The following is a 57,671-nucleotide window of genomic DNA, read 5'->3' as shown; positions in this document are numbered from 1 at the left end:
GAGACGGGCAACGTTGGAGCCGTCATGGACGGGGATCTCGATACCTTCATTGACGCGTATCTGCGTCATCAAATACGGAAGCCAGAGTAATTCCTTCCACAAACAAGCCATGCGAAAGCAAGCTGATTTGCCGGGCTGTGCATGGTTCACGTCATAAACGTTGATCCTACACCTAATAGGTGTAGGATTTTTCATGTAAACGAACAAAGGAGGGCCACGCGTGTCCAGAAGAGAACCACGAATCACAATAGGAAGTCCCACGCATACCCTTTTCGAATATATATTACTAGTCGTCGGTTCGTTAATTATGGCAGCGAGCTTTAACAGCTTTCTGAACCCGAACCAAATCGCGACAGGCGGGGTCTCGGGGATTTCGACCATTTTGCAGAAAGTCACCCAAATAAACCCGGCGTACACACAGTGGGCGCTCAATATTCCGATTTTACTGTTAGCCCTCTGGCTGCTCGGGAAGAAATTCGGCATTAAAGCCATCGTAGGATCGGTTATTTTCCCATTCTGCGTACTCATCACCAGTCACTTAGGCGTACCTACACATAATCCATTGCTAGCTGCTGTATATGGAGGCATCGGCGTGGGGTTGGGTCTGGGCATCGTATTTAAAGGGCGTGGCTCCACAGGTGGACTGGGGTTGGCAGCCCAATTATTACATAAGTACTCCGGCTTAAGCCTCGGCTTTTCGGTTGCGATATTCGATGGACTCGTTATTATCAGCTCTGCCTTGGTGTTCACCCCAGAGAATGCGCTGTATGGGATGATCGGATTATTCGTTACGACCAAAACGATTGATATCGTGCAGCTCGGCTTTAACTATGCCAAAGTGGCCTTTATAATCTCGGATCATACGGATGCCATAAGGAAGGCGATTTTGTACGATCTGGATCGCGGGTTAACCGAACTCAGCGGATCGGGTGGATTTACGGGTGAATCGCGGACGGTCATGATGGTGGTCGTGAAACAGAATGAAGTCAGTCGGTTAAAAACACTGGTGCAATCCGTGGATCCACAGGCTTTTGTGATTTTGAGTGAAACGAATGAAGTGTTGGGAGAAGGGTTTAAGCGCCACGCATAGTGGAGGGCCGTCAGGAGAAATATGCCTGATGGTCTTTTTTTGTGGATAACTTGTTGGCAAATTGTGCGTAATTACCTAACTTATACACAATGCCTGTGTATAAATGTGCATAACTCTAGGGTAACTAACATAATTTGCCTTCTGACTATAGACTTTGTGATAATGAATAGGGCTGAATGAATTAGCAAGCACTAAGACGATGTCGGTATTTGTGATATTTTTATGCACGACTTGCGAAAATTGATGCATAATGTGCATATGACTCGATATAGTCAGACTATTCAGTTAACTAAAATCAATTCGATTTTACAGGATAAAAGCCTTGAAATACCTTGCTGAACAGCGTTTTTGGCCAAAGCCAGAGCGCAAAAATATTCATTGAATTATTATGTATACGAATGTATAATAATACATATATTTTCGGAACATCGGGAGGTCATGGGAATGAGTCAGAGCATTAGAGCGGCTATTATTGGAGCAACAGGATATGGTGGTGCGGAATTGATTCGTCTTTTGCAGGCGCATCCACTTGTGCATATTACATCCGTGATTTCAACTTCGAATGCAGGAGCGCCTTTGGCGGAGCATTTTCCACATTTGCAGGAAGTGGTCGTGGATATCCTCGATGTCCTTGATGTTGAGTTGATCGCTGGCAAAGCAGACGTTGTGTTTCTAGCTACTCCGGCAGGTGTGAGCGCGGGGCTTTCGCCTAAACTGGTCGAAGCGGGCCTGAAGGTGATTGACATTTCGGGGGATTTGAGACTGAAGTCCGCTAGCGATTATGAAAAATGGTACAAAAAGCCGGCGGCTTCTGAAGAAGCGTTGGCACGTTCGATCTACGGTCTATCCGAAGTGTTCGGGGACGAAGTGAAGGGCAGCGATCTGATCGCTAACCCTGGGTGTTACCCAACAGCGACGCTGCTAGGACTTATTCCTGCGGTTGAAGCAGGATGGATTGATCCGTCCACGATTATTATTGATGCGAAATCCGGTGTATCCGGTGCGGGTCGCGGTTTGAGCCTGGGCGCACACTATTCCGAAGTAAATGAGAACTTATCGGCTTACAAAATAAATAAGCACCAACACATCCCGGAAATTGAGCAAGCGCTGAGCCGCATTGCAGGGAAACCGGTTGTGACGACGTTCACGACGCACCTTGTGCCAATGACACGGGGGATTATGGCGACGATGTATGCCACACTGACAGGTGAACATACAGCTGAAGAGTTCATCGAAAAGTACCGTCAGTACTATGAAGGCCGCAAATTCGTAAGGATTCGCCCGCTTGGGAAGTATCCTTCAACGAAGGAAGTTATGGGCTCCAATTACTGCGATATCGGCTTCGCTGTGGATGAGCGTACAGGGCGTGTAACGATCGTGTCGGTTATCGACAATGTGGTTAAGGGCGCCGCAGGTCAAGCGATTCAGAATTTAAATATTATGCAAGGCTGGGACGAAACGACAGGGTTGTTGTTCGCACCGGTATATCCATAACTAGAAGATGAGGATAGGTGAGTAGACGACCATGTCGGACCAAGTTAGCTTCACTGTCGTGCCAGAGGGCACTGTAACAACACCGAAGGGCTTTCGTGCAGGCGGCCTGCACTGCGGATTGAAGAAGACGGAGCGCTATGATCTTGGCGCGATCCTCTGTGATGTACCAGCTTCAGCGGCAGGCGTTTATACGCTGAACGCGTTCCAAGCGGCACCGCTGCGCGTGACGCAAGAAAGCATCGCCCACAGCGGCAAGCTGCAGGCGATGATCGTGAACAGCGGCAACGCCAACGCGTGCACTGGCCAGCAAGGCGAAGACGACGCTCGCGCGATGCGCGCGGCAAGTGCGAAGGCACTTGGCGTGGCGGAGCACCACGTCGGCGTGACGAGCACGGGCGTTATCGGCGAGCTTCTGCCGATGGGCAAAGTGCTGAGCGGCATCGAGCAGCTGCCAGCGAAGCTGAAGTTAGACGGCGGCGAAGACTTCTGCCAGTCGATCCTAACGACGGATCTCGTGCAGAAGATGACGTGCGTCCGTGTTGTGGTTGGCGGCAAAGAGGTTCACATTGCCGGCGCAGCTAAGGGTTCGGGGATGATTCACCCGAACATGGCGACGATGCTCGGTTTCATGACAACCGACGTCGCGATTGAGAGCGAATACCTGCAGCTGTTGCTAAGCAGGATTACAGATAACACGTTCAACATGATCACTGTTGACGGAGATACAAGCACCAACGACATGGTCGTGGTGATGGCAAGCGGGCTTGCCGGCGGCGACTCCCTGCATCCGGGGCACCCGGATTGGGAAGCTTTCGCGGCAGGGTTCCAATACGTTGGCGAATACCTCGCCAAAGCGATTGCACGTGATGGCGAGGGCGCGACGAAGCTGATCGAAACGACAGTGATCGGCGCTGAGAGTGACGATGCGGCTCGTAAGATCGTGAAGTCGATCATCGGATCGAGCCTCGTGAAATCCGCCGTATATGGCGCTGATGCGAACTGGGGCCGGATCATTGCGGCTGTAGGTTACTCGGGTCAGCCGGTGAACGTGAACACGGTCGATATTCGCTTAGGCGATATCGCAGTGTTGGAACAGTCGCGTCCCGTGAAGTTCGACGAGGAAGCGGCGCTGGTTTATTTGAAAACAGATACGATTCAAATTCATGTGAATTTACATATGGGCGAAGGCAAAGCAACGGGCTGGGGCTGCGACTTGACCTATGATTATGTCCGCATTAATGCGGCTTATCGGACGTAAGCAAATGCTTACGAAGCTAGTTTTGCTACGCAAAACTTTTAGGGGGAAGAGCAGTGAAGAACAATTGCTTTGTGATGAAATGCGGAGGCAGCACGCTTGCGGCGTTGCCTAGTAGTTTTTTTGAAGACATGCGTCAGCTTCAGGAAGAAGGAATCGTTACAGTCATCGTGCATGGCGGCGGTCCTGCGATTTCGGATACGTTAGGCAAGTTGGGCATCGAGTCAGGTTTCGTGAACGGTCTGCGGGTAACTTCTGAAGCCGTGCTGGACGTAGTGGAAATGGTGCTTTCAGGCCAGATTAACAAAGAAATCGTACGCCGTATTCAGTTAACGGGCGCGAAGGCGCTTGGGTTGTCCGGTGTGGATGGACATTTGATCGAAGCAAAGCCCGTTGCTAACAGCCATGAAGTTGGTCTTGTAGGCGATGTAACTAGGGTGAATGCTGAGCTGATTCAAGGCATCGTCGGCATGGGCTACATTCCGGTTATTGCACCGGTAGGGCTGGGCGCAGATGGCGGACAGCGGTATAACATCAACGCCGATACGGCGGCTGGTGCTGTCGCTTCTCACCTTGGCGTGGAGCAGATGGTTGTTGTGACCGATGTTCCCGGCATTATGAAAGTCGTGGATGGCGAGAAGCAAGTGCTTCCTGTTGTCAGCGTAGCGCAGATTGAAGAGATGATCACAAGTGGCGACATCTATGGCGGCATGATCCCGAAGGTTCGTGCAGCAATTGCTTGTATACAAGGGCAAGTGCAAGAAGTGGTTATCGTGAACGGTTCGGAACCGAACGTACTTAGCAAAGTTTTGAAGGGCGAAGGCATCGGCACGCGCATTGTACGGTAATTTGAAAAGCTTACGAAGCTAGTTTTCTAACGAAAACTTTTAGGAGGGAATGTACATGACAGAACAAGGGAAAAGCTCGTTATTTCCAACCTACGCCAGATATCCGATTACGCTAGTGAAAGGTGAAGGCAGCCGACTGTGGGATGACACAGGGAAGGAATACATCGACATGATGAGCGGGATTGCCGTTGCCGCTCTTGGGCATGCACCGCAGGGCGTGAAGGAGAAATTGATCGAGCAGCTGGATCAGCTTTGGCATGTGGGTAATTTATTTCATATTCCGAATCAGGAAAAATTGGCTGGTTTATTGACGGACAACAGTTGTGCGGATGCTGTGTTTTTCTGTTCCACAGGAGCGGAAGCGAACGAGGCAGCGATCAAAATCGCGCGTCGCTACTCCCAAAAAGTGCTGAACAACGGTAAGTACGAGATCATCACGTTCAACATGTCCTTCCATGGGCGTACGATAGCTACATTAACAGCGACAGGTCAGGACAAAGTAAAGGAAGGCTTCCTTCCGCTTCCAGAAGGCTTTGTGTATGCCGATTATAACGATATCGAGTCTGTTCGCAACCTTGTGAACGACCGTACGTGTGCGGTTATGCTTGAGTTCGTACAAGGTGAAGGCGGCGTGTTGCCGGCGGATCCGACATTTGTGAAGCAGCTTGCTGAGCTTTGTAAGGAACATAATCTACTTCTGATCGCGGATGAAATTCAGACAGGTGTAGGTCGTACGGGTAAGCTTTTTGCCTATGAACATTATGGTGTAGAGCCGGATATTTTCACATTGGCCAAAGGTCTTGGCGGTGGATTCCCGATTGGTGCGATGCTAGCTAAAGGGCACTTGGCAGAAGCGTTTAGCGCAGGCAGTCACGGTTCCACGTTCGGTGGGACTCCGATTGCAACAGCAGCGGCTCATGCAACATTAAGTACGATTATCGACAATCAGTTGCCGGAGCGTGCAGCAGAGTTAGGCGCGTATACGGTGAAGACGTTAGAGAGCAAGCTGGCGGGTAATCCGTTGGTCAAAAGCATCCGTGGCATTGGCCTTCTCATTGGTATTGAATGTGCACAGCCAAGTGCCGAAATCATCAGCGAAATCCACAAACAAGGCGTGTTGGTCATTCCAGCAGGACCTAACGTGATTCGTTTGGTGCCGGCGTTAACGATACCGCAAGAAGATTTGGATCAAGCGTTAGAAGTCGTGTGCGGTGTCCTCTCCCAGAAGGCATCGACCATTAGCGGCGTCTAACCGAAGTTTACAGTAGAGAGGTTGGATCACATGAATAGCATGGTCAAGGAAGAAATGGCTGCCCAGTTGAAGGGCAAGGATTTTCTTGCATTGGTTGATTATACAGCGGAAGAAATCGAATATTTGATTCACTATGCCATTGAGCTGAAGCGCAAGCAGAAGGCAAGAGAGCCTCATGCGGTACTAGCGGGTAAAACGCTGGGCATGATTTTTGAGAAATCCTCCACGCGTACGCGTGTTTCCTTTGAAGTGGGGATGTACCAATTGGGAGGCCAAGCGCTTTTCCTGAGCAAAAATGATTTGCAGCTAGGCCGCGGAGAGACGGTATGGGATACCGCTCAAACCCTGTCCCGTTACTTAGACGGAATTATGATTCGTACTTACGAGCACCGCAAGGTGATCGATTTGGCACGCGGCGCGACAGTGCCTGTCATTAACGGCTTAACGGATCATGCACACCCTTGCCAAGTTATGGCCGATTATCAGACCGTTTTGGAGAAAAAAGGCCGCTTGAAAGGCATTAAAGTCGCCTATATCGGCGATGGCAACAACATGGTCCACTCCTTGATGATGGGAGCTAGTAAGCTTGGGATGGATTTCGCGATTGCTTCGCCAGAGGGCTATGAGGCTGGGAAAGAAGTGATTCGTCAATCCAAGGAAAATGCCGCTGAAACAGGTGGAAGTCTGCTTGTTACGCGCGATCCGCGTGAAGCGATTGAAAATGCCGACATCATCTATACGGATGTATGGGCGAGCATGGGCCAAGAAGATGAGCAAAAAGAGCGCGAAATCGCGTTCAAAAACTATCAAGTCAATGAAGCTTTGGTGAAATATGCGAAGCAGGATTACCTGTTCATGCACTGCTTGCCTGCACACCGCGGGGAAGAAGTGAGCGAAGGCGTCATCGACGGCGCGCATTCCATTATTTTCGACCAAGCAGAGAATCGTCTTCATGCGCAAAAGGCCATCATGGCCGCGACAATGATATAAATTTCAAATGAGAGTGTAGAAACGGAGCGAAGAGTAGACATGGCTAAGGAAAAAATCGTACTCGCTTATTCAGGCGGGTTGGATACATCAGTTATCCTCAAATGGTTAAAAGAAACTTACGACGCAGAAATCATTGCTTTCACAGCGGATATTGGGCAAAAAGATGAGCTTGACGGTTTGGAAGAAAAAGCACTTGCAACCGGCGCATCCAAAATCTACATCGACGACCTTCGCGCTGAGTTCGCGAAAGATTTCATCAACCCGATGTTCCAGGCGGCTGCTCTTTACGAGGGGCAATACCTGCTTGGCACGAGCATTGCGCGTCCTTTGATCGCGAAGCGTATGGTTGAGATCGCTCGCGCTGAAGGCGCAACAGCGATTGCTCACGGAGCAACCGGTAAAGGGAACGACCAAGTACGTTTCGAGCTTACAGCAGCAGCGCTAGCGCCTGAGCTGTCCGTGATCGCGCCTTGGCGTTTGGAAGAATTCCGCGAGCAGTTCCCAGGTCGCGCAGAGATGATCGCTTACGCGGAGAAGCACAACATTCCGGTAACAGCATCCGCAGCGAAACCGTACTCAACAGATCGTAACTTGCTGCACATCTCCTTCGAGAGCGGCATGTTGGAAGATCCTTGGTTCGATGCAGCAGCTGACGACAACAAAGGCATGTACGTGCTCAGCGTTGCACCAGAAGATGCACCAGATCAAGCGGAGTACATCGAGCTTGAGTTTGCTGCTGGTGATTGCGTAGCGATCAACGGAGCGAAGCTTACGCCACTTCAAGTGATGGAAACGTTGAACGGAATCGGCGGCAAACACGGGATTGGCCGTGTGGACATGGTTGAGAACCGTTTCGTCGGCATGAAGAGCCGTGGCGTATATGAGACGCCGGGCGGTACCATTCTTTTCACCGCTCACCGTAAAATGGAATCTCTCACGATGGATCGCGATGTTATGCACCTTCGTGATTCCTTAATCTCGAAATATGCATCCCTTGTCTACAATGGCTTCTGGTTCGCTCCTGAGCGTTTGGCGATTCAAGCGCTTGTGTCCGAGAGCCAAAAGAACGTATCTGGTACGGTTCGTTTGAAACTGTACAAAGGCAACGTGATAGGCGCTGGCGTGAAAAGTCCAGTATCCCTATACAATCCGGATATCGCGACAATGGAAGCTGATCCAACGAAGGCTTACGATCAAGGCGATGCAACAGGATTTATCCGCTTGAATGCACTGCGCTTGAAAGTAGGTTCCGGCGTGGAACAAAACGCGAAGAAGTAAAATTTCAATAGCCTCAGCCGTGGGCTTTCCCTTCGTGGAAAGCCTTTGGGCTGTCCATAAACTTGTCTCATAGGGACAAGTTTCATACGAGAGGGGTCATGCAAGGTGTCTAAGCTTTGGGGTGGACGTTTCACGAAACAAACCGACCAATTGGTCGAAGAATATACAGCATCCATTACTTTCGACAAAGAACTTGCCGAGGAAGATATTGAAGGCAGCTTGGCGCACGTGACGATGCTTGGCAAATGCGGGATTCTTCCTGCTGACGATGTGGAGAAAATCAAAGACGGCTTACTGCAAGTGCAGGGCATGATTCGCCGCGGCGAGCTGGAATACACGATTCAGAACGAAGATATTCATATGAATATCGAGAAAACCTTGATTGACCTGATCGGTCCTGTCGGCGGCAAGCTGCACACGGGTCGCAGCCGTAACGATCAAGTGGCGACGGACATGCATCTCTACCTGCGCAAGCGCGTGGTTGAGTTCGTTGGCTTGCTGATCAAGCTGCAGGAGGCTTTGCTTGAGAAAGCGAAGGCTAATCTCGATACGATTATCCCGGGTTACACGCATCTGCAGCGTGCGCAGCCGATCTTGTTCGCGCACCATCTGATGGCCTACGTCAGCATGTTCCAGCGTGACCTCGAGCGCTTGCAGGACAGCTACAAGCGCGTAGACATGCTGCCGCTCGGCGCTGGCGCGCTCGCGGGCACGACCTTCCCGATCGACCGCCATTTCGTGGCGGAGCAGCTCGGGTTCGGACGCGTGTACGAGAACTCCCTGGACGCGGTCAGCGACCGCGATTTCATCCTGGAGTTCCTCTCTAACGCGTCCATGATCATGATGCACCTTTCTCGCTTCAGCGAGGAAATGGTGCTCTGGTCTTCGACCGAGTTCGCATTCATCGAACTCGACGATGCATTCTGCACCGGCAGCTCGATCATGCCGCAGAAGAAGAACCCGGACGTTGCGGAGCTTGTCCGTGGCAAAACAGGCCGCGTCTATGGCAACTTGTTCGGTCTGATGACCGTACTCAAGTCGCTGCCGCTGGCGTACAACAAGGACATGCAGGAAGACAAAGAAGGCATGTTTGATACGGTTCGTACCTTGCAAGGCGCGCTGCAATTGTTTGCACCGATGGTGTCGACGATGAAGGTGAACACGGAGCGCATGCGCCAAGCCGTGAACCAAGACTTCTCGAATGCAACGGATATCGCAGATTACCTAGTGAACAAGGGTCTTCCTTTCCGTCAAGCGCACGAAGTGATCGGCAAAACGGTGCTCTACTGCATCCAAAACAAAAAATATTTGCTAGATATGAGCATCGAGGAGTTCAAAACCTTCTCCGAGCTATTCGAGTCCGATATTTATGCGGTTCTTCAACCGGAGCAAGTTGTGAACGCGCGCAACGTGTACGGCGGAACGGCAAGCAATCAAGTGAGCGAGGCGATTGGTCGCGCAGAGCAAGTGCTGGCGGAATCGCAGGCATGGTTGCACGACTTTTTAGAGAAAAGCAAATAAGGTTATTTTCACATAGGCACGTCAAATAGCTCTTTCCGTCATCCATGATGGGAAGAGCTTTTTACTTTCTATTTTTCACATTACCGCCCTATACCTTAAATTGTTGAATAACATCCTGCAGCTGGGCTGACATGTCATTTAAGTTTTTAACGGAGGCTGAGATGCGTTCAACTCGAACGAGAGGTTTAGCGATATGTCTAGCAAAGAGGATGAGGACGATCAGACTGGTTAATTTACCTACTTTCTGTATTATTTTGTATATATTCTTTACAATTATTGTATTYCCTCTATTTCGACAAATTTTTACAATTCGTGTAAATGGAAACCATGTTAAATTTTATTCTAAATTTCGACATTACAAAGTCACATAGCATGATATATATGGTAAAATATGCATGAGAATTAGATCAGCAAGCAAGGATGGAATGAGGTGCATAGATGGATAAAATTTGGATGCAAGGCGCTCGTTTTCTGATTATCGATGATCAGGCCTACAATATCAGCCTGTTAGAGCGCATACTAAGCCGTGCAGGTTTTTCCAATTTACACTGTACAACGGATCCCAGACAGCTAGAAGTCCTATATGAAGAGATTAAACCTGATATTATATTATTGGATTTACATATGCCTGATGTGGATGGATTCGCAGCTTTGAAGCTGCTACGGGAACGGGTGGAGGAAGGTCATTTTCTGCCGATCTTAGTGCTGACTGCAGATGTGACGCAGGAGGCCAAGAAGGAAGCGCTGCACCTGGGCGCTCATGATTTCCTTACGAAGCCTTTAGATAAAACAGAAGTTGTCTTACGGATCAATAACTTGTTGAAAACACGATTTTATCATTTGCAGTTGCAAGACCAGAATCAGTTATTAGAGCTGCGCGTACAAGAACGGACCGTTAAACTAGAGCAAGCGAAGCTGGAAATCCTGCAATTACTAGGAAGAACTTCGGAATTCCGTGATGATCAGACGGGGCAGCATACGCAGCGTGTGGGTCAAATGGCGAAGGAGATTGCTTCCTCGCTAGGTTTATCGGATCACGAAGCATCGCTGATTGAACGGGCTACACCTTTGCATGATCTCGGGAAGTTAGGCATACCGGATGATATTTTATTGAAACCAGGAAGATTCAGTCCAGAAGAATTCGAGCAGATGAAGACGCATACGACGATTGGTGCCAGTATTCTCGAGKGGAGTCAATTCCCGGATTTGCAATTAGCCCATACGATTGCCTTAACGCATCATGAGAAATGGGACGGTACCGGGTATCCGAACGGATTAAGGGGAGAAGAGATTCCACTTGCAGGGCGCATTGTGGCACTTGCCGACTTTTATGATGCCTTGACGCACGAACGCCCCTATAAACGGGCTTGGTCCACCGAGGAAGCTTTGACGGAAATTCAGAAGCAGCGTGGCTATCATTTTGATCCCCAAGTGGTGGATGCCTTCATGCACATCGTACGTAAAGAGAGTTATTCTATATAGAAAATGGGAGCGTGTTACGATGAAAGGTATGGTTTTTACTTCTTTTCTGGAAATGGTTGAAAATAAATTCTCTTTAAGCATCGTCGATCAAATTATTGAAGGCTCGGATTTACCTTCGGGCGGCAGCTATACCTCTGTGGGCACTTATCATCATAATGAAATGATTCAACTTATCGTGCAGTTAAGCCAGCGGACAAGCATCCCCGTTACCGATTTGATTATCACCTTCGGCGAATATTTGTTTACCCAGCTTACTGAGCTGCACCCGCAATTTCTTGAAGAAAACAGTACGGTATTTAGTTTTTTGCAAAAGGTGGACAGCTATATTCACGTTGAAGTTCGTAAGCTCTATCCAGGCGCCGAGCTGCCTGCGTTTGAATATGACACGTCCGTAGAAGGGACTCTGATTATGATTTATCGCTCCTCGCGACCGTTTGCAGATTTGGCTGAAGGGCTAATTAACGGATGCATTCAGCATTATGGTGAGGCGATTAACGTGGTTCGCGAGAACTTGGAGGAAGGGACCGCGGCACGGTTTATTTTGTCGAAAGCGGAAGTGAACTAAATGCAGGACATATCCGAAATTGATGTTCTTCGAAGGCAGCTTGAACGGGAGAAGAAAGCGCGGAAGGCAGCCGAACAGATCGCCGAGGAGAAGACTCGCGAAATTTATTATGTGAATCAAGAGCTGATGCAGTTAAACGATCAACTGGAGGTACTGGTGAAGGAGCGTACGGCGGAACTTTCCAAAGCACGTGACGAGGCGATCGAAGCCAATCAGATCAAAAGTCAGTTCCTTGCCAATATGAGCCATGAGCTGCGTACACCGCTGAATGCGATCATTGGCTATAGTGAGATGCTCAAAGAAGATGCCGAAGATATGAATGAACCCGCATTTGCAGATGACTTGGGCAAAATTCATAACGCCGGCAAGCATCTGCTGACACTCATTAATGATATTCTAGATCTCTCCAAGATCGAATCAGGTAAGATGGATATGTATCTAGAAGTCTGTGATATCCCGACTTTGATTCGCAATGTGCTGACGACAGTCAATCCGCTTATAGAGGCTGGCGGAAACCGTTTGGAGGTTGTTTTCCCTGAAGGAGAAATACGAACGGATGTCACGAAGCTGATGCAGGTTCTCTTCAATTTGTTGAGCAATGCAGGCAAGTTTACGAAGGATGGCACCATCTGGCTGACGGCTGGTTACGAGATGGTCAATCGGCAAACGGGCATTAGCTTCAGTATTCAGGATACCGGGATCGGGATGACTGCGGAGCAGATGACGCATCTATTCCAAGCGTTTAAACAGGCTGATTCCTCGACAACCAGGAAATATGGAGGTACGGGGCTTGGACTTGCTATCTCTCAGAAGCTGTGCCAAATGATGGGCGGCCATATCACCGTTGATAGTGTGCACGGTCAAGGTACAACGTTTACCGCTTGGTTGCCTTTGCAGGAAAGTCAGGTGGGTGGAAGCCCTGATGAATTGATGGAGAGCAGTCCGCTCGACGTTCAAAACAATCGCACGGTGTTAGTCATTGACGATGATCCAGCTGTGCTGCAACAGATGCAGAGGTTTCTCGGTAAAGAAGGCTGTACGGTTGCTTTGGCCCAAAATGGTGAAGAAGGCATTCGACTCGCTAGAGAGCTGCGTCCTACCTTGATATCCCTAGACGTACTTATGCCGGGAATGGATGGTTGGGCCGTGCTGACGACGCTTAAGAACGACCCGGAATTATCCGGTATCCCCGTTATCATGATGTCGATGACCGATGACAAGAATACGGGCTATGCGCTTGGCGCGGCAGAGTTTCTGACCAAGCCGGTGTATATCGATAAATTAATCGCTGTGTTGGATAAGCATATCCCTGAGCGTCAAACCAACGCGGTACTTGTCATCGAGGATGACGTGACAACAAGCCACATGATGACGCAAATGCTGGAAAGGGAGGGCTTCAAAGTCTCGAAGGCGAAGGATGGTCGCGCGGCTTTGAACGTGATGTCTCAAGCGCTTCCGCAATTAATTTTGCTCGATTTAATGATGCCGGGCATGGATGGTTTCGAGTTTGTTACGGAGCTGCGCAAACGTGAGGGTTGGCAATGGATTCCAATTGTCGTTGTTACGGCGAAGGATATTAATTCCGAAGACCGGATGCGGCTGAACGGGTATGTGAAAAACATTGTCCAAAAAGGAAGTTTTAAGCGCGAAACGCTACTGCAGGAAATCCGCAGCCTTATGGCAAGTGCAATGAATGAGCATAGCAACGGGGATCAGGCCTGTATTCGACGTAAAGAGGAAGCGGACGACCATGTTTAAAATTTTATTGGTGGAAGATAACGAAATGAATCGTGACATGCTGTCCCGCCGTTTAATCCGCAAAGGCTTTGAAGTCATTATGGCGACAGACGGACAGCAAGGCGTCGATGCAGCACGGGCCGAAGCGCCAGCTCTTATTCTTATGGATATGAGTCTTCCTGTCATGGATGGCTGGCAAGCGACACGACTGCTCAAAGCATCGCCGGAGACGCAGGGAATTCCCATTATCGCGCTGACCGCCCATGCCATGGCATCGGATCGGGAGATGGCTTTCGAGGCTGGCTGCGATGACTTCGATACGAAGCCGGTTGATTGGAATCGGCTATTGGAGAAGATTCAGACCTTTTTGAAATAGGTCACAGCTTGAGAAGTCCATTTATCATAAAAAAGCTCTTCCCATCATCCATCGGATGCTTGAGAGGAGCTTTATTGCTTAGGTTTATTGTATGACTTATTAGGTTAGTTTCACTAATCTGTCCGCGTTCAGGATATCGTAGAATACGGATCTTGCGGTATTATAGTAAACGCCAACCCATAATCCTCCAATAAATAATGTGAATGGAACTAATAATACCCATCCTATAAAACTAAGTGCTAAACAAAAGTATTTCCACTTGCACCCTTTCATCATCTCCGAACTAACTCGAATGGCTTTCGACGAAGATATTTCTGGATCGTCTAACTTAATGTATATCGCTTGTGAATATCGCAAGGAAGCAATGATGCCTGGAATGATAAACAGCAGTGTCCAAGCCAATATTTTGAGTCCCATTAAAAAAGTTAATTTGAAAAATGGCCAGAATTTTTTAATTGCATATGCAAATGAGTCAGAGTACCCAATCTTCTGTTGTCTAGCTATGTGAAGGAAGTAAGTTGATACGGTTGTAGAAATGATAACGGAAAGAAGGATGGAAGCCAACGTGATTACAATAGATAATACATAATGCTCGTTCGTTTCAACTAGATTGCTAGCAATTGATAAGGGGATCGTGATCAGGATTGTAATCAGATATAACCCAACTGCTGCAAGCCAATTCCCTTTTAATGCTTTTCTTGCTTCTTCTCGAATTTCTCTACTATTTTTCATGTTGACCCTCTTCTCTCTTTGTATATACAGTTTTATTAACATTTGGATAAATATAGAGGAAAACTGTATATTTTTGTATATTCGTGGGCGTGTGACGTAATTCCTTCTTCTTCGACAAAATAATATAAATGTAAGCAATTTCCTTTGTTAACGAAAAGAGGCTGTCTCAAAAGGTCGAATGGACCTAAGAGAAGCCTCTGGAAACACGATGTGTATCTGAAACAGTTATCTACCCTTAACCTCTACATAACCTGTATCTGTCCGTACCGTAACTTTTTTACTGCCATTGCCGATAGAGCCTTTGGCTTCATTGCGGCTGGTTCGCTGTTGAACGCTCACACCTGGTACATCCAGCGTAGCGCTGCCTGTATCTGTGCGTAGATCAAAGCTCGCATCTGTAGGTGTGGAATCTAGCTGTATGCGTACTGAGCCTGTGTCTGATTCAGCGGTAACTGCATCACCAAGCTCACGAAGCTTCGCAGTAATGGAACCGGTATCGGTTTTGAGTTTCACATTGCCCTGCCCATCATTGAGATGAATACTGCCTGTGTCTGTTTGCAGATTCAATGTTTTTCCTTCATAACGGTCAACCGTAATAGTTCCCGTATCTGCACTAGCGGTTAGCTTCTCAGCTTTCACTTCCTTGAAGTTGATGCTGCCTGTATCTGTCCTGACAGTGATGGCTTTGTAAAGTTTGTCGGGCAAACTGACTTCTGTTCGCAAGCGAAGGCTTTGACCGCTAAATAAGCTTTTGAATTCGGTGATATCAAAGCCGAAATCAATGTGTTGCTTTCTATTCGTACAGACGTCGACTCGCCACGTATTTGAACCCTCTGTCACGGCTTCGATTGTGCAGTTCTGATCATTCTCGGATCGAGCAGCGCCGACTAAACGAACACTGATTTCATCTGAATTGCTAGGAACGAAAGTAATGCCTGAGATATCATTTTCAATAATTAATGTATCGATATTGGCTGCGGCTATTTTCTTCTCGACATCTATGTTTGAGACACCTGCATCGAAATCCAAGGATTGGAAAGATACGGCTGCTCCAATCAAGCCTATTGCCAAGCAGATAAAGCCGGTCACTAAGAAAAATTTCACTTTACGTTGCATGGCTTAAACCCCCTTAATCAATTTGGCGTTGAATTGGATGTACTTCCAGCTAAGCTTGAAAAACTGCTTAAGCAGCCAAGTGCTAAGCGTCGTGATGATGATGCCTAGGCCAAAGCAGGCAAGTAGTGAAAAGGAAATGAACTGGAAGTCACTCCCCGATGTTCCCGCTAAGCTGGTAAGCACGCCAATAACAGGGGCGATCAGAAGAGCGAATCCGGCAGCGAAAAACCCAATCAAAGCTGAACAAATCCCGACCCACGGACCTACAACGAATACGAGATTAAAGAAACCAAGCATAATCGAAATAATGATCGCCTTAATCCCACTTTCAGGCTTTGCTGTCGGATAGGGAGGTGGGTAAGGTGTATTATAAACAGGTGGGTAATTCAGCTGAGGCGGCTGTGTGTAGGCAGGCGGCACCCAAGCATCAGGGGCTTGTACGGGAATTTTCGGTCCGACAGCTGGATCGGACTGCTTTACATACGGGATAGCGGTCTCTCCAAGCTCCTCATTCGAATAAGGAAGTTCCTCAGCTTGTATCGCTTCAACATCAAACTCATCTATGGGACGTTTGGTAACTTCCTCTTTAACGGGTGGTGTCTCCTTCTGCGCATCCCAGTTCGGTACCCGCGGATAACCGAGAGACTGTGACACCTCATCTTCATGCTTGCCGTTTTCAACGGCTTTTTGAAATAATTCTTCATATACTTTCAATATATTTTGGCGCTCCTTCTCAGGAAGTCCGCGCAGGCGATAGTTTAATTCTTTGAAATAATCCACTTTGCTCATCGTTATGCCTCCTTCAATACTTTTTCCATAGTCTTATCATAAAAGAAAAAAGTCATAATGACGTAGTAACTACAGTCACATGACCTTCATGATTTCATCACATTTATTGGTTATCATTGTACAGCGAGCGTACTTACGCCATCTTCCACCATAGGTTGCTTTGGAGCCGGGTCCTCCGTTTGGAGACCTTTACGGTTGGCCGCGATGACGGTAGGCACAGGTGAATACTGATCCTTCGAGATTAATTCTTTGCTCACGATTGTGCCGTTTTCTCGTTTGGTTCGATAGGTCTCAACCTTGTAACCGACCTTTCCCGCGCTGATGGGGCGTTCTAACCCTGGACTCAAGCTTGGGTTGTTCACATATTTGACTGGAGGCGGAATCGTTTCTACGATCTTGGATGCAATATCATAGGTGATCGTTGGTGTTTGATGCCCGAAAAGTTTCACGGTCACCGCTGAATCCGTCGTTATGGTACGAATCCAGATATAGCTATTGGTATTGTTACGAAATTTGAAATTAATATAGCCGTTTGCGAATGTGGCATCTTGTCCGAGAGGGACGTAACTGACCGGGAGAGAGTGATTACGTCGTTCTACGATTTCAAGACCGCTGCGTAAAACGGCATTATAGAGCGTTGTGGATACTTGGCATATGCCTCCGCCGATTCCTGGGACGAGACTCCCATTGAGAATAACAGGGGCTTCTTTGTAACCGAATTTGGCTTCCGTCTGTGCAATAATTTTACTGTAATCAAAGGTGTCGCCCGGTGCCATCAAGTAATCCTGAATGGATGTAGCGGTTGCTCGTATATTGTGAACCCGCCCTTCGCCTGATTGGGGGAACGAGGTCGTGAATTCGGAAATTTTGCCATCGATACCTTGCTGCTTCAAGGATGCCATTGTGATAGCGGGGCTCAGCTCATAAATGGGTAACGAGAGCCCGAGTGGTGCGGTGTGCGTTAGTGTACCCAAGCTAGGGGCGATATTTTGTAGCTGCTCCTGTAAGTGCGCAGTATCGATGCGCAGCACATTTCGCTCCGGTTCGTAATCAACCTGATCTTGCGATTTGAGGATGCGTTTGGCAGCAATAGGCTGTTTCGTGTATAGCTCTTTCCAATTGTCCTTTACAGTGGCCGTAAGTTGAGTGGGATCCAGCGAGACATTCAAAGGGATATTCGCATTTCGCAAGGTCCAGCGGGCTTTCGCACGTTCGAAGGGAGATCCGCTAGTTAATTGTTGGAAGGATTGTGTGAGGAGGCTCTTGTCATAACGAATGCCTAGTTGTCCAAGTGACAATTCTTTGGCAGGAACTTCTGGATTGGATGTATGCAAAAGGACCGGGAATGCGGCTAGTCGCTTCAAGCGCTGCTCGGATTCAGACTGAAATGTCGCATAGGACATTCCGCCCACACGCCAGCCAGCAATCGTGACATTCTTAGGGAACGTAGATTGAGATCCATATATGTAGAGTGCGGTGCCGCACGTGACGAATAAACCAAGAGCGACCGAGAAATAGAGGATGGGGTTTCTGAATGAGCGTGTCATGAAGAGCCACTCCTTTACATACGAATGTGTTACGGCCTGTCTCTATATATGTATCAATCTCGATGCCAATTTAGTACATAATCCTGATTCGGCTAAAAAATGTACAATGCATGGTATAATGACGGTATTCCCCATGAATTTCAAAGAGGTTTTAGAAGGATTTTCACCTTTTGTGTCGAATGGATATAGGCTATCTATATAATTAGGATGTGATATTGTGATCGAAATGCAGGACGTATGGAAAACATACGCCAACGGGACTCATGCATTAAGAGGTATTAATGTAAAAGTGGACCGCAATGAGTTTGTCTATGTGGTTGGACCTTCAGGCGCAGGTAAATCTACTTTCATGAAGTTGATGTATAGAGAAGAAAGACCAACGAAAGGTCAAATTTTCGTAAATGGTTTTAATTTAGAAAAACTAAAACAACGTAAAATTCCTTATGTACGTCGAAATATCGGCGTGATTTTCCAAGATTATCGCTTACTTCCGAAATTATCGATTTTTGAAAATATAGCTTTCGCCATGGAAGTTATTGAGGCTCCTAAGAAGCAAATCAAGAAACGCACCATGGAAGTTCTTGAGCTCGTTAAGCTAAAGGACAAAGCAAACTCCCTCCCATCGCAGTTATCTGGGGGCGAACAGCAGCGTGTTGCTATTGCCCGGGCAATAATAAACAGCCCTTCCGTCATTATCGCCGATGAACCGACAGGAAATTTGGACCCCGAAACGTCATGGGGCATTATGAAGTTGATGGAGGAAATTAATTTCCGCGGTACCACCATTGTCATGGCTACGCATAACAAAGAAATCGTGAATACGATGCGTAAGCGCGTGATTGCAATCGAGAATGGCCTTATTGCTCGCGATCAAATCCGGGGGGAATATGGCTATGAAGATTAGTACAGCTTCTCGACACCTGCGAGAAGGTACGAAAAATGTCGTGCGAAATGGTTGGATGACGTTCGCGTCGATTAGCTCCATCGCAATTTCCCTATTTATTCTTGGTATTTTCGTACTTATCACCTTAAATGTGAACGATGTAGCTACGCAAATTGAGCAACAGGTCGAGATCAACGTGTACCTGGAGGTAAACACCGCTCAGGATCAAATCACAGCGCTCGAAACGCAAATCAAGGCGATCCCTGAAGTGAAAACGATTAAATTCGTTTCGAAGGAAGAGGGACTTGTCTACTTACGCGAAAAGCTTGGCGATAGCGGGAAGGCACTCTTAGATGGCTTCGAGGGGGACAACAATCCGCTGAACGACGCGTTTACGATCGAAGTGGATGATCCTCGGAATGTCGCGGTTGTAGCTGACCAGATCTCAGCGCTTAACGTTGGCAAAGATCCTAAGCCTATTTACAAGGTGAACTACGGTAAAGGAACCGTGGAAGCTTTGTTTAAAGTGACAAAGATTGCACGTTGGATTGGTATTGGTATCGTTGTTTTGCTTTCCTTTACAGCGGTATTCCTGATTGCAAATACGATCAAAGTTACGATTTTGGCAAGAAAACGAGAGATTTCGATTATGAAGCTCGTGGGTGCGACGAATTCTTTTATTCGTTGGCCGTTTTTCATTGAAGGTGCGTTACTCGGACTTATTGGTTCGGCTGTCCCCACTGCCATTATTCTTGCTGGTTACTGGAAATTGCTGAATTTGAGCTCCTTGAATTTGAATTTATTGATGATTAAATTAACACCATTTGAAGATATTGCACCAACGCTGACTGTTTTGTTGATCGGCTTAGGAATCGTAATTGGGGTATGGGGTTCCCTCATTTCCGTTCGCAAGTTCCTACGCGTTTAAGGAAACTTTAAATGAAAACTGGGGCAGAGTGTTCCTCTTGTCTCCTTTTTCATCTATTCCTCGTTTTTTCATTTTCAAAGTTTCATAGATTTCTAGAAGTATAGATTCCTAGACTCAGAACGTAAGAGATTCAAACCATACATGGGGCATTAATCGCTTGAAAATGGGGAGGCTACGTGCTTGAAGAAGAAGATTCTACCTGTCGTATTAACATTAGGTATGGCGATATCGCTGACTATACCTCATGCAGCTAGCTATGCCGCTTCGGCAACGGACAAGATCGACCAGCAGTTGACGCAGCTAAAAAAGCAGAAGGCGGAAGCGCAGCAGAAGGCCAATAGCGCCCAAAGTCAAATTACGAAAGTTCAATCCGAGAAGGATCAGACAACGAAGGATATGAATGCCCTTGTCAGCCAGGTGAATGAGGCAAGCAAAAAGCTGACGCAGCTCAATGAACAAATTGATCAAGTGTCGAACGCCCTGGAAGCGAGCGCTAAGCAATTGGACGAAGCTGAGGCTCGTGTAGAGAGCCGTGATAATATGTTGAAATCCCGCGTTCGCCTGATGTATATGAACGGTTTCGTTTCCTATATGGATGTAGTGTTGAGCGCAACGAGCTTCTCTGATTTTCTGAATCGGGTCGAAGCCTTGAAATCTATCGTTAATCAAGATAAAGAAATACTAGAGTCGAATATGAAAGACAAAGAAACGGTTATGCTGAAGAAGGCAGATACCGAGAAGCAGCTTGAGAACGTGAAGGGGCTTTATGCGGAAGCAGATGCCTTGCGTGACGATCTGCAAGCGAAGGAAAAAGCGAAAGAAGTGAAGATCGCTTCCCTTTCCAAGCAGGAGAGAGAGCTCGAGGATATTTCGGAAGAAAGCGACCGAATGATCACGCAGCTGGCGAAGCAAGAAGCGGATTTGCAAGCGAAGAAGCGGGCAGCAGAGAATGCGAAATCACCGTTTACTTATTCGGGCGGTAAGCTTGGATATCCTTTGGCTGTACAAGCGCCAATGACCTCTGATTTCATAGCGCGTATTAATCCCGTTACAGGGCGAGCAGAGAATCATAAAGGGATTGACTTGGGTACAGCAAAAGGCACACCAATTCTTGCTGCGGAGAATGGCTCTGTTATTTATGCTTCGTGGATGAACGGTTACGGAAATTGTGTCATCGTGGATCACGGGAATGGTCTGTGGACGTTATATGGCCATATTATGAACGATGGGATTTATGTGAAAGTAGGCGATGTCGTGAAGCGCGGCCAGAAAATTGCTGGCGTGGGCTCCACAGGACAGTCGACGGGTAATCACTTGCATTTTGAAGTTAGGAAAAATGAAGTGCCTACCGATCCTAAACCGTACCTTCGATAGGACAAACTGGTAACCACATAAGAAAGCATAAGTTTTCGGTTCCCGAAAACAGGCATTCTTATTGGCGATAAAACCTTCCGCTTAACGCGGTCGCTCATCCTTGAATGACTTCGATGGAGGTTTTTTCATAAATATGGAGGGGCTTGTCATATACTATAACAGGCCAACTCAAATTCGGTTTTAGGAAAAAGGCGGTGAATCGGTTTTGCAATTCAAAGGTCGCACGGTCATTGTATTTGTTCTATTAGCTATGTTTGCAAGCAGTATTGTCACATTAACGATTGTAGATCCCTCCTTTACTTGGGGACAGAAGGAGCAATCAACAGGAGGTTCAGCTACCTCTGTATCTGCTTCGTCTGGTCTTTCGAATAAGGATTTAAGCAAGATCGCAACAACGTTTCAGCTAATTGAAAGCAAATATTTGAAACAGCCTGATCATGATCAATTAGTTAACGGAGCTATTAATGGGATGTTGGAATCATTAGAGGATCCTTTTTCCGTTTATATGGATCAGAAGGAAGCCAAACAATTTGATGAGAGCATTACGTCCTCTTTCCAAGGCATCGGGGCTGAGGTATCGCTAGAGGATGGTAAATTCGTCATTGTTTCACCGATTAAAGGTTCACCTGCCGAGAAAGCGGGCATTCAATCCAAAGATGTTGTCCTTTCTGTGAATGGCGACAAATTGGACGGGCTTACCTTGAATCAAGCCGTCATGAAAATCCGCGGACCGAAGGGCACGCAAGCTAAGCTGGATTTACTCCGTCAAGGAACAGGAGATCCGGTTCAAGTCATCGTGGTTCGAGACAATATTGACGTTGAAACGGTCTACGGTGAAATGATGCAGGATCAGATTGGCAAGATTGAGATTCGTCAGTTCTCCTCGAACACAGCCGTTCGTTTTGCTGAAGAGTTGAAAAACTTAGAGGCTAAAGGGATGAAGGGACTTGTCATCGATGTTCGTAATGATCCAGGCGGCCTACTGAATGTCGTTGTCGATATCGTGAATCCATTCGTGAAGAGTGGGGCTTCCATTCTCCAAGTGGAGAATCGGGACGGCAAACGTGAGCCAACACCTTCTACAGGTAAAGGTAAGAATTATCCAGTTACCGTGTTGATTAATAAAGGAAGCGCCAGCGCATCGGAGATCCTTGCAGGCGCATTCCAAGAAGCAGTAGGCAGTAAGATTGTTGGTGAAACGTCCTACGGTAAAGGAACGGTTCAAGTGACGTTCGAGAAGGAAATGGGCGATGGCAGCAACATTAAGATGACAGTCTACAAATGGCTAACACCAAATGGCAACTGGATTCACAAAAAAGGCATTACGCCGGATATCCCGATCGAGCAACCAGCTTATTTCAAAGCAGCACCGCTTTCGAAGAAAGAGGTGTTGAAACTAGACAACAACAGCGATGATGTGAAGAATTTGCAGTTGATGCTTGCTGGTATTGGTTTCAATCCTGAGCGAACAGATGGCTATTTCAACGACAAAACGGCTCTCGCGGTTAAAGCGTTCCAACGGACCAATGATTTGCCGGTGACCGGCGAAGTTGATACGGATACAGCGGCCAAAATCGAAAAAGCGATTTTAGCGCAAATTCGTGATCCGAAGAATGACTCGCAATTGAAAGCAGCTGTCTTTCAAATTCAGAAGCAGCTTGGGAAATAATAACCGTTAGTTAATGGAAATTGTGCGGGGCGGGCAGGAAATAAGCTTTCACAGTCGAAATAGAGTAGGAAGGTTGCTTAGGCAGCCTTCCTATTTCTTTTTCAAGGAGCCTAGATTCGTATGGATGTGTGGTTTCAACTATTGGACAGAATGCTGCTGGCTGTGGGGCAGTTGTTTACGAATCCTTTCTACTATATAGGTATTGTTTTTATCGTGTTACATTACAGGAAGCAAATCCAATTAGAACGCAAGCTGTTTCACACGCGGCTTCATTCCTTGTTGAATGAAACGTGGCGCGTGGTGCTATGGGGCTGGTTAGGCGGGCTAGGAGCCTCCGTTCTGCTCCTTTTCGTCGGAGTAAACATCCAACTGAATGTGGTGATCGTGCTCTGGATCATCACCGTCGTACTGATGATATTCCGCATTCGATTCCTATGCTTAGCTTATGCAGTAGGGGTTCTAGGAATTGCCCAAGTGTTCTTCTCTTGGTTTCCTAATGCAGAGAGTGTACGTGAGTCTTACACGTTTCTCGAGACCATTGCAAGCGCAGATATCCCATCGCTGCTGGTCATAGTAGGCGTACTTCATCTCTTGGAGGGAGTGCTCGTTGGTTTCCAAGGTGCACGAATGGCGACTCCTTTGTTCCTGGAAGGGAAGCGCGGGCAAATGATTGGCGCACAGCAGCTGCAGGGCTTTTGGCCAGTCCCGCTGTTTCTCCTAGTGCCGATGGCTGGAGGTAGTGAACTGGGCTTGCCGTGGCCAACGTTGTTCGGCCCTAACATAGGCGCAGGCTGGACGATGCTCGCATTCCCGGCCATGATTGGCTTCACGGAGTTGACGATTTCGAAGCTGCCGAAGAGACAGGCACGCTTCAGCGCTAAGCTGCTCTATGTGTACGGGCTCGTTCTGCTAGGCACAGCCATTGCTGCCCACTACTGGACGCCATTGGTGCTGCTTGTCGCGATCCTTAGCATAGCCCTGCATGAAGGGCTGCTTCTCTACAACCAGTGGGTAGAAGCGAAGCAGACGCCCTTCTACATCCACTCAGAGCGCGGGCTTATGGTGCTATCCGTTGTTCCGAACAGTCCGGCTCAGGACTTAGGAATTRGCGTCGGGGAGATCATCCACAAAGTCAATGGATACAAAATTAAGACAAAGACGGATCTGCATGCGGCCATGAGCCTCAACTCCGCTTTCTGCCGACTGGAAGTCCTGAATGACCAAGGGGAGGTTCGCTTCCTGAAGCGGGGGATTTTTGCCGGTGATCATCATCAACTGGGCATACTACTGGCACCGGATCAAGATGTGCTGTACTTCTTGGAGCAGCGTCCGATGCACTTGTTTAGTTATCTGCGAAGCAAATTAACGGGTTTATTGCCGAATGACACGACGAAGTCATTGTAGAAGAGTTGTCCTCCGCGTAGTGAAATCTACGGGTGAGGATGGCTCTTTTTTGTATTCATATTCGTCCTACTACGCTTACGCATCAGCGGTTGTTAGGTGAATAGCTGGATTTTATCCAGTTAAATCGGCTTGTTTTGGCGCAGTTCGGACTATAGATGGATTTACTACAGTTAAATTTCCCCTTTTAGCTCAGATGGAGCGGATTGGGGAGAATTAACTACGTGTTTTCCAGTTATTTTGAATTTGGAGGGACAAATGGCCGAAATAACTGGAGTTTTTACAGTTACTATCAGCGGCACAGCTACAGTGACGTGAACATGCCAATGCGGGAAACAAAGCACGAACAAAACAATGCATGAAAAACAAACAACCCCAACCCACCACAACAACAAAGCCCTACCTCCACAAACGTGGAAATAGGGCTTCTATGCGTCCGGACGAATTATTTAACTGGTGTCGTTGGTGCAATATCGTTTCGCAAGACAATGATCTCCACGCGGCGATTTTTGCTGCGATTTGCATCGCTGGAATTGGCCACCTGGGGCATCGTATCCGCATAGGCGGTGGCGATGAATTTGTGATCATCCAAATTAGCCGTATCGCTGAAATAGCGCAGAACAGAAAGGGAACGGGCAAACGATAGTCCCCAGTTATCCTTATAGGGAGAGCCTGGTGCAAGGGGCAAATCGTCCGTATGTCCTTCGATGCTAACTTTACTCTTCAAAGTTGGAAAGAGCGAAGCCAGTTTTTGCAGAATCGGGAAGGATGGCGCCTTCAGATCAGCTTTTCCCAAATCGAATAAGAATAAGTCATTGAGCGTGATCGCCACACCGCGTTCCGTATCACTTGCGGACACTTGCGCCTCTAAATTTTGATCCTTAATATAGGCTTGTACTTGTTTCAGAAGATCTTGAAGCTCTTTCTCGCGCTTTTCTTTCTCGCTGTCTTCCGTCTTTGTCTTGTCATGCTCTTCTTTCTGATCATCCTGATTCTGATGTGTTAAATCCTTATCTTTGCTGTCTGCGTCCCCTTGCTTAGGGGTCATCGAGCCGCTGATACCATGGTTTTTATCTAAGATAGAGTCAGCTTTTTGGAATTGTAGGTTTAAGGCTTGCGCCAAAACGGCATACTTTTGAACATCCACTTTACTCATCGCATACATAATAATGAAAAATACGAGCAACAGCGTAATTAAGTCGGCGTAAGTAATGAGCCATCTTTCATGATTAACATGCTCTTCTTGCTTCTTACTGCGCCTCGCCATTAACGTCATCCTCCTCTACGGCTTTTTTCGATTTATCATGGAGGAAGGAGTTCAGTTTTTTCTTAATCAATTGCGGGTTTTCCCCAGCTTGCAGGGCAAGGATGCCTTCTAACATGAGTTCCATTTCATTAACCATTTCTTTACCGCGGACTTTGATTTTGTTAGCGATGGGCAAATAAACTAAGTTGGCGCTCATAACACCATAGAGAGTAGCTGTGAATGCGACGGCAATCGCTGGGCCAAGGGAAGAGGGATCTTCTAGATTACCGAGAACGTGGATAAGTCCCATAACCGTACCGATAATCCCCATCGTTGGTGCATATCCGCCTCCAGCTTCGAATACCTTCGACATATTATTAACCTGATGTTCGATGGCGTCCATTTCCAGCTCAAGAATTTGTCTGGTAAGTTCGGGATCGGTTCCGTCTACGACCATGAGCAATCCGTCCTTCAGGAACGGGTTTTCGTGCTCCTGGGCGCGCTGTTCTAAGGCAAGTACGCCTTCGCGACGAGCGACAGAGGCCATATCGACAATTTCGTTAATGGTTGCTGCAGGATCTCGTTTGACTTGCATAAAGGCAATGCCGAGTGCTTTAGGAATTTTGGCTAAAATAGAGCCAGGGAAACTAACGGCGACAGCACCGAAGGTTCCGCCGAAAACGATGAGCATCGCACTTGGGATGATCAATGAATTGATATGACCGCCATCCCACATGTACCCGCCGATTAAACCTGCAAGTCCTAATAGTAATCCTAATACTGTTGTCAAATCCATGACTGTACCACTCCTAATTATCATAAAAAGAATAGGGTCCAAAACTCAGGAAAACCGCCTTACATAAGGCTAAAATAGATAAAGCTGTTTGCATCCATGATTCAAAAATAGTATAATGAAAAAACGAGAACAAACATTCTTATGTTGGATAGATATAGCAATCCTTCATATATGTACGAAAAAGTTCCATAGACTTCTATATCGGAATGTCGAATGGGAAAGTTTATAGGATAAAAGTTCGATTTATTTCGACAATGAGGGTGATAATGGATGAGTGAACTTGTCATGAGCTCTAAGAAATTTGAGCTTGTATCCGATTTTCTGCCGCAAGGGGACCAGCCTCAAGCGATTGAGGAGATCGTCCAGAGCATACAAGCCGGCAACAAGCATCAGACGCTGCTCGGTGCAACGGGAACAGGTAAAACGTTCACAGCTGCACAAGTAATAGCGAAACTAAACCGACCAACCTTGATTATTGCCCACAATAAAACCTTAGCCGCACAACTGTGCAGTGAATTCAAAGAGTTTTTTCCTCATAATGCTGTTTCCTACTTCGTTAGTTACTATGACTACTACCAGCCCGAAGCCTACATTGCCTCCTCCGACACTTACATCGAGAAAGATTCCAGCATCAATGAAGAAATCGATAAACTTCGTCACTCGGCGACAAGTTCCTTGTTCGAACGCCGTGACGTCATTGTTGTTGCCAGCGTGTCGTGTATTTACGGCTTGGGGTCACCAATAGAGTACGGTAATTTACTGTTATCGTTACGAGTAGGGATGGAGAAATCGCGGACTGAAATCCTGCATCGTCTAGTGGATATCCAGTATCAACGTAATGATATGAACTTTGTTCGCGGCACGTTCCGTGTGCGTGGAGATGTTGTGGAGATTTTCCCAGCTTCGCACAGTGAGCATGCAGTTCGTGTTGAGCTGTTTGGCGATGAGATTGAGCGGATTACGGAGATCAATGTTCTTACTGGTGAAATCATTGGTCAACGCGATCATATCGCGATTTTCCCGGCATCTCACTTTGTGACAGGCGAGGATACGATGAAGCGCGCGCTCGTGAACATTGGTCAAGAGCTCGAGGATCGTTTAGCTGAGTTGAGGGAGCAAGGCAAGCTGCTGGAAGCACAGCGATTGGAGCAGCGTACGCGCTATGACATGGAAATGATGGAAGAGATGGGCTTCTGCTCAGGCATCGAGAATTACTCGGGGCCACTAACATTCCGTGAGCGAGGGGCAACCCCGTATACGTTAATGGATTATTTCCCAGACGACATGCTATTCATGGTAGATGAATCCCACGTAACGTTGCCGCAAATTCGCGCGATGTTTAATGGGGATAAAGCACGGAAAGATGTATTAGTTGATCACGGCTTCAGGCTGCCTTCCGCATTGGATAACCGTCCGCTGCGTTTCGAGGAATTCGAAGAGAAAGTCAGTCAGATTTTATATATATCAGCAACGCCAGGCCCTTATGAGCTAGAACATTGCCCTACGATGATTCAACAAATTATTCGTCCAACAGGATTGTTGGATCCGATTATTGAGGTTCGACCAACCAAAGGTCAAATTGATGATCTGATCGCCGAGATCCAAGACCGAGTTCGTAAAGACGAGCGCGTACTTGTGACCACCTTAACGAAGAAGATGTCGGAGGATTTAACGGATTATTTTAAAGAAATTGGTATTAAAGTGCGTTATTTGCACTCGGATATTAAGACGTTTGAACGTATGCAGATTTTGCGGGACTTGCGCTTGGGGACTTTCCATGTGCTAATCGGGATCAACCTCCTCAGAGAGGGTCTCGATTTGCCAGAGGTTTCACTGGTCGCTATTCTAGATGCAGATAAGGAAGGTTTCCTGCGTTCGGAGCGTTCGTTGATTCAAACGATCGGTCGTGCAGCTCGGAACTCAGATGGTCGAGTCATCATGTACGGGGATAAGATCACCGATTCCATGGAGAAAGCGATCTCGGAGACGAATCGACGCCGCGCCCTACAGGAAGCAAACAATGAGCGATTGGGCATCACACCACAGACGATTGCCAAGAAAATCCGCGATGTGATCGAAGCAACCAAGGTTGCCGAACAGAAATCCGACTATCTGGCTGATGTGAAGGGTGCTAAGATGTCGAAGAAAGATCGAGCATCCCTCATTGAGCGCCTAGAAGTGGAAATGAAAGAGGCGGCGAAGAACCTACAGTTCGAACGTGCAGCACAGCTGCGTGACGCGATTATGGAAATGAAAGCTGACGCCTAAGTAGGGTTTCAGTTTCACATAGGAGAGGAAGGGTATCTGTGTCTAGAGATCAGATCGTTATTAAAGGAGCTAGAGCTCACAATCTTAAAAATATTGATGTCACCATTCCACGTGACAAGTTCGTCGTACTCACGGGCTTAAGTGGATCGGGGAAATCATCGCTGGCCTTTGATACGATTTATGCAGAAGGGCAGCGGCGTTATGTAGAGTCATTGTCTGCCTATGCGCGTCAATTTCTTGGGAATATGGATAAACCAGATGTCGATTCAATTGAAGGGTTGTCACCAGCTATATCCATTGACCAAAAGACGACAAGCCGTAATCCACGTTCCACGGTTGGAACCGTAACGGAGATTTACGACTATTTAAGGCTGTTGTTTGCTCGTATTGGGCGGCCGCACTGTCCTACCCATGGTATCGAGATTACTTCGCAAACCGTGGAACAAATGGTTGACCGGATTATGGAGTACCCAGAGCGCACGAAGATTCAAATTCTAGCACCCCTTATTTCTGGACGTAAAGGCGAGCATACGAAGCTATTCGTGGATGTTCAGAAGCAAGGATTTGTACGGGTTCGCGTAAACGGGGAAACGGTAGACCTTTCTGAGAAAATTGAGCTCGACAAAAATAAAAAACACACCATTGATGTGGTCGTTGACCGTATCGTGGTCAAAGATGATGTACAGACACGTCTAGCAGATTCCTTGGAAACTGCGCTTAAGTTGGCGAATGGTCGTGTCATTGTCGATGTTATGGAGAAAGAAGAGCTGTTATTCAGCCAGAACTTGGCCTGTCCAGAGTGTGGATTCAGTGTCGAGGAGCTTGCGCCGAGAATGTTTTCTTTTAATAGTCCTTTCGGTGCTTGTCCAGATTGTGATGGCTTAGGCAGTCAGATGATCGTCGATCCGGATCTGCTTGTTCCTGATATGAAGTTGACGATTGAAGAGGGGGCATTTGAAGCTTGGGCGGGCAGTACCTCTAACTACTATCCGCAGTTTCTTGCCGCTGTGTGTGAGCATTACAAGATCCCACGCAATGTTCCTGTTTCTGAGATAAGCAGCGATCAAATGAAAGTGATCTTGTATGGGACGGGTGGCGAGAAAATCCGTTTCCGATATGAGAATGATATGGGTGCATCCAAAGAAGCGCTGGTTCCATTCGAAGGCATCATTCGCAACTTGGAACGCAGGTTCAAAGATACCTTCTCTGAAGGCATCCGCGAGCATATTCAGACCTACATGAGTACGAAGCCTTGTCCGAAATGTAAAGGGCACCGTTTGAAGCCTGAAACACTTGCCGTAACGATTAACGGTAAGAATATCTCGCACGCAACTTCCCTTTCTATTGGAGAAGCGGAAGAATGGTTTAAGGGTCTGCAACTGAATGAGCGCGAGCTGACGATTTCGAATTTGATCTTGAAAGAAATTAGAGCTCGTCTAGGCTTCCTGGTGAACGTGGGTCTTGATTATTTGACGATGCATCGCGCCGCAGGCACATTATCAGGTGGAGAGGCGCAACGGATTCGCTTGGCTACGCAAATCGGTTCGAGCCTCATGGGCGTCTTGTACATCCTGGATGAGCCTAGTATCGGTTTGCATCAACGGGATAACACGCGATTGATTCAAACGCTTGAGCATATGCGCGATCTGGGCAACACATTGATCGTTGTCGAGCATGATGAAGACACGATGATGGCGGCCGATTATATCATTGATATTGGTCCAGGGGCTGGTATTCATGGTGGACAGGTTATTGCCCAAGGTACACCAACCGAGCTGATGCAGGATGAGAACTCCTTAACAGGTCAGTATTTGAGCGGCAAGCGGTTCATTCCGATTCCTGCGGTTCGACGTAAGCCGAATGGCAAATGGATCGAAGTGAAAGGCGCCAAAGAAAATAACTTGCGAAACGTGTCGGCTAAGGTTCCTTTAGGGGTATTTACTTGCGTGACTGGTGTATCCGGGTCAGGCAAGAGTACGTTAATCAACGAAATTTTGTTTAAGACATTATCCCGTGATTTGAATGGGGCGAAAGTCCGACCTGGTGAACATAAAGAAATTGTCGGATTAGAGCATATTGATAAAGTTATCGATATTGATCAGTCGCCAATTGGGCGCACACCGCGCTCCAACCCTGCAACGTACACAGGTGTATTCGATGATATCCGTGATGTTTATGCGAATACGAGCGAAGCGAAGGTGCGTGGATATAAGAAGGGACGCTTTAGCTTTAACGTGAAGGGCGGCCGTTGTGAAGCTTGTCGTGGGGATGGCATCATCAAGATCGAGATGCATTTCTTGCCGGACGTTTACGTGCCTTGCGAAATTTGTAAAGGCAAACGCTACAATCGCGAGACGATGGAAGTGAAGTACAAAGGCAAGAGCATTTCTGAAGTGTTAGAGATGACGATTGAGGACGGTTGCGAGTTCTTTAAGAACTTGCCGCGTATTCATCGTAAGCTGAATACCCTTCTTGATGTCGGCCTGGGCTATATGACCMTCGGCCAGCCAGCAACCACGCTGTCAGGCGGCGAAGCCCAGCGTGTGAAGCTCGCGGCGGAGCTGTATCGCCGCAGCACTGGCAAGACGATCTATATTCTGGATGAGCCCACGACGGGGCTTCACATCCATGATATCGATCGTCTCCTGAAGGTCCTTCACCGCCTCGTGGAGAGCGGTGAAACGGTACTGGTCATCGAGCATAACCTCGATGTCATCAAGACGGCGGACCACCTCATCGATCTAGGACCCGAAGGTGGTAACCGCGGGGGCTTGATCGTGGCGGCGGGTACGCCAGAGGATGTCGTGAAGGTGGCCGGGTCGTATACCGGCCAATATTTGAAGCCGATCCTTGAACGGGATCGCGTGCGTTCAGAAGACTATGCGAAGCGGATGGAGGTCCTAGAAGGATCCGTTAGCTAGAAGGCGAACATTTAAGCTTGGAATTGGGTGTTTCATTTGCCAATTCCGAGCTTTTTATTTGCGCAAGTGACGAAAATACCTAAAAGTTTGCGAAGACTTAATTGAATGATACAGGCTTCGACAATTTAACCCTCTATCAATAGTCATAGAAGTAGGCCTATAATAATAGTAAGTAACAGTGAACATCTCCCTCTCCCTTAACCATTGACTTGATGATTGAGAGATATAGCAGTTCTAATCTATTCCATGTAATGGAGGCAAATGATGAAACCGACGTTAGAGCTACAGGAAATTGTATCTGCATTAGGGATTGATCCATTCCGATTTCTAGCATGGCAAGAGAAAGAGCTATCTTACGCCGAATTGACCGAAATTCCGGAAGATGAAGATCACCGAGATGCGCTAGCCGTGTAAGCATAGTCTAAAGTTCCAATGAACAAGACCCGTACGGTTTCTACGTATGGGCTTTTGTTGTTCTTACGGAGAGTAATAAATAGTTGCACAGATGGACATTTTATACGTACAAGGGATAATAAAGAAATCTGCCTGCATGGGCTAGCCAAATAGGCCTAATCCCAAACAAAAGGTGACAAACTTGTTACACATCGATGCAACTACTTGCATCTCGTGTCCAATCGAGCTAACATAGTATTAAAATAGCAGGACGTGTGCCTTGCACCGAGTTACTATAAGGAGGTTTCACCATGTTATTAGCAGAAGCAGCTGAAGCATCAACTAGTACGTATACAAGCTTTGATATCTATGTTTTGATCTTCACAGTGGTGATTGCAATTGCCGTTATCCGTCAATTGATCAACCCAAGAAGAAATCTGTTCGCACTTGGATTTGGAACTGTATCTCTACTCGTATTTCTTTTCATGGATGTCATCATGATCAAAGGCTGGTAGTACATACAAGTAAACAAAAGCCCGCAGGACTCTAGATCGGAAGATCTCTAGCCTGTGGGCTTTTTGTGTACAATCTATTAAACTACACCCACCACATTTCACCAAGGGGTTCCTTGATGAGTACTTGTTGCAGGTTCGATACGGCTTTGGAGAATCCCTCGTCAACGGACATCAAGCCGTCTTCGTGTTCGATACTAACGACATAGTCATAGCCAACCAGACGCAATGCACTGATAATGTCTGCCCATACTTTCATATCGTGACCGAAACCAACGGAACGGAACTGCCAAGCACGATCCAGCATGTTTGTGTAGGACTGCATGTCCGTCACACCAAAACGGTTCGTGTTGTTATAGTCATGGGACGTATCTTTCGCATGGAAATGGTGAATCGCGTTAGCGCGTCCAAGGATTTGTACCGCTTGAACTGGATCAATCCCTTGCCACCACATGTGACTTGGATCCAAGTTAGCACCAATTGCCTCACCTGCAGCTTCGCGAAGGCGAAGAAGCGTAGCTGGCGTATGTACGGAGAATCCGCCATGCAGCTCTAATCCGATTTTGATATTACGATCTGCTGCGAATTTACCTGTTTCTGTCCAGTAAGGAATGACTTTGTTCGTCCACTGCCAGTCCAAGATCTCTTGGAAATCGTTCGGCCATGGCGCTACCGGCCAGTTCGGGTATTTGGCATCCTCATGGTCACCAGGGCAACCAGAGAACGTGTTAACAACAGGTACTTCAAGGCGCTCAGCCAATTCAATCGTTTGTATAATAGCATCGTGAAACTCTTTCGCGATGTGTTTTTGCGGGTGAAGAGGGTTACCGTGAGCGCTAAGTGCGCTAATCGTCAAGCCGCGGGACTCAACCGCTTGTTTGAAAGCTTTCAGTTTCCCTGCATCAGCAAGTAATTCAGCTGGGTTGCAGTGTGCAGTACCTGGGTAGCCCCCTGTACCAATCTCAACAGCGTCCAAGCCTTTCGCAGCAATATAATCCAAAGCTTCCTCGAAAGGTTTTCCACCGAAAAGAACCATAAAAACGCCTAACTTCATTCGATTACACCTCCATAATTGATAAAACAATCCCATCAAATTATACCACTATCATCCAGTAAAATGAAGCAAGCCTTTATAGATCCGAAGCACTGTATCGTAATTCGAACTATAGATGATCACGGAGAACGTCACGAGCGTCTGCGTCACCAAACAGCGGAAGTAGAAGTATGCTTTAGACACCTTTTTCTTATTCACGGTTGTAAGTTTGAAAATATTCTCAATTGCAATAATGATGCCATGGTACAGCCCGTAGAGGAAGTACAACCATGTAAAGCCATGCCATAAGCCCATTAGCACCATGATCAGGATGGATAGGCTAGCTGTGAGCGCCGTAGAGGGTGTTTTACGCGAGAAGAACATGAAGATGTGATCCCGGAAAAAATCGCCCAGCGTCGCATGCCAATTCCGCCAAAACTGGGTCATGGAAGGCGAGAAGAGTGGCTTTTTGAAGTTCTCTGGCATCGTATACCCCATTAATCGGCCAAAGCCAATCGCCATATCGGAATAGCCGGAGAAATCGAAGTAAATGAGCGCATAGAACCAAATCAGCAGGAACAAAGATTCCCAAGTATGAAGCTCATGCTTCAACACGCTATCGAATACCCCAGTCATCCAGGTGACGACCACGATTTTCTTAAACAAACCTAAAATAATACGCTTAATGCTGTCTTCAAACAGCTTGGCATCTACCGTGTAAGGCTTCTTGCTATCAGCCATGAAATCGCGGAATTTCAGAATAGGTCCGGAGGTAAAAGTCGGAATGAACAACAGATAGTTGGCGTAATCAATGGCCGGCACTTCGCCTTCTTTTCCAAAGAAATAAGCGAAATAGTACGAATCAATGACTTTAAGAACGTTGTAAATGAGTCCTAAATAAATGATGGCGTCGAACAATGGAGAGCTGAAAACACCCATAACGAAAAAACGAACACCGAGAAAGACACCMACGATATTCGCGGCGATTCCGAAAATAAAGGTCGCTTTCCGCCAGATCGTCGTCCGACACAGATAAACAAACCCGAAATAATTAATAATCGTAAAAGCCGCATAGAAAATCACCAGCTTCTTACTAAACAACAGGAGGAAGCACAGACTGAATATGATCATCAAAATGCGCTTATTATCCGCCCACTTGCGGGTGAGCATCAGAACGGCAATCATGCCACTCATCGCGACCATCGCGTTCATGTGCATATAAAACATAGCTAAAGAACTCCTCGCTTGCTAGATCTTAGAACTTCTCGTAGATGAACAATCCCTTGCCGGTAAAATAAATGAAAACCAAGTAAAGCATCACGAGGTAGATGAGGATTTCGACGGTTTTCCTAAGGAATTTAACCATGTGTCAACCTCCTTCGTAAATAACGGCGCGCCCTCTTCCCGGTTCAAGTGAACAAGGTCATGGAAATAACGCGGATCGTACGTGTGCATCAAATCGAGCGTGGGAACGTTCGCAGCCTTCAGCTGGGCGTTAACGGCATCCTTCAGTGAAGCGACATAGGGAGGATCGGCGTAGCCTTTGTTCCACGGCATCCAGATCACACGCAGCGCGAGCTTATGCTCGTCCGCATACTGGAGGACCCACTGCAAGGCATCCAGATTGTCTTGGAAATCCTTAAGTGTCATGGCGCCGAACCGTTTGTCGTAGTCGTCCCACTTGAGCTTCAACGCTGCGTCGTCCTTACGTCCTGGGTACAGCTCTTTATCAATCCAGCGCGGCTCGAAGGCAAGACTGCCTTTGCTTAAATTGCGAGCAAACTCGGTACCCGAATCACGGAAGTAATCGCGGTACGTATACACATAAGGCTGGTACCAAGGCTTGAACCACTGATAGGTCGGATCCGTTTCGAGAGGGTCGAGCATCGTATGCACGTCAATTCCGATGACAAGCTCGTCCTTCACCTGGTAGAGGTTGTTCTTCAGTATGCCCTTCAGATCCGTGAGCTTCCCGTAGGAAAGCCCCATCTCGACCAAATGGCTATCCGACTTCTCTTCGATATAAGCACCCGTAACGGCCGAATTACCGAAGAAAACCGGACCCGTATGGGACCAGCTATGGTGGAAGAGCGTTTTGGTGAAATCGTTTTTGTAAAAACGGCGTGAAGACGCCATCGGGTTCCACCAGGAGATCAGCAGGTCGGAGACGACGATGGCGAGCAAAAGGCCGAGTGCAAAGCTATTTTTTTTGAGAAAAGCAGCGGTTGCTTTCAATAGAATCACTCATTATCTTCGTAGTGGTGAAAATGAAAACCCAAGGCCTCGTTCGGATAAACGAGAACCCTKGGGGAATTAGATTACAAAGCCTTCTCTTGCCAAGCGTGGTACTGCTCACGGAACGTGGCAGGCCACTGCTGCTCATCGAGCCCATACTGTGCGAGGAACGCGAACGCCCAGCGTTCGATACCGAAGCCTACACAGCCTGTGACGGCGTTGCGTTTGCCCATTTTGATATTAAAAGCGTTGCCGAACGTGTTGCTATGGAAATTGACGGAGGAGCAAGCGATCGACTTCTTCACATGCGGAATGTTCAGACGAAGCTCGTACTTCATCTCCTGGTTGCGTTGGAAGGAGGCTTTCACTTGGAAATCGTTCGTGAAGAACGGATCGTTCGCGATCTCAAGAAGGCTGTCTACCTGCCATTCTACCGCCAATTCTTTCAAATACTCGATGGATTTCAAGCGATTCTCTTTCACAAACTCAGGCTTACCGACGAAAATGATTTCACGCATCGAGAAGTCGAGCAAACGACCGAAGTCGGAATGGTTCTTAGATTCGAAACGATGACATTTCGCAATCGCAGTCACGACAATACCGTCGCCTTCAAGTGTTTCATTCTCAAGTCCTTCATAGCAGTGGTAGCACGTAGAAGGGTTCATCATGAAGTTAGGCTTCACCATGTTGTTATCCAAAGCCAACGGCTTCTCTTGGTCCCAGCCGCCAGCTTCACGAATCGTTTGGGAGAATGCTTCGATCACATCGAGATCCTCACGCAGATGCGTCACGAAATGAATGTGTTCGGGGAACGAAGTGAAATGGTTCGTTTTGTTCAATGTATGACTGTTGATGACCGCAGGATATTGTTCCTCTTGGACACCTTCGAAACGTCTGGCAATTTTGCTGACGAACGAGTAGTCAAGGAAACGCATCAAGCTGGAGAAAGGTTCACGGAAGATGAACAGGCCGGGCTCTAACACCTTAATCGCTTTACGCTCAGCGAGCTCAGCAATAATATCGCCTTCATAAGGCGTGTCCACTTTATTTTCGAACAAAATATTCTCTTTGAAGCCGAAATCACCATGGGAGAAACGCTCAATCAAGCGCTTAACTCGTGCGGTAATGCCTTCATCGCCGTTTGGCGAGTTGTGCGTAATGATGATGTGTCCATCGATCAAAAGGATTTCTTGAATATGCTCATCGGCGAAAGCAGAGGCATATTTGACTTGACCGTGTTGGCTTTCAGCTAGGCCCGTAAGTGGAATTTTAACAGTATTCATGAGTCGCTTACCTCGCTGTCTTCTTGGAAATAAATTCGGCAATTTCATTCACCGTGTTCATTGGATAGAGCATAAGATCTTGATTCGTCACTTGCAGGTTGTACGTTTTCTCAATATGCGCGATGAGGGCAGTCGCCCCAACGGAATCAATAAAACCATAATCGAACAAATGAACATCAACATCGAAATCGTCATCGTCCTCGGCAATTTCGTAACGCTCGCGAATATGCTGCTCAAGCTCTTCTAATAAAGTAGACATGGGGAAAGCCTCCTGATTCAAAAATAGGTAGATGAAGAATGTTGATAGGGTTACTGCGCATTGGCGACAGGTCCGGCAAGAGTAAGTGTTGTTACATCCCCATATCGGGTCAGTGTGTACGTTTGGGAAGCAGCGTCATGCTGGACGGTAACATCAGGTGAAGACTCTAATTTGAGCTCAACTGGACTAAACAATTTCACTTGCTGCAGACCCGCTGATTCAAGCTTCAGCTGATAGGTGGTTCCTTCCTCTGTAAGGGTAAAAGGAACATTCGAACGGACAACATGGAACTGTTGTGACGTTGGGCCCACGCGTATCTCAGCCTTCTTTGCTAATCCGAGATATAACTTGTTCTCCATCGTCGTATAGATGTTGGAATTGCTTTGCAGGGAGTATAGGGCTAGCTTATCGCCTTTTTCAATGGTGACGCCTAAGGTATTCGCGTACTCTTCCGTTAAACCAGAAACGCCTGATGTTTCTGGTGACAGCGTAGCGTGGAAGTGAGGACTACCTCCGCTGAGACGATCTTTCAATCGATCCCACAGATAGGAGGCCCAGGATTGGCTGATCTTCACATCGCTTTGCATAGCGGTTAAGAACGATTTGGCCATCTGTGTTTCGGACATAAAATTATAATCATGCTTCGTGCGAAGCTTGTCAAAGTAATCAGCGAATTCCGTTAAGTTAGCGATTTTCTGAGGTTCAGGAAAATGGTATTCAATATGCTCGAAATAATCTATCGGCATATCCAACTTGACCATGGATTCGAAAATATCCGTGTTCGCATTGTCACCAGCTGGCCTAAGGACGGGTGTAGGTGCATGAATGAGCATCGTCGCATCAGTCTTTCCTTGCTCATCTTGAAGAAGGAAGGGAAACGACCAGATCGATTCTGGACGAGCGAGCACAGGAGACTCGGACGGTAAGAATCCGAAGTTGTACCACATGCCTTTTCCTTTCTCGGTAAGCAGGGTCTGATCGTGATCTTCATTGTTAATGCGCCAGGTGTGCTGGTTCGTTCCAGGATGTAACCATGGAATACCGAGCTTATCAAAAGCCTGTTGATGCAGGTTGAACTCTGTGGTCTCATCTTCAGCACTCTTAAAATTATGTACAAATGTATGCGGATTTAGTTGTAAATGCTGATCTTTCGCATACGCAATGAACTCGTTTAATTCCGCCTTATATGGAAAGTGCGGATCATCGATCGACACTGGAGAGCCGAATTCGATACCACCCACAATGAGATCATCATTGCCGTCGTGATTGAGGTCCAGCCATAGTGGCACGGAATAATGTCCAGCAACTAACGCGTGGTTGCCGACTTGGTTCAAGGTTGTCCCTGCGAGGGGACCTATGTCTGCCCAAGCGCCACCAACTTCTTGCGTGAACACTTGGAGGTCCCCATCGCTGCTGCCGACCACGAGATCCGGTCGGCCGTCTTGATTCATGTCACGCACCGCTGGCGCGGCGTGCGTGGAGCGGTTCGGCAGCGTGATGATCACGCTGCCTTCCGGTTCAAGATCCAGGGCCGCTGCGCTGCGGCCCTGATACAGCCACACTCGTCCATCGGCTGCGCCTAGGACGAGGTCGAGCTTGCCGTCGCCGTTCACGTCGGCGACGGCTGGCGCTGCAGGCCCTCCGGGCAGCTGCAGCGCTTTCCCGCCCGCGAGCACAGCCGTGGGCTTGCCGAACCTGCCGCCTGCGAGTTGCGGCAGCTGCCACACCCCGCCGGACTCGCCTGCGACGACGAGGTCCGTGCGGCCATCCCCGTTCACGTCGGCGGCGTGAACGGCACTGTAAGGGCTGAGCTGGAGCGGTGCGCCGCTCTCCAGCAGTAACTTCGCCGGCGCGCCGAACGTGTCGGGCAGCGCCATGCCCTTCGGCGGCGGCTCGCTGACGTAAGCCGCCTCATCCTTGCCCAGATTCGTGTAGACGTACACGAATCCATCTGCGCTGCCGACGACGAGGTCCATGCGGCCGTCGCCGTTCAGATCCGCGGCAGCCGGGTACGCGCGGTACGGCAGTTCAATCGTGCTTGCGAGGTCACGATACGGCCCGTACGTGGCTTGCCGCAACGGAATGCCGGCAGCCATCACGTGCAGTCCGCTCGCGTAGCCGGAGCCGGGCAGCTCACCGACGAACGACGGCTTCGCGTTCGTTCCTGTGTTGAGCTGCACCGTCACGCTCTCGCGCCATTCACCCCAGTAGAAGGCGCTGCGCACGAGGGTAAACGAGGGAACCTCGTTATACTCCTTCAGCTTCTCCGCCCAGGCAATGCCGTCTTTTTGCCCAATGGCCGGCATCGCCTCAAAATGGTTCTGAAACGCCATCGCTGGCCTGCCATACGGCCCAAGACTCTTCTTAATACTGTACCCGAGCGTTTCCTTAGCGACATAGGCGAGCAGTTCACTGCGATACTGCATGTTCGCCGCCGCCCAAGCAAAATTAAAATAGGGCTCGATGGGCATCGCTCTTTTATTGAAGTAAGTCGTTCCCGGTGTTGCCTTGCTTGCTGCTTGGTACTTCTCTGCCAGTTGGGCAAAGCCTAATTTCGGATCGAATCCGCTCTTCATATCAAAGCCCGTAGGGAAGTACCGGTTCGGCAGGAAATTACTGCTGATGAGCACGGCGCCTTTGCCCACACGATTGTGTAAGACAAGGGAGACAGGCTGCTTGGATTCGAATGCTTTATACATGTTGATAACGGATTGTCCCGTAGATGGCTCGAAGCCGTATCCAAGATGAAATCCAGGCATATCATCCATGGCATTATGTTTGAGATAGCTTTGTGTAAACAATTGAAACGATTGCTGAATGCCCTGTAAATTAACAGACACCTGTGGATAGCCAAGCGTCAGCGAATCTACTGTCTGAGGGCTTAAAACTAAGTTGCCGATAGGCACTTTGTTCAAATCAATAATCGACTTAGCTCCCAGAAAGTCTACCGGGAACTGATTCGCGAACTCATTTTCTAACAGTAAATGTCCACCGTGCTTCACGAAGCTCATGAGCTTATCCGCTTGTTTGGACCATGTGGAAGCCTGCGCTAGCGCGGGATCCAGATATAGAGCGTCATAGGAGCGTAGCTGGCGGGCTGAGAGGGAAAGCACGCTTTTTCTATCAATTTGAACACCTGCTTGCAAGGTTTGCTCGAAATTACTATAAGCGGCTGTATCATAAGAATCCCCGCTCGTTGCGTATAGAAGCTTAGTTTCCTCGACTTTTGGCAAAAATAGAAGGGTTAGCACGATGACTAAGAGGCCAAGGCTTAACCCGAGAAGTAGTTGGGTTACACGAATTTTCGACAAATTCAAAAGGATCCCTCGATTGCTAGAAAGGTTGATAAAGGCCACTATCCTTGCCATTATAGCATTCATGGGTACGTTTGTTAACTTCTAAAGGCATGGAAGCGCATTGTATTGTCGGATATTGGCTTAAGGGGTAGTTATCCCCTGCCCTAGATTCCTACCTATCGTTTCTGTTACACTAAAGAGAAGAGTTTGAGGATTACCGAGGATTGATATTGAAAGGATTTGCTGCCATGCGTACGATACGCAGAGAAGATGTAGAATTATTGGCCCCTGCGGGGGATTGGGATTGTTTGCGAGCGGCTGTTGCCAATGGGGCAGATGCCGTGTTTTTTGGTGTGGAGAAATTCAATGCGAGAGCGAGAGCGCATAACTTTACGATGGCCGAGCTGCCGGATATTATGTCGTTCCTTCATCTATATGGTGTACAGGGCTTCCTAACGTTTAACATTCTCGTATTCGAGGAAGAGTTGAACGATGCCAAACAATTAATTGATGCGTGTGTCGATGCGGGCGTGGACGCGGTAATTGTTCAGGATTTGGGCTTGGTTAAAATGATTCGTGAAATCTCACCCGATTTCCCGATTCACGGTTCAACGCAGATGACGATTACATCGCCAGAAGCGGTTGAGTTTACAAAACCTTTCGATATCGAACGTGTCGTTCTCGGTCGTGAGAATAACCTGAAACAAATTAAACAAATCGGTGATCAAGCGAAGCTTCCGATGGAAGTGTTCGTGCATGGTGCCCTTTGTGTGTCCTATTCGGGACAATGCTTAACCTMCGAAATGTGGGGAGGACGTTCGGCTAACCGTGGTGAGTGTGCGCAGGCGTGCCGTTTACCGTATGACTTGATGGTCGATGGCGAGCAAAAGCCGATGGGTGACGTGACGTATTTGCTGTCGCCGAAAGATTTGGCGGCGATTGAAATCGTGCCGGAGCTGATCGAAGCGGGCGTTCGTTCTTTCAAAATTGAAGGGCGTCTCAAGACCCCTGAATATGTAGCCAATGTTGTGAGCAAATATCGCAAAGCCATTGATCGTTATTTCGATGGGCTGGACGCTCGTCCGTCCAAAGAGGAAGTGCGTGAGCTGCAGCAGAGCTTCTCACGCGGTTTTACAGTTGGGTTCCTGCAAGGAACCAACAACAAGCAGTTGGTTGACGGCACGTTTCCGAAGAGCCGTGGGGTTTTCGTGGGTCGCATCAAGCAGATTCTGCGCGATGCGGTGATCTGTGAGCTGGAAGCGCCGCTGAAGCGTGGTGATGGGCTAGTCTTCGACGCGGGAGACCCGACGAAGAAGGAGGAAGGCGGGCGCATCTACGATTTGCGCCGCAAGGGAGAGAAACTCGAAGGCGAAGCCGAGGGTGGATTAATCGAAATCGTTATGGGACGCAACGATGTAGAGCTAGGCCGTTTGCACGTTGGCGACCGCATCTGGAAGACGAACGATCCTGCGCTGGACAAACGTCTGCGTCAGACGTTCGAGACGGATAAGCCTTACCGTACATTCCCGGTAAGTGTGAAAGTAACTGGCGTCCTTGGCGAGACGCTGAAGAGCTGGTGGACGGATGTGAAAGGCGGTCACACCGTCTTCGTACAGTCCGAGCTTCCGCTGGTTCAAGCGGAAAAAAGACCCATGGACGAACAGCTCTTCACCGAGCAGTTCGGTCGTCTTGGCGGCACGATTTATGAGCTTGCCGAGCTGGATGTCCAGCTGGACGGCGCATTGATCGTGCCGATGCGTGAGCTGAACAGCATGCGCCGCATGGCTGTCGAGTTGATGGAAGACGAGCGGCAGAAGCCGCGCGCGTACATCAAGCGTGAAGTCGGCGTTTATGACGACGTGCCGGTTGCTGTGACCGAGCATCATGCGGCTGTTACCGCTGTGAATGCACCTGCTCTATCCCAAGCGGATCGTAGTAGCGCCCAGTTGACCGCACTTTGCCGTAGCTTGGATCAGGTGAAGGCTGTGCTGGCGACTACGGACGTCAACTTGATTTATGCTGATTTTGAATTTATTAAGCAGTTTCCTGCCGCTGTCGAAGCCGTTCATGCCGCGGGGCGCCGAATTGCCCTCGTGACACCGCGGATTCATATGCCAGGGGAAACGGGCTATTTTAACAATATACTCAAGCTTAAGCCAGATGCGGTTCTGATTCGTAATACTGGCGCAGCCTACTATTTCTTGAAGCATCGCTTTGAGAATCCCGATGCACCACAACCGCAGTTGATCGGTGACTTCTCCTTGAATGTTGCTAACCATAAGGCAGCGGATTTGTTCTTGGCTGCTGGGCTTTCAAAGGTAACACCTTCGTATGACTTGAATATTCAGCAGATGGTTGACTTGCTTCGCCGCGCGGAAACATCCAAGCTCGAAGTTGTTATTCATCAGCACATGCCGATGTTCCACACCGAACACTGTGTGTACTGTACGTTCCTAAGTGAAGGAACTGACTTCACGAACTGTGGTCGTCCATGCGAGGAGAAGCGCGTTTCTTTGCAGGATCGTGTGGGCATGTCTCATCCCGTGCGCGTAGATGAAGGCTGCCGGAATACCGTGTACAACGCGATAGATCAGTCTGGTGCAGAGTATTTGAACCATTTCATGGATCTAGGCATTCGCTCGTTCCGTGTGGAGTTCTTGGAAGAGACACCAGAGAAAGTAACCGAAATTCTTGACCTGTACCGCAAAGCGATTGATGGTCAAATTAGTGGCACACAAGTATGGCGTTCCCTGAAGGCGACGAACCAATTGGGTGTAACGAAGGGTACGTTGGTGAAATAAATAGCTACGAATATAGCACAATTTCTAGACCGTCTCCCGACAACGATGTCGGGGGGCGGTTTTTTTAAAAGTTTAGGGTCTCTTTACAAAGATATAACGGGAGAACATACAGTTAATTCCGTGAGAATCCTCAACATTATATAAATATCTGGAAAAAGTACATGTAATATCGAGTCATTTCCTCAATCACAGCAAAATCTTAGAAATTACCTACCTATTTTCCAGTTATTCTTTAAAATCCAGCTGAAATCGGAAAAATAACGGGAGGTTTTCCAGTTAATGATGTGTGTGGCGTCGTAAGTGTCAGTTTCAAGGAAGTTACATGAGGATTTATGTAGGCTGTATTGAAATAGTGAACACTTTATTGAAATAAGTGCATAGTATCCGATCTGCAGCGGGCTTTATAATGATCGAAAGCAAGAATAATAACGCTTTAAATTTGATTAACTGCCATTTTAATAAGACAGGAATGATGATTGATGTATCGATTTCGAAGCCTGCCAATATTAGCTGTTTTCCTATCTTTTTTAATGGTTTTTTCTGTTTTTACTGTCATTCCTACACAACTAAGAGCAGATTCTTCACCCATTCTTCCCAATGGTGGTTTTGAGCAGATTGCTGATGGTAAGCCTGCAAGTTGGTCCGTCATAAGTGGGACAGTGACATCCTCAACGTATACCGTGCACAGCGCTGTCTACAGCGTGCAGTTAACGGATTTAAGGTGGGGTTGCGCAGCACGAAGATCGCGGTGACGCCTGGAAAGGAATACGAAGCATCCGTGTATTCTTACAATACCCAAGGAAGCTCGCAGCTGTATTTTGAGTTTTGGGATGTTAATAACACACGGATCCTCTTCCCGACAGCCACGAATTCGACCTTGAATCAGTGGAAGCAACTCTATCTCTCTCAAATTGCCCCAGCAGGTGCTGTATCGGCTACTCAACTACCACCCAATCGATCTCCCAAGCAAACGCTACTCAACTACCACCCAATCGATCTCCATGCCAAACGTTACTCAACCAACAATCAATCGAGGTCCATGCCAAACGTAACTCATTCACCACCCAATCAAGCCCCATGCCAACGCTTCCCCGCACCGTTTAAATGGAAAACCTCCATCTAAATTATCGATTTCTAAGCGAATTTAATGCATAACTGGAAATTATCCAGCTAATTTTGATCATTCCTCCACATTTTCGTCTTACAGCCAAGAATAGCTGTACCTTTTCCAGTTATTTCACGAAAAACAGAGAAACACACGGAATTACCTACCTATTTTCCATCTAAATCGTATATCCGACATATTGTGCACTAGTGGAACACATCTAAACAAAACACTTCTGCCAGTTCACAATTTAGACACATTATTTTAATCTATTTTTCAGATTCGCTTAAGGTTGGTTTATGTTTCCACCCGTATAGTGATGATGAATAATACGAACGCATAGAAATGGGGGATCTTGGATGCTAGAGGTCAAACAAGTCAGCAAGCTGTACGGAAATGATCGCGGCGTGCATAACATCGACTTCTCGATGCAGCGCGGTGAAATCGTCGGCTTCTTAGGGCCGAATGGTGCTGGCAAAACAACGACGATGCGCATGATTACAGGTTACCTGAATCCGACGCATGGTCAAATATGGGTAGACGGTCACTCCATGGCCGATAACCCGAAGAAGGCGCGCCGCAAGATCGGATACTTGCCTGAAACACCACCCCTGTACCCCGAGATGACGGTACAGTCTTACCTGCGCTTCATCGCCAACCTGCGCGATGTGCCTGCGCGCGAGCAAAAACTCCGTGTCGGCGAAGCCATCGACAAGCTCGGACTGCAAGGTCGCGAGAAGCAAATCATTCGCTCCCTCTCCAAGGGCTACAAGCAGCGCCTAGGACTCGCGCAAGCGATCCTACACCAACCGGATCTGCTTATTCTGGACGAGCCCACGTCGGGCCTCGATCCGAAGCAGATCATCGAGATCCGCCAGCTCATCCACGAGCTGGGCGAGAATCACACCGTGCTGCTGAGCACGCACATTTTGCCTGAAATTAACGCGATTTGTAATCGCGTTCTCATCATTAACCAAGGCCGCGTCGTTCTCGACGAGCGCCTCGAGCATCTCGGCCGCACGATGGGCGAGACGTTCGAGGTGTCGCTCGAGGTCAAGGGACCTCGCGAGCGGATCCTGAACGAGCTGCGCAGCCTGCCTTCCATCGGCGAAGTGAAAGAAGTCGACGCACCGGAAGCGGGGGCAGTAGTACCAACGGCGTCTGCCCTAGAATCTTTGGTAGCTTTGGAATCTTCGGAGTCTGCTGCCGACGAAGCAACCGATGTTCCCGCAGCTGCTCTTTCATCTGCACCAGTCGAGTCCGTTAAACTCCTCGTCACCTCCGCAGATCGCGCAGAAGACATCCGCGAAGCGGTATTCTTCCGACTCGCAAGCGCAGGACTGCCGATTCTAGCGATGAAGCGGGAAAGCCTCAGCTTAGAGGATATCTTCCTCAAGCTGACGACGGACGAGCCAGCCGACACATCCAAAGAGGAGGGTGACACCGATGCGTAGAATCTGGGCCATTTGCTCCAAAGAGCTGCAAATGTATTTCTTCTCGCCAGTTGCGTATGTGGCGTTTGCCTTCTACGTGCTGTTGTCGAGCTTCTTCTTTTATATCAATTTCGTAGCGGGACAGCCGCCAATCGTGGACGCGCGCTCCATCGTGGGCAATACCACGTTCATCTACCTGTTCATCATCCCACTTCTAACGATGCGTCTTGTTGCAGATGAGTTTCGTCAGGGTACGGACGAGTTGCTTCTGACATCACCTGCGGGTATTAGCGAAATCGTGCTGGGTAAATATTTATCCGCTCTAATCGTGCAAGTCGGCCTAGTGGCGATCTCACTCGTATATCCGCTCATCATGTCTTCCTTCGGTACATTAGATATGCCTGTTACATGGTTGTCGTACCTGAGCATGTTCCTGCTTGGCTGTGCGATGATGGCGATCGGATTGTTCGCATCCAGTCTGTCGAATAACCAGATGGTTGCGGGGATCACCGGCTTCGTTATTCTGCTTTTGCTATGGTTATTAGATTGGGTTAGCAGCACGATGACGGGTAAATTGAAGGATTACGTAGGTCAATTCTCACTGACCAGTCATTTGAACAATCTGCAAAAAGGCGTCTTCCATGGCGGAGACATCCTCTTTTACATCACATTAACAGCCGTGTTCCTGGTTCTTTGTATACAAGTCCTTGAAAGAAAGCGTTGGAGGTGAGCGGAATGAATAAGTGGATACGGGGAACTAATGCGACGGTTCTATCAATCGCGGTTATCGGCATTTTCATTATTCTGACAATCTTCCTTCACTCGCTTAAGGGCTTCCAGGTCGATTTGACGAAAAATAAAAATTTCACGCTCTCAGAGCAAACAACCGCTGCACTCAAAAATCTCAATCAAGATATTCACGTCATCGCTTTCACGAACAGTGGAGATGGCAATGGTTTTGTGACGCGCCAAGTCACGGATATGGTAGCTGAGTACAAAAAGCAAAGCAGTAAAATTACGTACGATGAGTACGATATGCTGAAGCAGCCTTCGATGGCGAAGCAGTATGGGGTGGATCAAGGCGGAACGATTATTTTCGAATTGGGCACCAAAAAGCAAAACATCAACTTCTATGAACTGTTCGTGGGACAGCAGGATGGATCCTACACCTTCTCAGGTGAAGAGAAGTTTACACAAGCGATTCAAAGCTTGACATCCACAGAGAAACATACGGTTTACTTACTGTCAGGTCATCAAGAGTATCCGGCGTCTGCTACAAGTATTTTTAAAAGCAGCCTGGCTGCTGCCAACTATGACGTGAAAGATTTGAATCTTTACGTGGAAGGCAAAATCCCGGATGATGCGCAAATGCTCATGCTTCTTGGACCGACCAACGATCTGAACGACAAAGAAGCAGAGCTCATTCAGACCTATTTGAAGGGTAAAGGTAAAATTTATATCGCGCTGGGCTTCAATAAGGATATGACGACGAAGTGGAAAAACATCGATGCCATCATGAAAACCTACGGTGTTCAGGATCAGCACGCGATTGCGATTGAAACGAAACAAACGTCGTTGTATGACCCGTTAACGATCATTCCAGAGTATGGTTCACACGATATTACGAACAAATTATCCAGCAACAATCTGATTACCATGCTCTCATTGGCTGTTAGCTTGAATGCCGATGATAGTGCACCAGATTACACGAAATCCTTGTTGTTGACGACAACGGACAAAGCATACGGTGAAACCGACATTAACCTGCTGGCACAGAATAAGACGAAGCAGGATGCGACAGATGTCAAAGGACCGCTTAACTTGGGTTACGCCATCTCAGACAAAGATAACAAGCCTAAGGCCGTTATTCTTGGTGGTTCTACATTCGTGCTGGATGAAGATATTCAGAATCAGGGTAATAAGGACTTTGCTCTGAACAGTATTGGCTGGCTGCAAGAACAGAAGGATCAAATTACGATCCGACCGCGTCAAGGTGATGCGTATCAACAGGCGATGATTACGCCTAGCCAAGCGAATACGATTTTTCTCATTACCATCGTGTTCTTACCACTCTTATTCCTTGTCATTGGCGGCTTGATCTGGTGGAGGAGGAGAAGAGGATGAAACGGTTTATTCCAACCATTCTGTTAGTCGTCATTTGCATCGGTGGTTTCTGGTACGCCTCAAGCAAAGACTTCTTCCAAGAGAAGAAAGATGAACCCAAGTCCCTTCTAACCCTGAAACAAGAAGATGTGAAGGCTGTCTCGGTGAAAACGGAGGAGGCGCAGATTGAACTAAGCCGTACGACGACTGGTTGGGATATGCAAAAACCAGCGGCTGCGCCGATCAATTCGAATCAAGTTGATTCTTGGTTAGATATGATAGGTCTGGTGACATCGACCAAGCTTGTGGAGGATCAAGCAACGAATCTAGCCGAATATGGCTTAGATAAACCAGTGGGCACGTATGAAGTCACCTTGAAGGACGGTTCCAATAAAGGCTTGCTCGTAGGGACTGCACTGCCGATCGAAGGCTTCTCTTACGTGCAGGTGGAAGGCTCATCTGCCGTGTATCAAGTCAGTGATCAATCATTGACATCGCTGAACAAAACGCCGGTCGACTTTGCCGACACAAGCCCGATTCATCAGGAGAACGACAAGGTGCAAAGTGTCAAGTTGACGTGGAAGGGCCAATCATGGACGCTTTCTAAGACAGACAAAGATAAAGTCGCTGCGGATGCAGGCTGGAAGCTTGGGGATAAAGAGATGAAGGGCACGGAGGCAAGTCCGCTCCTCGATCAGTTAATCTTCTTGCATAGCAGTGAACTTCCGCAAGCGGCAGCCCAGAAGCCGACAACTGGTGGAGAGCTTAAGTTGGAGATAGCTATGACGGTGGACGGGAAGGACGTTACCGACGTCTATGAAGGTAAATTGAGCGGAGAACAAGTTTGGCTAGCTAAACAGGGTGGGCAGTGGGCATACGCTTTGGCAGCCGAGGATATTCAAAGTCTAGCAGATGCTTATGCGGGCAAGACCGCTAAGCCTGCTTCCTAATGAGAAAACTGCTTCCTACAGGGATTTAAACTGTGGCGAAGCAGTTTTTTTGTTAATCCGACATAAAACGGCATTTTTTGGGAAAAATAAAAGAGAGGAAAGGAGGTCACATGCACATGTACAACACACAAGAGAACCAAGTTATTTCTGGTAAAGAACTTTCGTATCTATCGGATACATTCAAGAATGAAGAATTGTTAGCAAAGCTTTGTGTACAAGGCGCGGTGAACAGCCAAAGTCAGTCCTTGAAACAAACCCTGTCTCACCTATCTCAAGAACGCTTGCAAAATATGAGTATCCTAATGAATGCCCTGCAACAGCAATCCGGCATGACCCACTAATTCGAACCCACAAGGAGGTGCAAAACGCATGTATCAGCAAAATTCTCAACAACAGCAGCAAGTCGACCTAGAAGATTTAGACTTTGCCAACTTCGTCCTGTCTGAACTGAAGCGCAGTGCGCGTGAATACACAACGGCTGCCTTGGAAGCTGCTAATCCTAGCATTCGACAGACGTTCGAAACTTTATTGCAAAAAACATTGGATGACCAAGCGCTTGTTTTTCAAGAAATTCAGAGTCTTGGCGGTTATCAAATTGGGCAGGCTGAGCAGCAGATGATTGAGCAAGAGATTCAGAAGCAGAGTCAGACGGCGTTACAAGTACAAGCTATCGTCCAACAGCATGTTAGCAGAGCTGCTTCAGCAAGCTTTACCCAGCAAGATCGGAATTCGGAGTCAACGACACAGTCGCAACAGCAGCAACAGCCGCAAACTCAATCTCAATCGCAGCAACACCAATCGTACCCAACGCAGTCTCACCAGTTCGAACAGTCATACCAACAAAGACAGCCATACAGTCAGCAACAAGGACAACCAAATCAAGGGCAGAATCAAGTTGCGGCACTGCACCAAGCACCAACGACAACGGCAGCACCTGCACCTTCGTTCCAGCCAGTGAATTATGCAAACCAGTATCCGAATGCGGTATACAATAATCAACAAGGTCGAGGCCAAGGATATACACCTAGTCAGTCTCAGCAACAGTCCTCTTCTTATAACCAAACTCCAACAAGGAGCTACCAAGATCAGAGTCATGATGCATCGAACTATGGTCGTGGGCCTCAGGGCTATGCAGCTTCTTCCAACCAAGCAAATGAGCATACAGGCATAACGGGGACAGGCAGAGGTGCACAAGCACGTATTGTTTCCCGTTCACAGCAGGGCGTAACATCGTCCGGTTCCGAAGGAAACTCCTACATGAATAGGTCACAAGAAGGTAATAAATATAACTTCTAAACAAGTGTAATCTCATGTTTAGATCGTTCCCAGACATTCAGACATCCTGGCCTCCATTGGCAGGGTGTCTTTTTGCTTCTTCCTCTAATTTGTCCCACTATTTTTCTAATTCAGGAATGAGTACGGCTTGGCTCACATATATAAGGAACATAGGATGTCCAAACTTAGGGAAAAGGGAGCTTAAGCTGATGAAAAAAACATGGGTATATGGTGCGGCTACTCTAGTGGTACTTGGAGCATTAACAACAGCGTGCGGTTCCAAAGATGAGGTCATCCCGTCCGTAGCAACAGGGACGAAGGATGCGGGTACAACGAAAACAGTTCAAGTGAAGACGGAGACAGGAACAGGAACAGGAACGAAAGCGGCAACGACGAGTGCAAAGCCTGCGATTGATGCCAGCTACAAGGTAGACGGGAAGAATGTCACGATTACGTACCAAACGTCCAATTTTAAATTATCGGAAGAAGACATGAATAAAGCCAACGTACTGGGAGAAGGACATCTCCACCTGTATGTGGATGGCAAGCAGAAGGCGATGATCGGGAAGACAGGCCCATTGACGCTCACGAATTTAACAACAGGTGCCCATGAAATTAAACTTGAGCTTCAGCAAAATGATCACAAAGAAATCAATGTGGAGAAAATTCTCAACATCGTTGTGAAATAACGAACATTTGTGCGTATTTCGGCGCAAATGTAGCTTCGACGCAGATCGGATACGTTCAGTTGCATATTCCTCCAAAAGACGGGCGATTAGCCCGTCTTTTGTCATTTGACACACCAGAATGCGTAGCATAGACTGTTGTTAGTATGGCAGAACTGCCGCCTAATCGGAGGGAAACATTTGATCGTCGATATACGCAAGTGGAAACATGTATTTAAGCTCGACCCAGACAGGGACATCTCAGACGAGGCGCTGGATCGGCTTTGTTTATCCGGTACAGATGCGATTCTCGTAGGTGGCTCTTCCGGAGTAACGTTTGATAACACGGTAGATCTTCTATCGCGAATCCGCCAATATGAGGTTCCTGTTGCCTTGGAGATTTCGAATCAGGAAGCAATTGTGCCTGGGTTTGACCTTTTTCTAATACCCGTTGTGCTGAATGCAGATGATCCGAAATGGATCGTTGGGCAACATCATGAGGCGCTCAAGGAATACGGCGCATTATTGAATTGGGATGAGATCGTAGCCGAAGGCTACATTATATTGAATAAAGAAGCGACGGCAGCCCAGCTGACCTCAGCGCGTACCGACTTGGATGCGAAGGACGTAGCAGCTTATGCGCGTATGGCGGACAAGCTTTTTCATATGTCGATTGTGTATTTGGAATACAGCGGCACCTTCGGAGATATGGAGCTCGTCCGTCGGACGCGGCAAGTGCTCGAGAATGCCCGTTTATTGTATGGTGGCGGGATCGACTCCCTAGAGAAAGCGCAACTAGCAGCCGAAGCGGCAGATACCATTGTGGTCGGCAACATTATATATAGTGACTTGGAGCAGGCGCTCCAGACCGTGCATGTGAACTTTGATAGAAATGGAAGGTAACTCTAACGTGAATGAAACTGTCAATATTTTAGAAGCAGTCAAAAAGTTAAACCCTCAACAGCGCAAAGCTGTAGAAGCCGTAGACGGCCCTCTATTAATTATGGCTGGAGCGGGAAGCGGTAAGACGCGCGTGCTCACGCATCGGATCGCATACCTGATTGGTACACGCAAAGCGGCACCGTGGAACATTCTAGCGCTAACCTTTACGAACAAAGCAGCACGTGAGATGCAAGATCGTGTTAGTAAACTGGTAGGTGGTAGTGGAAGTGATATTTGGGTATCCACGTTTCACTCGATGTGTGTGCGAATGTTGCGCAAGGACATCAATCGGATCGGCTTTTCCTCGAACTTTACGATACTAGATTCAGGTGACCAACTGTCAGTTATCAAAACCTGCTGCAAAGAGCTCAACATTGATACGAAGAAACACGAGCCCAAAACATTTCAAGCAGCCATCTCCACAGCCAAAAATGAACTTATCTCTCCTAAACAATTTGAAGACAAAATCGGTGACTACTTCGATGGGCTGACCTCGAAAATTTATACGCTTTATCAGAAGAAGCTTAGAGCCAATAATTCTTTGGATTTTGACGATTTGATTATGGCGACGATCCATTTGTTTAAAGAAGTTCCAGAGGTGCTGGAATTTTATCAAAACAAATTTCAATATATCCATGTCGATGAGTATCAGGATACGAACAGAGCGCAATATATGCTATGCCAAATGATTGCGTCCAAACATAAACGCATTTGCGTTGTGGGGGACAGTGACCAGTCCATCTACCGTTGGCGTGGGGCGGATATTAGCAATATCCTTAATTTTGAACAGGATTACCCGGATGCAACGGCTATTCTCTTGGAGCAGAACTATCGTTCAACCTCGAATATTTTGCAGGCTGCGAATAAAGTCATTGCGAACAACACAGGTCGTAAGCCGAAGAACCTTTGGACAGATAAAGAAGGCGGCGTACCGATTAAGCTGTATCAGGCTGATACCGAGTATGAAGAGGGTTACTTCGTTACGAATGAAATCAATAAGAATAAATCGAACGGGAAGAACTTCGGCCATCACGCAATCTTGTACCGTACGAACGCTCAGTCCCGGGTCATCGAGGAAATTCTAATTAAATCCGATATCGCCTACACCATCGTCGGCGGGGTCAAGTTCTATGATCGGAAAGAGATTAAGGATATTTTGGCATACTTAAGATTGATCTCCAATCCGAACGATGATATCTCTCTGAACCGAATCGTAAACGTGCCGAAAAGGGGCGTTGGCGGTACGACGTTGGATAAAGTGGCGGAAATGGCTGGACGTAGAGGGATCTCTCTATTTGCCATGTTGGAGGAAGTTGATTCTCTAGAGATCAACACGAAGGCCAAGCATGCCCTCGCGGATTTCCGCGAAATGGTTGATAACCTCAATCGCATGGTAGAGTACCTATCCGTAACCGAKCTTACCGAGAAAATCCTTGAAATGTCTCAGTACCGTTTAGAAATGCAACGCGAGAACACCATCGAATCCAAGGCTCGTCTCGAAAATATCGAAGAGTTCCTRTCCGTGACCATGGACTTTGAGAAGCGCAATGAGGATAAATCGCTCATTTCCTTCCTTACAGACCTAGCGTTGATCGCGGATATCGATACACTAGATAAAGACAAGCCCGAAGAAGAGCAGGACGCTGTCGTCCTCATGACGATGCACAGCGCCAAAGGACTGGAGTTCCCCGTCGTGTTCATCATCGGGATGGAAGAAGGCGTCTTCCCGCACAGCCGTGCGTTCGCCGACAACGAAGAGCTCGAAGAGGAGCGCCGTCTGGCCTATGTGGGCATTACGCGCGCCGAGCAAGAGCTGTTCCTCACGTGCGCGCGCATGCGCACGCTCTTCGGCCGTACCGCCGCGAACGCGCCGTCGCGATTCCTTCAGGAGATTCCAAAGGAACTCCTGGAAACCGTCTCCGCTGGCGGATCCAGCGGCGGCTTCTCCCGAGGCGGCCGTTCCGGCGGCACCTCGTCTTGGGGCAGCAGCGGCAGCGCCGCTGCATCGAGCCGTGGCACGACCACCGGCTCGTCTGCCTGGGGCACGCCGTCCTCCTTCGGGGGACGGCCTAGCACTAGCACTGCCGCTGGCGGGACTGCTGCGCCAAGCCCCGCGGCCGCGCCTCGACCGGCCGCGTTCCGGGCTCCGCAGCCTGCCGCAGGCGGCGCGGTGCCGGACTACAAGGCCAGCGACCGCGTGTCGCATGGCAAGTGGGGCATCGGCACCGTCGTGTCCGTGAAGGGCTCGGGTGATGACACCGAGCTGCAAATTGCTTTCCCGGCGCCTGTTGGCTTGAAGCGCCTGCTCGCGAAGTTCGCTCCGATCACGAAAGTGTAGGAGCGCTCTGCCTTGTCTCGTCCAACCTTGCCTTGTCCGCCAATACTCCCATTGAGAGAGGAAGTCCGCCATGATCGATAAACTCGCGGCAATGAAAACCCTCATCCAAGAAATCAACAAGCATAACCATAACTACTATACGTTGGATCAACCTACGATTTCTGACGCAGAATGGGATGCTCTTTACGATAAATTGTCCACGCTGGAGCAGGAAACAGGGGTTACCCTGCCTGCTTCCCCTACCCATCGGGTAGGTGGAGATCTGCTCAAAGGCTTTGAACCACATCGTCATTTAGCGCGTCTTTGGAGCCTGGATAAGGCTCAAAACGCTACCGATTTGGCAACCTGGCATACACGTGTACTTAAGCTGATTGCGGATTACAATAGCAAGAACCCTGAGACGCCTCTGCCAGACCCGACTTATGTGGTCGAGCTAAAGTTTGATGGGCTTACGTTAAACCTTACCTATGAACAAGGTCAGTTAGTACAAGCCTCAACACGGGGGAATGGTACCGTTGGCGAGGGCATCTTGGCCCAAGTCAAAACGATCAAATCAATCCCGCTCGAGATTCCTTACGATCAAGGGACGATTGAAGTGCAAGGCGAAGGCGTCATGTTCCTGTCTGTCCTAGAAGCTTACAATCAGACGGCCGCAGAGCCGCTCAAAAATGCTCGTAATGCCGCAGCTGGTGCCCTGCGTAATCAGAACCCTAAGCTAACCGCAGAGCGTAAACTGAACGCTTTCTTCTATAATGTGGGCTACTCGAGTGACCTTCAATTTGAAAATCATGCGGAGATGGTTCAATTCTTGCGGGATAACCTGTTCAAAATCAGTAACCGTACACGGTACTTCTCGACCATCGAAGAGGTAAGTAGCGAGCTCGAACGCATCGCTGAAGAGCGGTCCAGCTTCGACTTCCTGATTGATGGAAGTGTCGTAAAGCTGACKGATATGCGCACAAGGGAAGTATTCGGCTATACGGATAAATTCCCGCGTTGGGCGATTGCTTATAAGTTCGAAGCCGAAGAAGCGACGACAATTTTGCAAAGTGTTTCTTGGGAAGTCGGCCGCACGGGTAAAATCACACCACTAGCCCGCGTAGAAGCCGTCGATCTCGCAGGCGTAACCGTGCAGAACTGTACGCTCAACAACGTTGGCGACATTGAGCGCAAAAACCTCAAACACGCCCTTGGCAGCCTCGTTTACATTCGCCGGTCGAATGACGTCATTCCAGAGATTCTCGGTAAGGTGACCGAGGAGAATGACGGCGAGGAGATCGTCGCTCCGACGCATTGCCCGTCCTGCGGCAGTGAGCTGGAGATGCGCGGTGCGCACCTCTTCTGTCTCAACAGACTCGGTTGCAGTCCGCAGCTCGTGGGCCGGATGGCGCATTTTGCTTCGCGCGATGCGATGGACATAGAATTTTTCAGCGAGATGACCGCTTCACAGCTGCATCAAGAGCTGGATGTCCGCGATCCTGCGGATCTGTACACCTTGCAATTCGACGATCTGGTTAAGCTCGATCGTTTTGGTGAGAAGAAGGCGCGCAACCTGCTCGGCGCCCTCGATAAGAGCAAGTCCCGCGATCTCGCGTCTTTCCTGTATGCACTGGGCATCCCGAACTCGGGCAAAACCACTACGAAAGTGCTCGCCGATCACTATCGCAGCCTTTCGCGCATCATGGAAGCAACAACAGAGGAGCTTATTACGCTTCCAGACGTGGGCGGTATCGTAGCGGAGAGCATTCACTCGTTCTTCCGTGACCCTGTGATGGTATCCAGCATTGAGCGGATGCTAGCCGCAGGTGTGAGCCCTGTTGCAGAGGAAGCCCCGGTCATCGTGGCCAGCGAAGATAACCCGTTCTTCGGCAAAACAATCGTCCTCACAGGAACACTTTCCTCGATGGGACGGGACGAATGTGCGAAGAAGCTCGAAGCCAGAGGTGCTAAAATCACCGGCAGTGTCTCCAAAAAGACCGACATCGTAATCGCAGGCGAAAGCGCAGGTAGTAAGCTAACGAAAGCGCAAGAGCTGGGTATCCGAATCATTGAAGATGAACAGGAGCTTTTGCAACTGCTAGGTGAAGCTTAATCTATATAGAAGAGAGGTGACAGCGCCATGCCTGTAACGACCCTACATATCGTCAACGGAGACGCATTCGGCGATAAGCTTCGAGCATCCGGTATCCAAGGAGAGATTTTGGTGTGGCGCGAGTCACTTTATGAGGGACCTATCGGCATGCAGATGACTGATAGTGCCCTTATCTCTATGAGAGCATCTTATATGAATGACCGTTACGGCATTCCCGAGGACACTTTCAAGTCCCAGACCATACAGCAGGAAGCGAGGCTAGATACCCTCAAGGATGTGGACGAGGTTGTCTTATGGTTTGAACATGATCTATACGATCAATTGATGCTGTGTTATCTGCTTTCAAGAATCGATGGCTTACCTGGCTGTTCCTTCGAACTATCATTGATCTGCATTGACAGCTTCCCTGGCGTAGACCCTTTCTATGGCTTGGGGCAATTAACCGTAGATCAAATTCTACATCTGCATGGCACTTGGTTGCCTGTGAGCGATGATCAGCAATCCCTTGCCAGCAAGGTCTGGACAGCCTATTCGGCTTCCGAGCCTTTGCCTATGGCAGTATTATTAGAAGAAGATCTCTCCCCATTCCCTTTTCTTAAAAAGGCCCTAGAGGCCCATACAGCCCGTTTTCCTTCTATGCAAAATGGCTTGACCGCCATTCAGCAGTTGACGCTTGAGCTCTTAATGGATGACGAGGTGTCCGTCTTGTCCTTATTTCAAAACATATCTGAGCAAGCCATCCGCTATGGCTTAGGTGATTTGCAATTCTTTGGCATCCTGAATGGGCTTTGGCATTGCGAGCATCCCCTTATCCAAGTCCTCGGTGGTGATAAGCTGCCAAGGTACAATGAAGCGTGGCCGCCGCATTTTGAAAATTACAGAGTAAAGATAACAGATATGGGTAAACTTATTCTTACTTGTAAGCAGGATCATATCTTTCTGAACGGGATCGATGAATGGATCGGTGGCGTTCATTTGCTTGGCATGAAGGATGTTTGGCGCCGAAATGCAGTAACTACAGGCTTTACCAAGCTGTAAGATAATGTATTTAAAAAGATACTTGCATTTCATTTTGAAACCTGATAATATATGTTCTTGTCACCGCAAGAGCGACACATTAACGCTTTAAACGGTAACGCAATAAAGCTCTTTGAAAACTGAACAAATGAATGAAGCATATCAGCAAATTCAGTCACGCAAGTGACTACAATTGAGATTGCAAAATCTCGCTAGCTTCAAAATGAGCATTTCAGCTTTTCTATTATGGAGAGTTTGATCCTGGCTCAGGACGAACGCTGGCGGCGTGCCTAATACATGCAAGTCGAGCGGGTTTATCCTTCGGGGTAAGCTAGCGGCGGACGGGTGAGTAACACGTAGGTAACCTCACGTAGGTAACCT

Annotated in this window: 48 protein-coding genes and 1 rRNA gene (1 of these 49 running past the window's edge); 36 read left to right on the top strand and 13 right to left on the bottom strand. The window is 48.1% G+C overall.

The features are described from left to right. The 13 genes from prfB to AC1DLM_RS09640 all read left to right on the top strand — a co-directional run. Positions 1-90 (top strand): peptide chain release factor 2 gene (gene prfB, locus AC1DLM_RS09700; RefSeq protein ID WP_477569846.1); it begins 1,024 nt to the left of the window's first position. Within the gene, positions 1-90 belong to an annotated coding region that runs on past the window's edge; the region does not span the whole gene. Between the two features lie 130 nt (positions 91-220). After that, positions 221-1,090, top strand: coding sequence for a YitT family protein (locus AC1DLM_RS09695; RefSeq protein WP_477569845.1), 870 nt, complete (start codon positions 221-223; stop codon positions 1,088-1,090). 444 nt (positions 1,091-1,534) lie between these two features. Then, positions 1,535-2,584 (top strand): N-acetyl-gamma-glutamyl-phosphate reductase, encoded by a 1,050-nt coding sequence (gene argC / locus AC1DLM_RS09690; RefSeq protein WP_477569844.1) that lies wholly within the window; start codon positions 1,535-1,537, stop codon positions 2,582-2,584. Positions 2,585-2,615: 31 nt separating this feature from the next. Continuing rightward, a complete protein-coding gene (gene argJ / locus AC1DLM_RS09685; protein WP_236290380.1) occupies positions 2,616-3,842 on the top strand; it encodes a bifunctional glutamate N-acetyltransferase/amino-acid acetyltransferase ArgJ in 1,227 nt (408 codons plus the stop codon). A gap of 74 nt (positions 3,843-3,916) precedes the next feature. Continuing rightward, positions 3,917-4,687 carry an acetylglutamate kinase gene (gene argB / locus AC1DLM_RS09680; RefSeq protein WP_441990907.1) on the top strand — a complete coding sequence of 257 codons (771 nt, stop codon included), beginning with the start codon at positions 3,917-3,919 and terminating at the stop codon, positions 4,685-4,687. A 55-nt stretch (positions 4,688-4,742) separates the two neighbouring features. Beyond that, positions 4,743-5,939: an acetylornithine transaminase gene (locus AC1DLM_RS09675; RefSeq protein WP_441990865.1), complete on the top strand. Its 1,197-nt coding sequence runs from the start codon at positions 4,743-4,745 to the stop codon at positions 5,937-5,939. A gap of 30 nt (positions 5,940-5,969) precedes the next feature. After that, the gene (argF, locus tag AC1DLM_RS09670; RefSeq protein WP_441990864.1) at positions 5,970-6,929 is read left to right on the top strand and encodes an ornithine carbamoyltransferase; all 960 of its coding nucleotides are present in this window, start codon (positions 5,970-5,972) and stop codon (positions 6,927-6,929) included. Positions 6,930-6,968: 39 nt separating this feature from the next. Beyond that, positions 6,969-8,207 (top strand): argininosuccinate synthase, encoded by a 1,239-nt coding sequence (locus AC1DLM_RS09665; protein WP_441990863.1) that lies wholly within the window; start codon positions 6,969-6,971, stop codon positions 8,205-8,207. A 105-nt stretch (positions 8,208-8,312) separates the two neighbouring features. Then, positions 8,313-9,728: an argininosuccinate lyase gene (gene argH / locus AC1DLM_RS09660; protein WP_441990862.1), complete on the top strand. Its 1,416-nt coding sequence runs from the start codon at positions 8,313-8,315 to the stop codon at positions 9,726-9,728. 438 nt (positions 9,729-10,166) lie between these two features. Further along, positions 10,167-11,210 (top strand): HD-GYP domain-containing protein, encoded by a 1,044-nt coding sequence (locus tag AC1DLM_RS09655; protein WP_477569843.1) that lies wholly within the window; start codon positions 10,167-10,169, stop codon positions 11,208-11,210. Positions 11,211-11,229: 19 nt separating this feature from the next. Further along, positions 11,230-11,775 (top strand): heme NO-binding domain-containing protein, encoded by a 546-nt coding sequence (locus AC1DLM_RS09650; RefSeq protein WP_441990860.1) that lies wholly within the window; start codon positions 11,230-11,232, stop codon positions 11,773-11,775. Next, a complete protein-coding gene (locus AC1DLM_RS09645; RefSeq protein ID WP_441990859.1) occupies positions 11,776-13,533 on the top strand; it encodes an ATP-binding response regulator in 1,758 nt (585 codons plus the stop codon). Continuing rightward, complete coding sequence (locus tag AC1DLM_RS09640) at positions 13,526-13,888, top strand: response regulator (RefSeq protein WP_441990858.1); 363 nt, start codon at positions 13,526-13,528, stop codon at positions 13,886-13,888. Before AC1DLM_RS09645 ends, AC1DLM_RS09640 begins: the two co-directional genes overlap by 8 nt. Positions 13,889-13,987: 99 nt before the next feature. Here AC1DLM_RS09640 and AC1DLM_RS09635 read toward each other — a convergent pair whose 3' ends face one another. The 4 genes from AC1DLM_RS09635 to AC1DLM_RS09620 form a co-directional block, all read right to left on the bottom strand. Next, positions 13,988-14,620, bottom strand: a complete 633-nt coding sequence (locus AC1DLM_RS09635) for a DUF975 family protein (protein ID WP_441990857.1) — start codon at positions 14,618-14,620, stop codon at positions 13,988-13,990. A gap of 225 nt (positions 14,621-14,845) precedes the next feature. Next, positions 14,846-15,736 carry a DUF4097 family beta strand repeat-containing protein gene (locus AC1DLM_RS09630; RefSeq protein WP_441990856.1) on the bottom strand — a complete coding sequence of 297 codons (891 nt, stop codon included), beginning with the start codon at positions 15,734-15,736 and terminating at the stop codon, positions 14,846-14,848. 3 nt (positions 15,737-15,739) lie between these two features. Further along, entirely contained in the window at positions 15,740-16,525 is a 786-nt protein-coding gene (locus AC1DLM_RS09625) for a DUF1700 domain-containing protein (RefSeq protein ID WP_441990855.1), read from the bottom strand. A gap of 113 nt (positions 16,526-16,638) precedes the next feature. Then, entirely contained in the window at positions 16,639-18,072 is a 1,434-nt protein-coding gene (locus AC1DLM_RS09620; protein WP_441990854.1) for a VanW family protein, read from the bottom strand. Positions 18,073-18,289: 217 nt separating this feature from the next. Here AC1DLM_RS09620 and ftsE point away from each other — a divergent pair, with 217 nt between their 5' ends. The 5 genes from ftsE to AC1DLM_RS09595 all read left to right on the top strand — a co-directional run bounded on the left by ftsE (position 18,290) and on the right by AC1DLM_RS09595 (position 24,330). Then, on the top strand, positions 18,290-18,976 hold the full coding sequence (gene ftsE, locus AC1DLM_RS09615) for a cell division ATP-binding protein FtsE (RefSeq protein ID WP_056611468.1): 687 nt from the start codon (positions 18,290-18,292) through the stop codon (positions 18,974-18,976). After that, positions 18,966-19,883, top strand: a complete 918-nt coding sequence (ftsX, locus tag AC1DLM_RS09610) for a permease-like cell division protein FtsX (RefSeq protein ID WP_441990853.1) — start codon at positions 18,966-18,968, stop codon at positions 19,881-19,883. The genes ftsE and ftsX overlap by 11 nt, the downstream gene beginning before the upstream one ends. Before the next feature lie 180 nt (positions 19,884-20,063). Continuing rightward, complete coding sequence (locus AC1DLM_RS09605; RefSeq protein ID WP_441990852.1) at positions 20,064-21,257, top strand: murein hydrolase activator EnvC family protein; 1,194 nt, start codon at positions 20,064-20,066, stop codon at positions 21,255-21,257. A 205-nt stretch (positions 21,258-21,462) separates the two neighbouring features. Beyond that, positions 21,463-22,926: a S41 family peptidase gene (locus tag AC1DLM_RS09600; RefSeq protein ID WP_441990851.1), complete on the top strand. Its 1,464-nt coding sequence runs from the start codon at positions 21,463-21,465 to the stop codon at positions 22,924-22,926. Positions 22,927-23,046: 120 nt separating this feature from the next. Further along, a complete protein-coding gene (locus AC1DLM_RS09595) occupies positions 23,047-24,330 on the top strand; it encodes a PDZ domain-containing protein (RefSeq protein ID WP_477569842.1) in 1,284 nt (427 codons plus the stop codon). A 442-nt stretch (positions 24,331-24,772) separates the two neighbouring features. On the opposite strand, the gene AC1DLM_RS09590 is transcribed toward AC1DLM_RS09595, so the two are convergent. Beyond that, complete coding sequence (locus tag AC1DLM_RS09590) at positions 24,773-25,594, bottom strand: flagellar motor protein MotB (RefSeq protein ID WP_441990849.1); 822 nt, start codon at positions 25,592-25,594, stop codon at positions 24,773-24,775. Next, positions 25,578-26,369 (bottom strand): flagellar motor protein, encoded by a 792-nt coding sequence (locus tag AC1DLM_RS09585; protein ID WP_441990848.1) that lies wholly within the window; start codon positions 26,367-26,369, stop codon positions 25,578-25,580. Before AC1DLM_RS09585 ends, AC1DLM_RS09590 begins: the two co-directional genes overlap by 17 nt. A gap of 270 nt (positions 26,370-26,639) precedes the next feature. On the opposite strand from AC1DLM_RS09585, the gene uvrB reads away from it, so the two are divergent. The 4 genes from uvrB to AC1DLM_RS09565 all read left to right on the top strand — a co-directional run bounded on the left by uvrB (position 26,640) and on the right by AC1DLM_RS09565 (position 32,466). Further along, a complete protein-coding gene (gene uvrB, locus AC1DLM_RS09580; RefSeq protein ID WP_441990847.1) occupies positions 26,640-28,637 on the top strand; it encodes an excinuclease ABC subunit UvrB in 1,998 nt (665 codons plus the stop codon). A gap of 38 nt (positions 28,638-28,675) precedes the next feature. Beyond that, entirely contained in the window at positions 28,676-31,558 is a 2,883-nt protein-coding gene (gene uvrA / locus AC1DLM_RS09575; protein WP_477569841.1) for an excinuclease ABC subunit UvrA, read from the top strand. A gap of 261 nt (positions 31,559-31,819) precedes the next feature. After that, the gene (locus AC1DLM_RS09570; RefSeq protein ID WP_441990845.1) at positions 31,820-31,972 is read left to right on the top strand and encodes a hypothetical protein; all 153 of its coding nucleotides are present in this window, start codon (positions 31,820-31,822) and stop codon (positions 31,970-31,972) included. A 290-nt stretch (positions 31,973-32,262) separates the two neighbouring features. After that, complete coding sequence (locus AC1DLM_RS09565; RefSeq protein WP_056611440.1) at positions 32,263-32,466, top strand: hypothetical protein; 204 nt, start codon at positions 32,263-32,265, stop codon at positions 32,464-32,466. A gap of 82 nt (positions 32,467-32,548) precedes the next feature. Here AC1DLM_RS09565 and AC1DLM_RS09560 read toward each other — a convergent pair whose 3' ends face one another. From AC1DLM_RS09560 to AC1DLM_RS09535, 6 genes are all read right to left on the bottom strand, one after another. After that, positions 32,549-33,517, bottom strand: coding sequence for a sugar phosphate isomerase/epimerase family protein (locus tag AC1DLM_RS09560; RefSeq protein ID WP_441990844.1), 969 nt, complete (start codon positions 33,515-33,517; stop codon positions 32,549-32,551). A gap of 51 nt (positions 33,518-33,568) precedes the next feature. Beyond that, on the bottom strand, positions 33,569-34,723 hold the full coding sequence (locus tag AC1DLM_RS09555; RefSeq protein ID WP_171633213.1) for an MBOAT family O-acyltransferase: 1,155 nt from the start codon (positions 34,721-34,723) through the stop codon (positions 33,569-33,571). 90 nt (positions 34,724-34,813) lie between these two features. Then, the gene (locus AC1DLM_RS09550; RefSeq protein ID WP_477569840.1) at positions 34,814-35,632 is read right to left on the bottom strand and encodes a hypothetical protein; all 819 of its coding nucleotides are present in this window, start codon (positions 35,630-35,632) and stop codon (positions 34,814-34,816) included. Between the two features lie 182 nt (positions 35,633-35,814). Beyond that, complete coding sequence (locus AC1DLM_RS09545; RefSeq protein WP_477569839.1) at positions 35,815-37,014, bottom strand: class-II aminoacyl-tRNA synthetase family protein; 1,200 nt, start codon at positions 37,012-37,014, stop codon at positions 35,815-35,817. A gap of 7 nt (positions 37,015-37,021) precedes the next feature. After that, the gene (locus AC1DLM_RS09540; protein WP_065854648.1) at positions 37,022-37,273 is read right to left on the bottom strand and encodes an acyl carrier protein; all 252 of its coding nucleotides are present in this window, start codon (positions 37,271-37,273) and stop codon (positions 37,022-37,024) included. A 50-nt stretch (positions 37,274-37,323) separates the two neighbouring features. After that, the gene (locus tag AC1DLM_RS09535; RefSeq protein ID WP_441990840.1) at positions 37,324-40,590 is read right to left on the bottom strand and encodes an FG-GAP repeat domain-containing protein; all 3,267 of its coding nucleotides are present in this window, start codon (positions 40,588-40,590) and stop codon (positions 37,324-37,326) included. Positions 40,591-40,817: 227 nt separating this feature from the next. Here AC1DLM_RS09535 and AC1DLM_RS09530 point away from each other — a divergent pair, with 227 nt between their 5' ends. Further along, positions 40,818-43,370, top strand: coding sequence for a U32 family peptidase (locus AC1DLM_RS09530; RefSeq protein ID WP_477569838.1), 2,553 nt, complete (start codon positions 40,818-40,820; stop codon positions 43,368-43,370). A gap of 433 nt (positions 43,371-43,803) precedes the next feature. Here AC1DLM_RS09530 and AC1DLM_RS09525 read toward each other — a convergent pair whose 3' ends face one another. After that, positions 43,804-44,019: a hypothetical protein gene (locus AC1DLM_RS09525; RefSeq protein ID WP_441990838.1), complete on the bottom strand. Its 216-nt coding sequence runs from the start codon at positions 44,017-44,019 to the stop codon at positions 43,804-43,806. Here AC1DLM_RS09525 and AC1DLM_RS09520 point away from each other — a divergent pair. From AC1DLM_RS09520 to AC1DLM_RS09460, 13 genes are all read left to right on the top strand, one after another. After that, the gene (locus tag AC1DLM_RS09520; RefSeq protein WP_441990837.1) at positions 44,008-44,493 is read left to right on the top strand and encodes a hypothetical protein; all 486 of its coding nucleotides are present in this window, start codon (positions 44,008-44,010) and stop codon (positions 44,491-44,493) included. The genes AC1DLM_RS09525 and AC1DLM_RS09520 overlap by 12 nt on opposite strands. 341 nt (positions 44,494-44,834) lie before the next feature. Further along, a complete protein-coding gene (locus AC1DLM_RS09515; protein WP_477569837.1) occupies positions 44,835-45,929 on the top strand; it encodes an ABC transporter ATP-binding protein in 1,095 nt (364 codons plus the stop codon). Continuing rightward, a complete protein-coding gene (locus AC1DLM_RS09510) occupies positions 45,922-46,638 on the top strand; it encodes an ABC transporter permease subunit (protein WP_171633200.1) in 717 nt (238 codons plus the stop codon). Before AC1DLM_RS09515 ends, AC1DLM_RS09510 begins: the two co-directional genes overlap by 8 nt. 5 nt (positions 46,639-46,643) lie before the next feature. Next, positions 46,644-48,032 carry a GldG family protein gene (locus tag AC1DLM_RS09505; protein ID WP_477569836.1) on the top strand — a complete coding sequence of 463 codons (1,389 nt, stop codon included), beginning with the start codon at positions 46,644-46,646 and terminating at the stop codon, positions 48,030-48,032. Then, positions 48,029-48,961, top strand: a complete 933-nt coding sequence (locus tag AC1DLM_RS09500; protein ID WP_477569835.1) for a DUF4340 domain-containing protein — start codon at positions 48,029-48,031, stop codon at positions 48,959-48,961. The genes AC1DLM_RS09505 and AC1DLM_RS09500 overlap by 4 nt, the downstream gene beginning before the upstream one ends. Before the next feature lie 116 nt (positions 48,962-49,077). Further along, the gene (locus AC1DLM_RS09495) at positions 49,078-49,302 is read left to right on the top strand and encodes a hypothetical protein (protein ID WP_441990833.1); all 225 of its coding nucleotides are present in this window, start codon (positions 49,078-49,080) and stop codon (positions 49,300-49,302) included. A gap of 28 nt (positions 49,303-49,330) precedes the next feature. Next, positions 49,331-50,257, top strand: coding sequence for a spore coat protein (locus AC1DLM_RS09490; protein ID WP_477569834.1), 927 nt, complete (start codon positions 49,331-49,333; stop codon positions 50,255-50,257). A 188-nt stretch (positions 50,258-50,445) separates the two neighbouring features. Further along, positions 50,446-50,925, top strand: coding sequence for a hypothetical protein (locus AC1DLM_RS09485; RefSeq protein ID WP_477569833.1), 480 nt, complete (start codon positions 50,446-50,448; stop codon positions 50,923-50,925). A 177-nt stretch (positions 50,926-51,102) separates the two neighbouring features. Beyond that, positions 51,103-51,804, top strand: coding sequence for a heptaprenylglyceryl phosphate synthase (gene pcrB / locus AC1DLM_RS09480; RefSeq protein WP_441990830.1), 702 nt, complete (start codon positions 51,103-51,105; stop codon positions 51,802-51,804). Positions 51,805-51,811: 7 nt separating this feature from the next. Next, positions 51,812-54,181 (top strand): DNA helicase PcrA, encoded by a 2,370-nt coding sequence (pcrA, locus tag AC1DLM_RS09475; RefSeq protein ID WP_477569832.1) that lies wholly within the window; start codon positions 51,812-51,814, stop codon positions 54,179-54,181. 70 nt (positions 54,182-54,251) lie between these two features. Beyond that, entirely contained in the window at positions 54,252-56,273 is a 2,022-nt protein-coding gene (ligA, locus tag AC1DLM_RS09470) for an NAD-dependent DNA ligase LigA (RefSeq protein ID WP_477569831.1), read from the top strand. A gap of 27 nt (positions 56,274-56,300) precedes the next feature. Further along, the gene (locus tag AC1DLM_RS09465) at positions 56,301-57,311 is read left to right on the top strand and encodes a DUF1835 domain-containing protein (RefSeq protein ID WP_441990827.1); all 1,011 of its coding nucleotides are present in this window, start codon (positions 56,301-56,303) and stop codon (positions 57,309-57,311) included. A 222-nt stretch (positions 57,312-57,533) separates the two neighbouring features. After that, positions 57,534-57,671 (top strand): 16S ribosomal RNA (locus AC1DLM_RS09460); the annotation flags it as partial.

The organism is Paenibacillus sp. 01T442, from assembly GCF_056398345.1.
Note: the sequence above shows the minus strand (reverse complement) of the source record. Positions and strands in the feature narration are given on the sequence as shown.

Bases quoted from the DNA above. Each gene is read 5' to 3' on its own strand.
- argC (WP_477569844.1), top strand. From the start codon at position 1,535: ATGAGTCAGAGCATTAGAGCGGCTATTATTGGAGCAACAGGATATGGT.
- argJ (WP_236290380.1), top strand. From the start codon at position 2,616: ATGTCGGACCAAGTTAGCTTCACTGTCGTGCCAGAGGGCACTGTAACA.
- argB (WP_441990907.1), top strand. From the start codon at position 3,917: ATGAAATGCGGAGGCAGCACGCTTGCGGCGTTGCCTAGTAGTTTTTTT.
- AC1DLM_RS09675 (WP_441990865.1), top strand. From the start codon at position 4,743: ATGACAGAACAAGGGAAAAGCTCGTTATTTCCAACCTACGCCAGATAT.
- argF (WP_441990864.1), top strand. From the start codon at position 5,970: ATGAATAGCATGGTCAAGGAAGAAATGGCTGCCCAGTTGAAGGGCAAG.
- AC1DLM_RS09665 (WP_441990863.1), top strand. From the start codon at position 6,969: ATGGCTAAGGAAAAAATCGTACTCGCTTATTCAGGCGGGTTGGATACA.
- AC1DLM_RS09650 (WP_441990860.1), top strand. From the start codon at position 11,230: ATGAAAGGTATGGTTTTTACTTCTTTTCTGGAAATGGTTGAAAATAAA.
- AC1DLM_RS09645 (WP_441990859.1), top strand. From the start codon at position 11,776: ATGCAGGACATATCCGAAATTGATGTTCTTCGAAGGCAGCTTGAACGG.
- AC1DLM_RS09640 (WP_441990858.1), top strand. From the start codon at position 13,526: ATGTTTAAAATTTTATTGGTGGAAGATAACGAAATGAATCGTGACATG.
- AC1DLM_RS09635 (WP_441990857.1), bottom strand. From the start codon at position 14,620: ATGAAAAATAGTAGAGAAATTCGAGAAGAAGCAAGAAAAGCATTAAAA.
- AC1DLM_RS09630 (WP_441990856.1), bottom strand. From the start codon at position 15,736: ATGCAACGTAAAGTGAAATTTTTCTTAGTGACCGGCTTTATCTGCTTG.
- AC1DLM_RS09625 (WP_441990855.1), bottom strand. From the start codon at position 16,525: ATGAGCAAAGTGGATTATTTCAAAGAATTAAACTATCGCCTGCGCGGA.
- AC1DLM_RS09620 (WP_441990854.1), bottom strand. From the start codon at position 18,072: ATGACACGCTCATTCAGAAACCCCATCCTCTATTTCTCGGTCGCTCTT.
- ftsX (WP_441990853.1), top strand. From the start codon at position 18,966: ATGAAGATTAGTACAGCTTCTCGACACCTGCGAGAAGGTACGAAAAAT.
- AC1DLM_RS09590 (WP_441990849.1), bottom strand. From the start codon at position 25,594: ATGGCGAGGCGCAGTAAGAAGCAAGAAGAGCATGTTAATCATGAAAGA.
- AC1DLM_RS09585 (WP_441990848.1), bottom strand. From the start codon at position 26,369: ATGGATTTGACAACAGTATTAGGATTACTATTAGGACTTGCAGGTTTA.
- uvrB (WP_441990847.1), top strand. From the start codon at position 26,640: ATGAGTGAACTTGTCATGAGCTCTAAGAAATTTGAGCTTGTATCCGAT.
- AC1DLM_RS09570 (WP_441990845.1), top strand. From the start codon at position 31,820: ATGATGAAACCGACGTTAGAGCTACAGGAAATTGTATCTGCATTAGGG.
- AC1DLM_RS09565 (WP_056611440.1), top strand. From the start codon at position 32,263: ATGTTATTAGCAGAAGCAGCTGAAGCATCAACTAGTACGTATACAAGC.
- AC1DLM_RS09560 (WP_441990844.1), bottom strand. From the start codon at position 33,517: ATGAAGTTAGGCGTTTTTATGGTTCTTTTCGGTGGAAAACCTTTCGAG.
- AC1DLM_RS09550 (WP_477569840.1), bottom strand. From the start codon at position 35,632: ATGGCGTCTTCACGCCGTTTTTACAAAAACGATTTCACCAAAACGCTC.
- AC1DLM_RS09545 (WP_477569839.1), bottom strand. From the start codon at position 37,014: ATGAATACTGTTAAAATTCCACTTACGGGCCTAGCTGAAAGCCAACAC.
- AC1DLM_RS09540 (WP_065854648.1), bottom strand. From the start codon at position 37,273: ATGTCTACTTTATTAGAAGAGCTTGAGCAGCATATTCGCGAGCGTTAC.
- AC1DLM_RS09525 (WP_441990838.1), bottom strand. From the start codon at position 44,019: ATGACGGACCAACTTGCAGGCTTACCATCAGCAATCTGCTCAAAACCA.
- AC1DLM_RS09515 (WP_477569837.1), top strand. From the start codon at position 44,835: ATGCTAGAGGTCAAACAAGTCAGCAAGCTGTACGGAAATGATCGCGGC.
- AC1DLM_RS09510 (WP_171633200.1), top strand. From the start codon at position 45,922: ATGCGTAGAATCTGGGCCATTTGCTCCAAAGAGCTGCAAATGTATTTC.
- AC1DLM_RS09505 (WP_477569836.1), top strand. From the start codon at position 46,644: ATGAATAAGTGGATACGGGGAACTAATGCGACGGTTCTATCAATCGCG.
- AC1DLM_RS09500 (WP_477569835.1), top strand. From the start codon at position 48,029: ATGAAACGGTTTATTCCAACCATTCTGTTAGTCGTCATTTGCATCGGT.
- AC1DLM_RS09495 (WP_441990833.1), top strand. From the start codon at position 49,078: ATGTACAACACACAAGAGAACCAAGTTATTTCTGGTAAAGAACTTTCG.
- AC1DLM_RS09490 (WP_477569834.1), top strand. From the start codon at position 49,331: ATGTATCAGCAAAATTCTCAACAACAGCAGCAAGTCGACCTAGAAGAT.
- AC1DLM_RS09485 (WP_477569833.1), top strand. From the start codon at position 50,446: ATGAAAAAAACATGGGTATATGGTGCGGCTACTCTAGTGGTACTTGGA.
- AC1DLM_RS09465 (WP_441990827.1), top strand. From the start codon at position 56,301: ATGCCTGTAACGACCCTACATATCGTCAACGGAGACGCATTCGGCGAT.